This is a genomic window from Pseudomonas sp. (genome assembly GCF_030684895.1).
Classification (GTDB): Bacteria; Pseudomonadota; Gammaproteobacteria; order Pseudomonadales; family Pseudomonadaceae; genus Aquipseudomonas.
Genome location: NZ_JAUXXP010000077.1, coordinates 1 through 43,401, shown reverse-complemented (window position 1 = coordinate 43,401; position 43,401 = coordinate 1). Strand labels below are relative to the sequence as shown.

The window sequence follows — 43,401 nt, the reverse complement described above, 5'->3', positions numbered from 1 at the left end:
GCGCTGGCGCTGATGGGCATCGTCGCCCAGGTTGGCTCGTTCAACATGCGCGACATCGTCGATTACCAGGCGCAGAACCTGTGGTTCATCATTCCGCAGGTCTTCGGTTTCTGTACCTTCTTTATCGCCGGCGTGGCGGTGACACACCGCCACCCCTTCGACCAGCCGGAAGCCGAGCAGGAGCTGGCCGACGGTTACCACATCGAATATGCCGGGATGAAATGGGGCATGTTCTTCGTCGGTGAGTACATCGGCATCATCACCATCTCGGCGCTGCTGGTCACCCTGTTCTTCGGCGGCTGGCACGGGCCGTTTGGCATCCTGCCGCAGATTCCGTTTTTCTGGTTCGCCCTGAAAACCTGCTTCTTCATCATGATCTTCATCCTGCTGCGCGCCTCGATTCCGCGCCCACGGTATGACCAGGTCATGGCCTTCAGCTGGAAGTTCTGCCTGCCGCTGACCCTGATCAACCTGCTGGTGACCGGCGCATTCGTGCTGGCCGCGGCCCAGTAAGGAGAACCACAGAATGTTCAAATACATACGGGATGTGGTGCACGGCACCTACACCCAACTGCGCAGCATGGCCATGGTCTTCAGCCATGGCTTTCGCAAGCGCGACACCCTGCAATACCCGGAAGAAGCGGTGTACCTGCCGCCACGCTATCGCGGGCGCATCGTCCTGACCCGCGACCCCGACGGCGAAGAGCGCTGCGTGGCCTGCAACCTGTGTGCGGTGGCCTGCCCGGTGGGCTGCATCTCGCTGCAGAAGGCGGAAACCCCGGATGGCCGCTGGTACCCGGATTTCTTCCGCATCAACTTCTCGCGCTGCATCTTCTGCGGCCTGTGCGAAGAAGCCTGCCCGACCACGGCGATTCAGCTCACCCCGGATTTTGAAATGGGCGAGTTCAAACGTCAGGATCTGGTGTACGAGAAAGAAGACCTGCTGATCAGTGGCCCGGGTAAAAACCCGGACTACAACTTCTACCGCGTCGCCGGTATGGCCATCGCCGGCAAGCCGAAAGGCGCCGCGCAAAACGAGGCCGAACCCATCAACGTCAAAGGCCTGCTGCCCTAAGGAGCCTGTTTAATGCCTGCTGCGCTTGCTGATACTGCGTTGAAAACAGACTCGGAATGCTCATGTACAAAAGTACACTCCGCTTCCTCGCCTGTTTTCGCCTTGCCTCAGCTGCGCTCGCGACGGCCTAAACAGACTCCTACGGAGATATAGAGGATCTATATGGAATTCGCGTTCTACCTCGCCGCCGGCGTTGCCGTGGCGGCCACATTCAGGGTGATTACCGCGAGCAATCCGGTGCACGCCCTGTTGTATCTGATTCTCTCGCTGCTGGCAGTGGCGATGACCTTCTTCGCCCTCGGCGCGCCGTTTGCTGGCGCCCTGGAAATCATCGTTTACGCCGGTGCGATCATGGTGCTGTTCGTCTTTGTGGTGATGATGCTCAACCTCGGCCCTCCAGCGGTCGAGCAAGAACGTCAGTGGCTGACGCCTGGCATCTGGACTGGTCCGGCAATTCTCTCGGCGCTGTTGCTGGGGCAATTGCTCTATGTGCTGTTTCAGTCGCCCAGTGGTGCGGCCCTCGGTTTGCAAACCATTGATGCCAAGGCCGTCGGTATCGCCCTGTACGGGCCATACCTGCTGGCGGTGGAGCTGGCCTCGATGCTGCTGCTCGCTGCGCTGGTCGCGGCCTATCACCTCGGCCGTCACGATGCCAAGGAGCCCACGGCATGAATGCGATTCCCCTGGAGCATGGCCTGGCGCTGGCCGGCGTGCTGTTCAGCCTCGGCCTGATCGGCCTGATGGTGCGGCGCAATATCCTGTTTGTGCTGATGAGCCTGGAAGTGATGATGAACGCCACCGCCCTGGCCTTTGTGGTGGCGGGCAGCCGTTGGGCCCAGCCTGACGGCCAGGTGATGTTTATTCTGGTGATCACCCTGGCAGCCGCCGAGGCCAGTATTGGCTTGGCGATCCTGTTGCAGCTGTATCGCCGCTTCAACACCCTCGATGTCGACGCTGCCAGCGAGATGCGCGGATGAACCTTCTATTCCTGACCTGTGTATTTCCGCTGCTGGGCTGGTTTTTCCTGGCCTTCTCGCGCGGGCGTTTCTCCGAGAACCTCTCCGCGCTGATCGGCGTCGGCTCGGTGGGCCTATCCGCCTTGACTGCGGCCTGGGTGATCGTGCAGTTCAACCTCAATCCGCCGGAAAATGGCGTGTTTACCCAGGTGCTGTGGCAGTGGATGAACGTGGCCGGTTTTGCGCCGAGCTTCACCCTGTATCTGGACGGCCTGTCGCTGACCATGCTCGGTGTGGTGACTGGCGTGGGCTTCCTGATCCACCTATTCGCCAGCTGGTACATGCGCGGGGAGGAGGGTTATTCGCGCTTCTTTGCCTACACCAACCTGTTTATCTTCAGCATGCTGCTGCTGGTGCTGGGCGATAACCTGCTGATGCTGTACTTCGGCTGGGAGGGCGTGGGCCTTTGCTCGTACCTGCTGATCGGCTTCTACTTCAAGCACACGGCTAACGGCAATGCGGCGCTCAAGGCCTTTATCGTCACCCGCATCGGCGACGTGTTTATGGCCATCGGCCTGTTTATCCTGTTCCTCCATCTGGGCACTCTGAATATTCAGGAGCTGATGCAGCTGGCCCCGCAGAAGTATGTAGAAGGCGATAGCTGGCTGTGGATCGCCACCCTGATGCTGCTCGGCGGCGCAGTGGGTAAATCGGCCCAGCTGCCGCTGCAAACCTGGCTGGCCGATGCGATGGCTGGCCCGACGCCGGTGTCGGCATTGATCCACGCGGCGACCATGGTTACCGCCGGTGTCTACCTGATCGCGCGGACCCACGGCCTGTTCCTACTGACCCCGGAGATTCTCGAACTGGTCGGTATCGTTGGTGGCGTGACCCTGGTGCTGGCCGGCTTTGCCGCGCTGGTGCAGACCGACATCAAGCGCATCCTCGCCTACTCGACCATGAGCCAGATCGGCTATATGTTCCTCGCCCTCGGTGTGGGCGCCTGGGATGCAGCGATCTTCCACTTGATGACCCACGCTTTCTTCAAGGCGCTGCTGTTCCTCGCCTCCGGTGCAGTGATCAACGCCTGCCACCACGAGCAGAACATTTTCAAAATGGGCGGCCTGTGGAAGAAACTGCCGTTGGCCTACATCAGCTTTATCGTCGGCGGCGCGGCCCTGGCGGCATTGCCGTTGATCACGGCGGGCTTCTACTCGAAGGATGAAATCCTCTGGGAAGCCTTTGCCAGTGGCCACCAATGGCTGCTGTATGCCGGCTTGACGGGCGCTTTCCTGACCTCGCTCTACACCTTCCGGTTGATCTTTATCGCCTTCCACGGCGAGCAGAAGACCGAGGCCCATGCCGGCCATGGCGTCGCTCACTGGCTGCCGTTAGTAACGCTGATTGTGCTGTCGACCTTTATCGGCGCGCTGATCAGCCCGCCGCTGGCCGGCGTGTTGCCGCAGAGCGTCGGGCATGCCGGTGGCGAGGCCAAGCACAGCCTGGAAATCGCCTCCGGGGCCATTGCGATCATCGGCATCGTTCTGGCCGCGCTGCTGTTCCTCGGCAAGCGCCGTTTCGCCACAGCAGTGGCGCAGAGCGCGCCAGGGCGCTTCCTGTCTGCCTGGTGGTTCGCGGCCTGGGGCTTCGACTGGCTCTACGACAAGCTGTTTGTCCAGCCGTACCTGTTGCTTTGCCGGTTACTCAGGCATGACCCGATCGACCGCAGCATTGGCCTGATTCCGCGTCTGGCGCGAGGCGGCAACGCCTTGCTGGCCAGCAGCGAGACCGGCCAGGTGCGCTGGTACGCCACATCGATAGCCGGGGGCGCCGTGCTGGTGCTCGCCGTTCTCCTGTTTCTGCATGGGGTCTAGTGATGTTTCGCACACGGCCGCGCCGGAGCCAGTTTTTGCGCGGGGCAAGGCATGAGGAGAGAAGTTTGGTTATTCCAAATGAACGACGAATAACGCAGCAGCGCGCAAAAACTGGCCCGGCCCTTCGGGTTGCGCGGCAAATGACGCCATGCGGCGTTGCGGGACTTGGCAAGGGAACACCATTCCCTGCGTCCCGCGCCTTGCCTGGCGTCATTTGGCGCAGCACCGCGGCTCGCGTCGAAACATCACTAGACCCCAAGGAAAATAGCCCGTCATGATTCTGCCCTGGCTAATCCTGATCCCCTTTATCGGCGGCCTGCTGTGCTGGCAGTGCGAGCGCTTCGGCAACATCCTGCCGCGCTGGATCGCCCTGTTGACCATGGCCCTGCTGTTCGGTCTGGGCCTGTGGCTGTGGGCCACTGGCGACTTCAGCCTGGCGCCTGCCCCTGGTGCTGCGCCGCAGTGGGCGGCCGAGTTCCAAGTGCCATGGATCGAGCGTTTCGGCATCAGCGTGCACCTGGCGCTGGATGGCCTGTCGGTGCTGATGATCAGCCTCACTGGCCTGCTCGGTGTGCTCTCGGTGCTCTGTTCGTGGAACGAGATCCAGAACCGCGTCGGTTTCTTCCACCTCAACCTGATGTGGATTCTTGGCGGCGTGGTCGGCGTGTTCCTCGCCGTCGACCTGTTCCTGTTCTTCTTCTTCTGGGAAATGATGCTGGTGCCGATGTATTTCCTCATCGCGCTCTGGGGCCATAGCGGCAGCGACGGCAAGACCCGCATCACCGCCGCCACCAAGTTCTTTATCTTCACCCAGGCCAGTGGCCTGATCATGCTGCTGGCGATCCTCGGCCTGGTGTTTGTGCACTTCGACCAAACCGGCGTGCTGACCTTCAACTACGCCGATCTGCTCAACACCAAGATGGCGGCCGGCACCGAGTACATCCTGATGCTCGGCTTCTTTATCGCCTTCGCGGTGAAGTTTCCGGTGGTCCCGTTTCACTCCTGGCTGCCGGATGCCCACGCCCAGGCGCCGACAGCAGGCTCGGTGGACCTGGCCGGTATCCTGCTGAAAACTGCTGCCTATGGCTTGATACGTTTTGCTCTGCCGCTGTTCCCCAATGCCTCGGCCGAGTTTGCGCCGATCGCCCAGTGGCTTGGTGTGTTCGCCATCATCTACGGCGCGCTGCTGTCGTTCGCGCAGACCGATATCAAGCGTCTGGTGGCCTATTCCAGCGTGTCGCACATGGGCTTTGTGCTGATCGCCATCTACTCGGCCAGCGAGATCGCCCTGCAGGGCGCGGTGGTGCAGATGCTCGCCCACGGTCTGTCCGCTGCGGCGCTGTTTATCCTCTGCGGTCAGCTGTACGAGCGCCTGCACACCCGCGATATGCGTGAGATGGGCGGCATTTGGGCGCGCATGCCCTGGCTGCCGGCGCTTAGCCTGTTCTTTGCCGCTGCGGCGTTGGGCCTGCCGGGCACCGGTAACTTTGTCGGTGAGTTCCTGATTCTGGTCGGCAGCTTCCAGAGTGCGCCATGGGTCACCGTGGTGGCCGCCACGGGCCTGGTGTTCGGTTCGGTCTACTCGCTGATCATGATTCACCGCGCCTACTTCGGTCCGGCCAAGGCGGACACTGCCTTGCCTGGCCTGCAGCTGCGCGAACTGAGCATGGTACTCGGCCTCGCTGTGCTGCTGATCCTGCTCGGTGTTTACCCGCAGCCGGTGCTCGACACCTCCGCCGCCAGCATGCAAGGCGTGCAGCAGTGGCTGGGTAGTGCTCTCAATCAACCTGTTCCAGCCCGGTAAGTAGCGTATGGAATTCACGACTCAACACTTTATCGCGCTGCTGCCGCTGCTGATCACCAGTGCCACGGTGGTGCTGGTGATGCTGGCCATCGCCTGGAAGCGCAACCACACGCTGACCTTCGGCCTTTCGGTGCTGGGCCTCAACCTGGCGCTGCTGTCACTGCTGCCGGCCCTGGAGGTAACGCCCATCGAGGTCACGCCGCTGCTGCTGGTGGATAAATTCGCCTGTTACTACATGGCTCTGGTGCTGGCGGCGACTCTGGCCTGCGTGACGCTGACCCACGCCTACCTGGGCGGCGAGTCCGGCAAGGGTTACCCGGGCAACCGCGAAGAGCTGTATCTGCTGATGCTGCTGTCCGCCGCCGGTGGTCTGGTACTGGTCAGTGCGCAGCATCTGGCGGGCCTGTTTATCGGCCTGGAACTGCTCTCGGTGCCGACCTACGGCATGATCGCTTACGCCTTCTTCAACAAGCGTTCGCTGGAAGCCGGTATCAAGTACATGGTGCTGTCCGCCGCCGGTTCGGCGTTTTTGCTGTTCGGTATGGCCCTGCTGTATGCCGAGTCAGGCAGCCTGACCTTCGCCGGCATCGGTGCCCAGTTGGCCGCCGATGGCCTGCCGAGCATGCTCGCGCAGTTGGGCGTGGGCATGATGCTGATTGGCCTGTCCTTCAAGCTGTCGCTGGTGCCATTCCATTTGTGGACCCCGGACGTCTACGAAGGCGCGCCGGCTCCGGTGGCGGCTTTCCTCGCCACGGCCAGTAAGGTCGCGGTGTTCGCCGTGCTGCTGCGCCTGTATCAAATCTCGCCGGCTATGGCTGGCGGCTGGCTGAATGACCTGCTGACACTGATTGCCATCGCCTCGATCATCTTCGGCAACCTGCTGGCGCTGCTGCAGAACAACCTCAAGCGTCTGCTCGGTTATTCCTCCATTGCCCACTTCGGCTACCTGCTGGTGGCGCTGATCGCCAGCAAAGGCTTGGCCGTGGAGGCGGTTGGTGTGTACCTGGCCACCTACGTGCTGACCAGCCTGGGTGCATTTGGCGTGATCACCCTGATGTCGACGCCTTACAACGGCCGTGATTGCGACGCGCTGTACGAATACCGTGGGCTGTTCTGGCGCCGCCCGTACCTGACCGCTGTGCTCACGGTGATGATGCTGTCGCTGGCGGGTATTCCGCTGACCGCCGGGTTTATCGGCAAGTTCTACGTGGTTGCCGCCGGCGTGCAATCGCAGCAGTGGTGGCTGCTCGGCGCGCTGGTGATTGGCAGCGCCATCGGCGTGTTCTATTACCTGCGGGTGATGGTCACCCTGTTTATGCTCGAGCCGAATCTGCGCCGCCACGATGCGCCTTTCAACTGGGCGCAACGCGCCGGCGGCATGATGCTGCTGTTCGTCGCCGTGCTGGCGTTCTTCCTCGGCGTATACCCGCAACCGCTGTTGGAGCTGGTGCAACAGGCCAGCTTGGTGGCACTGTTACCCTGATGAGTAACCAGGGAATACGCAACGATGAGTAAGACACTGATGATTGCCGGCTGTGGCGATGTTGGCAGCCGCCTGGGTCAGCAGCTGAATGCTGCGGGCTGGACGGTATACGGCCTGCGCCGCAGCGTAGCGTTGCTGCCCCAGGGCATTCGCCCGGTTGCCGGTGATCTGCATGCCGATGCCTGCCCGGCTACCTGGCCGAGCGAACCACTGGATTACCTGGTGTATTGCGCGGCCGCCACCGAACACGATGAGGCCGGCTACCGCGCCGCCTATGTTGATGGCCTGCGCCATGTGCTCGGCTGGCTGGCGCAACAGGGCCAACGGCCCAAGCGTCTGCTGTTTGTCTCCAGCAGTGGCGTGTATGGTCAACAGCTCGGCGAGTGGGTGGATGAAAACTCGCCTGCAGAGGCTGATAGCTACTCCGGACGGATCATGCGCGAGGCTGAGCAGCTGGCGTTGCATAGCGGCCTGCCCGCCAGCCTGGTGCGCCTTACCGGCATCTACGGTCCAGGCCGCGAATGGTTGCTCAAGCAGGTACGCCAGGGCTATCGGGTGGTCAATGAGCCGCCGCTGTACGGCAATCGCATCCATGTCGATGACGCGGCGGGGCTACTGGCCTATCTGCTGCAGGCCGATGCCCGTGGTGTGGTGCTGGATGACTGCTATATCGGTGTCGACGATCAGCCTGCGCCGCTGCATGAAGTGGTGGCCTGGTTGCGCGAGCAGTTGGAGGTCAGCCATTGGTCCGAGCAATCGACGGTACGCCGCTCCGGCAGCAAACGTTGCAGCAACGCCCGCGCTCGCGCGCTGGGTTGGGTGCCGCAGTACCCGAGCTACCGCGAGGGTTACCGGGCGATTCTGCAGCAGTTGTAGCGTTCGGATCGGCTTAGCGTTTGACCAGCAGCCAGCGCTGCTGGCCTTTGTAGTAGCTGGGCATTTCATCAATCTGTGAGCGGTTGAGCGCTTCAAAGACGCGCAACTGATCGCCGTCACGCTCGAACAGCCAGCTTTGCCCCTGGTCGCCCAGTTGCAGCCAGAGGCTGTCGAACTCACCGCTCATGGCCGCGCAGTCACCTGCCAGACACAACGCATAACGCTCGGCGCCTGGCAGACCCTGCAGGCTGCCATCGGCTTGGAATAGCACCAGGCCGCCTTCGCCCAAGCCTTCCTTGATCAGCCAGGTGCCGCCCAGATAGGCGCTGTACAACGCCTGCTCGAAGCTGCTGCCCGGTGGCGCCAGTAGGCCGGGCGCGGCAGGTGCGCGGACAAAGCGTTGTTCTGGCCAGGTATCGCTCTGCGCCTGGACCAGCTCGCCGTTGCTCAGGCTCAGGCTTTCCTGAAAGTCGCCGTAGAAGTGCACGCGCAGTCGGCCATCAGCCTGGCGTGCGAAGTTGCCTTCGCCCTGCTCGAAACCATTGCTGAAGCTGGCCAACTGGCGTTGGTTGTCGAGCTGCCATTCCAGATTGGGGCCGTAGGCCAGCAGGGCTTCGCGCAGGTTGCCGCCTTCGACGGCTGCTTCAATGGCTGCCTGGTTGATCCAGGTGCCGCTGGGGTCATGCGCAGGGCTGGCGCAACCGCTGAGCAGGATGCCGGTGAGCAGGGCAACAAACAGGCAGCGCATGGGGCTTCCTCACGAGGGAAGGGCGGGGCGGCGGCCCCGCCGAGGGGCTTATTCGAGAACCAGAATAGCGTCCATTTCCACCTGCGAGCCGCGTGGCAGAGCGGCTACGCCGATGGCGGCGCGGGCCGGGTAGGGCTGCTCGAAGTAACGGCCCATGACTTCATTGACCTTGGCGAAGTGCGACAAGTCGGTGAGGAAGATGTTCAGCTTGACGATTTCCTTGAACGAACCGCCCGCAGCTTCGGCCACGGCTTTGAGGTTCTCGAACACCTGCACGGTCTGTGCTTCGAAGCCTTCCACCAGCTCCATGGTTTTCGGGTCCAGCGGGATCTGCCCGGACATGTAAACGGTGTTGCCCGCCTTGATCGCCTGGGAGTAGGTGCCGATTGCGGCCGGGGCCTTGTCGCTGGTGATAACGCTCTTGCTCATGGGAACTCCTGCAAAGCTGATGTGGAAGAACACTGCGGCGCGCGTGGGCGCACTGCCAGTTAGATTGCCTAGGGTGGGTGAAAGCCACAGCGGCTGTCAAAGTACAGCTGGCGATGGATTGCTCTGGTCAGTCTGCGCGCTGGCCGATCAGGCGCGCGCGCGGGTGATGCGAATCACCCCGGTCAAGGCGCGTAGTTTCTTGATCACCCGGGCCAGGTGCACGCGGTCATGCACGCTGACCACCAACTGCACGATGCTGATGCGGCCGTCGCGCTCGTCCATGCTGATCTTCTCGATATTGCCATCGGCGGCATTCACGCTGCCGGCCAGCAGGGCGATCAGGCCGCGCTGGTGCTCAAGCTCGACGCGCAGTTCGACATTGAACTCGCCGGTAACGTCCTTGGCCCATGACAGCTGGATGCATTTTTCCGGGTTGTGACGGATTTCGCCGATGTTCTTGCAGCTGTCCAGGTGCACCACCATGCCTTTGCCGGCGGACAGGTGGCCGACAATCGGGTCGCCCGGAATCGGCGTGCAGCATTTGGCGTAGCTCAGCACCAGGCCCTCGGTGCCGCGAATCGCCAGTGGGCCTTCGCTGCTCGGTAGCGCTTCGTTGCTGTCGCTGAGCAGGCGGCGCGCCACTACATAGGCCATGCGGTTGCCCAGGCCGATGTCTTCCAGCAGGTCTTCGATGACGTCCTGATGGTATTCGGCAAGCACCGCTTGCACCCGCTCAGGCGAGAGCTTGTCGACGCGGCTGTCGAAGCCGGCCAGCACCTTGTTCAGCAGGCGTTCGCCAAGGCTGATGGACTCCGAGCGGCGCTGCAGCTTCAGTGCATGGCGAATATGTGTGCGGGCCTTGCCGGTGACCACGAAGCTCAGCCAGGCCGGGTTTGGTCGTGCACCAGGCGCGGTGACGATTTCCACCGTCGAGCCACTTTCCAGCGCTTGCGACAGCGGCGCCAGGCGGCGGTTGATGCGGCAGGCGATGCAGGTGTTGCCGACGTCGGTGTGCACGGCGTAGGCGAAATCGACCGCCGTGGAGCCTTTTGGCAGCTCCATGATGCGGCCCTTGGGCGTGAATACGTAGACCTCGTCGGGGAACAGGTCGATCTTCACGCTCTCGATAAATTCCAGCGAGTTGCCGGCGCGTTGCTGCATCTCCAGCACGCCTTTGACCCACTGCCGCGCGCGGGCGTGGCTGCCCTTGGGCTGGTCTTCCTCGTTGGATTTGTACAGCCAGTGTGCGGCAATGCCGTTGTTGGCCAGCTCTTCCATCTCGCGGGTACGGATCTGAATCTCGATCGGTACGCCGTGCATGCCGAATAGCGTGGTGTGCAGCGACTGGTAACCGTTGGCCTTGGGGATCGCGATGTAATCCTTGAAGCGCCCGGGCAGGGGCTTGTACAGGTTATGCACGGCGCCGAGCACGCGGTAACAGGTGTCGACCTTGTCGACGACGATGCGGAAGGCGTAGACGTCCATGATTTCGTTGAACGCCCGGCGCTTGCCGCGCATCTTCTGGTAGATGCCGTAGAGGTGCTTCTCGCGGCCCATCACCTCGCCTTCCATGCCTTCACGGGCCAGGCAGTGGGTGATCGACTCCTCGATCTTGTTGACGATTTCCTTGCGGTTGCCCCGAGCACGCTTGACCGCGGTGCGGATGCGCTCGGAGCGCATCGGGTGCATGGCCTTGAAGCCCAGGTCTTCGAACTCGATGCGCATGCTGTGCATGCCCAGACGATTGGCGATCGGTGCGTAGATTTCCAGGGTTTCCTTGGCGATGCGTCGGCGTTTTTCGCCGGACAGCACTTCCAGGGTGCGCATGTTGTGCAGGCGGTCGGCCAGCTTGACCAGAATCACTCGGATATCGCGGGCCATGGCCATGGCCATTTTCTGGAAGTTTTCGGCCTGGGCCTCGGCTTTGGTCTCGAAGTTCATCTGGGTCAGTTTGCTGACCCCATCGACCAGTTCCGCCACGGATTCGCCGAACTGGGCGTCCAGAGCTTCTTTGGCGATACCGGTGTCTTCGATCACGTCATGCAGCATCGCGGCCATCAGGCTCTGATGGTCCATGTGCATGTCTGCCAGGATGCTCGCCACCGCCAGGGGATGGGTGACGTAAGCTTCGCCGCTGCGGCGGCGTTGGCCGTCGTGGGCTTGTTCGGCGTAGAAGTAAGCGCGGCGAACCAGATTGACCTGGTCGCCGTCGAGGTAGGTCGAAAGTCTGTCGGCGAGGGCGTCTATGCTCGGCATGGGCGTTCCCCTTGCCGATTCAGATGACCCTGCGCCTGACGACGTCGACCCGGCATAGGCTTACAGAGGCTCGTTAGCCTCTTCCTCGAATGCAGCAAACAGTGGTTCTTCTTCGGCGATATCGTCTTGCGCGATGACGTCGTAGCTCATCAGGCCAGCAGCGATTTCGCGCAGCGCGACTACGGTTGGCTTGTCATTTTCCCAAGCCAGCTTCGGCTCTTTGCCACCGGTAGCCAGTTGGCGCGAGCGCTTGGTAGCGAGCATGACCAGCTCGAAGCGGTTATCAACGTGATCCAGGCAATCTTCGACGGTAACGCGGGCCATGGTGTTCCTCGTAGCAAATGCGTAATAGAGCTGGGCCCAAATGGGCGAGCGGACTGGATAGTCTAAAAAATCACCAGCATTAAGGGAAGCTTTGATTTGCCGCAGCGCGATAAGTCAGACCAGTAACTCGCTGAGCAGGCCGCTGTGGCGTTGCTGTTGTGGGCCTTGCAGCAGTTGATTGGCGCGGAAAATCGCCTTCAGGTCGCTCAAGGCGTGGGCGAAGTCATCGTTGATCAGCAGGTAGTCATATTCGACGTAGTGGCTCATCTCACTGACGGCTTCACGCATGCGGCGCTCAATGATCTCGCCGCTATCCTGGCCGCGATTGGTCAGGCGGTGGCGCAGCGCTTCCTGGGTCGGCGGCAGAATAAAGATGGATTTGGCTTCCGGCATCAGCCGGCGTACCTGCTGCGCGCCTTGCCAGTCGATCTCGAGAATCAGGTCGAAGCCTTCGCGCAGGGCCTGTTTGACCCATTCCTGCGAGGTGCCGTAGAGATTGCCGAAGACTTCCGCGTGCTCAAGAAACTCGGTCTTGTCGAGCATGGTGTGGAACTGCTCGCGGCTGACGAAGTGGTAGTTCACCCCGTCCACTTCCCCCGGACGCATGGCGCGGGTGGTGTGCGACACGGACACGCGAATCTGCGCCTCGCTGTCGATCAGCGCCTTGACCAGGCTGGTCTTGCCCGCGCCGGATGGGGCGGAAATGATGTAGAGGGTGCCGGTGGTTATGCTCATGGGTCAATCCTGGAACGCGTTGTTCGAAGAGTAGCAGTAGCGGTTTGCCTTACTCGATGTTCTGCACTTGTTCGCGCATCTGCTCGATCAGTACTTTCAGGTTTACCGCAGCCTGGGTGCTGCGGGTGTCGAAGGCCTTGGAGCCGAGGGTGTTGGCTTCGCGGTTGAGTTCCTGCATCAGGAAGTCCAGGCGTCGGCCTGCCTGGCCGCCGGTTTTCAGTACGCGCCGTACTTCGCTGACATGGGTGCTGAGGCGATCCAGCTCTTCGGCAACATCGCTTTTCTGCGCCAGAATCACCAGCTCTTGTTCCAGGCGCTGCGGGTCTAGCTCGGCCTGCATTTCGGCGCAGCGGTCGAGAATTTTCTGCCGTTGTCCGGCGAGCATCTGCGGCACCAGTTCACGCAGGGCGACTACCTGTTCGAGGATGCTGTCCAGGCGTTCATTGAGCAGTTTGGCCAGCTCGCTGCCTTCGCGTTCGCGGCTTTGCTTCAGCTCGTTCAGCGCTTGGATGAACAGCGCCAGGGCGCTTTGATTGAGTGCCTGCGGGTCGGCGGCATCGGCCACCAGAACGCCGGGCCAGCCGAGCACTTCCAGTGGATTGAGCGCGGCGGGCTGCTTGATCAGACCGGCCACGCTTTCGGCGGCGGCGATCAGTTGTGCGGCGCGCTCCAGGTCGACTTGCAGGGCCTTGCCGGCATTGTCGTCGCTAAAACGCAGGGTGCATTCGACTTTGCCGCGTGACAGGCCGTTGCGCAGCGCTTCACGCACCGCGCCTTCGAGGTCGCGGAAGCTTTCCGGCAGGCGCAGGTGAGGTTCCAGATAGCGATGGTTGACCGAGCGCAGCTCCCAGCTCAGGGTGCCGTTGGCACCGGCCTGCTCGGCGCGGGCGAAGGCTGTCATGCTGTGGATCATGGGTGAACCTCGCGAAAAGTCGGAACTAAAGGCGCAGGATTGTAGCGCAGTGCGTCGGCCGCTCCCAATTCGGCACACCCGCTACGGGCTTACGGCCCTATAATGCCGAGCAGATTTTTTATTCAGAGCAGGAATTCCTAGATGAAACGTCCTAGTGGCCGCGCCGCCGATCAGTTGCGCTCGATTCGCATCACCCGCAACTACACCAAGCATGCCGAAGGTTCGGTGCTGGTGGAATTTGGCGATACCAAAGTGATTTGCACGGTCAGTGTCGAGTCGGGCGTACCGCGTTTCCTTAAAGGTCAGGGCCAGGGTTGGTTGACTGCCGAATACGGCATGCTGCCGCGCGCTACGGGCGACCGTAACCAGCGTGAAGCCAGCCGTGGCAAGCAGGGCGGCCGTACCCTGGAAATCCAGCGTCTGATCGGCCGTTCGCTGCGCGCCGCGCTGGATATGTCCAAACTGGGCGAGAACACCCTGTACGTCGATTGCGATGTGATCCAGGCCGACGGCGGTACCCGCACCGCGTCCATCACCGGCGCCATGGTGGCCCTGGTCGATGCGCTGAAAGTGATCAAGAAGCGTGGCGGCCTGAAAGGCGGCGACCCGCTCAAGCAGATGATTGCCGCCGTATCGGTAGGCATGTATCAGGGCGAGCCGGTACTGGATCTGGATTACCTGGAAGATTCCGCTGCCGAAACCGACCTCAACGTGGTGATGACCAGCACAGGCGGCTTTATCGAAGTGCAGGGCACCGCCGAAGGCGCACCGTTCCAGCCGGCTGAGCTGAACGCCATGTTGGCGTTGGCGCAGAAAGGCATGACTGAGCTGTTCGAGCTGCAGCAAGCGGCTCTGGCTGACTGATTGAGCTGTACTACAAGCCCATCACGCAAGGAGAAGCACCATGAGCGACGAGTCCCAAGCGCCACAACCGATTCCTGGTCCTGAAGCCCGTCAGTGGGCCATGTTTTGCCACTTCGCGGCCTTTCTCGGGCTGGTGATTCCTTTTGGCAACCTGCTTGGGCCGTTGATCGTCTGGCAGATCAAGAAGGACCTCGACCCGTTCGTCGATGCCCAGGGCAAGGAAGCGCTGAATTTCCAGATCAGCGTGGCCCTGGCCGCGCTGCTGTGTTTCCTGCTGATGGTGGTGGTGATCGGCTTTCCGCTGCTGGTGCTGGTCAGCATCGCGGCGCTGGTGCTGACGGTTATTGCCGGGATCAAGGCCAATGAAGGCCAGGCTTACCGTTATCCCTTTGCCTGGCGCTTGGTGAAATAGCGTTACGCAGACAACAAAAAATCGCCGGGAGCGATTTTTAACGTCGCATAGCGACGGCCCGTACGGTGGTGGCCAGGGATGGCGCAGCATAAAAAGCCGGCTAAATGCCGGCTTTTTATTGTCTGCTGATCGGGTTAGATGCTGAGCATCCAGTCGTAATCGACGATCAACGGCGCGTGCTGCGAGAAGCGCGGCTGACGCGGCAGGCGCGCGCTGCGGATGCTGCGACGCATACCGGGGGTGAGCAGCTGGTAGTCGAAGCGATAGCCGAGGTTAAGCAATTCAGCCTGTTCGCTGTCCGGCCACCAGCTGAACTGGTCGCCTTCACGGCTGACTTCGCGCAGCGCATCGACATAGCCCATGGTGCCAATCACTTCATCCAACCAGGCACGTTCTGGCGCTAGAAAACCGGGCGATTGCTGGCAGTCGCGCCAGTTCTTCACGTCGAGCTTCTGGTGCGCCACATAGAACGAGCCGCAATAGATGTACTCGCGGCGCTTGCGGCGCTGCTTGTCCAAATAATGGGTGAAGTCGTCCATAAACTTGAATTTCTGATTCAAGCTTTCATCACCCTGCTGCCCCGAAGGCATAAGCATGGTGGCAATACTTACTTTGTCGAAATCGGCCTGCAGGTAGCGCCCATAGCGATCGGCCATTTCAAAGCCGAGGCCGCTGATTACCGCCTTGGGTTGCAACCGCGAATACAGCGCCACGCCACCTTGGCTGGGCACTTCTGCATCGCAGGCATAGAGGAAATAGCCATCCAGTTGGAGGGCTTGGTCGTCCAGTTCAAAGGCGGAGGCGCGGGTGTCCTGCAGGCAGATGACGTCGGCATTCTGTGCTTGCAGCCAACTGAGCAAACCGCGCTCGACTGCCGCATGAATACCATTCACGTTCACACTGATGATCCGCATAAATGGCCCCCAAAATCACGTGCGTGTATGATACCCGAGCTCACCTCTATTAGCTAAATTACCTAGTAAATCCGTGCTGTCCGGGGCTTTTTAATGCAAGCGTATCAACGCGATTTCATCCGTTTTGCCATCGAGCGTGGGGTTCTGCGCTTTGGTCAGTTCACCCTCAAATCCGGACGTATCAGTCCTTATTTCTTCAATGCCGGGCTGTTTGACAGCGGTTTGGCCCTGGCTCAGCTCGGGCGTTTCTATGCTGCGGCCGTGGTGGACAGCGGTATCGACTTCGATGTGTTGTTCGGCCCGGCCTACAAAGGTATTCCGCTGGCGGCGACCACTGCAGTGGCGCTGGCCGAGCATCATCAGCGCGATATGCCCTGGTGCTTCAACCGCAAGGAAGCCAAGGATCACGGCGAAGGCGGCACCCTGGTGGGCGCAGCGCTGGCCGGTCGCGTGCTGATCATCGATGACGTGATCACCGCCGGTACGGCGATTCGCGAAGTGATGCAGATCATCCAGGCGCAGGGCGCACAAGCGGCCGGTGTGCTGATCGCGCTGAACCGCCAGGAGCGCGGTAAGGGCGAGCTGTCGGCGATTCAGGAGGTCGAGCGCGACTACGGCATGCCGGTGGTGAGCATTGTGTCACTCGAACAGGTACTGGAATATCTGGCAGAGGATGCTGAACTCAAGCAGTATCTGCCAGCGGTACAAGCTTACCGCGCCGAATACGGAATCTAACCTGCCGATAAGGTGCTGCATTGATGCATAGATCTGCCATAACCCGCTGTTCGCTGTTGCTCGGCCTACTGCTGCCGGTTGTGGCGGGTGCGGCTGAGCTGTACCGCTACGTCGATGACAAGGGCACCACGGTGCTCAGTCGTCAGGGTGTGCCGCCGGAGCACATCGGCAAGGGTTATGAAGTGCTGAATGACCAGGGGCGAGTAATTCAGGTGATTCCGCCTGCGCCCAGCCCTGAGGAGATGAAGCGCATCCTCGCCGACAAGGCCCGCGCCACCTCTGATGCGCAGTTGTTGCGCCTGTACAGCACGCCGGATGACGTCGAGCGCGCCCGTCAGCGCAAGCTGGCCGAACTGGATGGTTTGATTGGTGTGGCGCGCGGCAACCTGCAGTCGGTGCGTACGCAGCAGGCCAACCTGCAGAGCCAGGCCGCTGACCATGAGCGCGCCGGGCGTGAAGTGCCTGCGCATCTGCTGGCGCAGATCGATAACCAGAAAGCTGAACAGGCGCGCCTCAAGGGCGACATCCTGCGTTATCAGGCTGCACGTAAAGAGGCGGACAGCAGCTTCAATGCTGACCGTGATCGGCTCAAGGAGCTGCTGGGGCGCAACCAGTAGGCTATTGCTGCGGCGCGCAGTCTCGACGCCTAGCAGCGCTCTTCTCCGCCACTTCCGGTAGCCTGCCGCAAGCAGTGCAGCAGGCTATCAGGTCTGAGTCAGTCGAGATCAGTGGCGCTTGCGGTTGCAGATCAGGGTGCCCACACCGCTGTCGGTGAAGATTTCCAGCAGCACGGCATTCGGCACGCGACCGTCGATGATGTGCGCGCTGGTCACGCCGCCTTGCACCGCTTCCAGGGCGCAGCGGATCTTCGGCAGCATGCCGCCGTAGATGGTGCCGTCGGCAATTAGGCTGTCGACCTGTTCGGTGGTCAGGCCGGTGAGCACCTGGCCTTGTTTGTCCATCAGCCCGGCGATATTGGTCAGCAGCATCAGCTTCTCGGCTTTCAGTGCTTCGGCAACCTTGCCAGCCACCAGGTCGGCGTTGATGTTGTACGACTCGCCATCCGGGCCGACGCCAATCGGTGCGATTACCGGAATGAAATCGCCCTTGACCAGCATGTTCAGCAGGTCGATGTTGACCCCGGTGACTTCGCCGACATGGCCGATATCGATGATTTCCGGCTGGGTCATCTCCGGCGTTTGGCGGCTGACCTGGAGCTTCTTGGCGCGGATCAGCTGGGCGTCTTTGCCGGTCAGGCCAATGGCGCTGCCGCCGTGCTGGTTGATCAGGTTGACGATGCTCTTGTTGACCTGGCCGCCGAGAACCATTTCCACCACGTCCATGGTCGCGGTGTCGGTGACGCGCATGCCGTCGACAAAGTGGCTTTCAATGGACAGGCGCTTGAGCAAATCACCGATTTGTGGGCCGCCGCCATGGACGACAACCGGGTTGATGCCGACCGCTTTCATCAGCACGATGTCGCGGGCGAAGCCTTGCTTGAGCTCTTCACTTTCCATGGCGTTACCGCCGTATTTGATTACCAGCGTCTTGCCGACGAAGCGGCGGATATACGGCAGCGCTTCGGACAGTACCTTGGCGACGTTGGTGGCGGCATCACGTTCGAGGGTCATGCAGGGCTCCAGTAGACAATTCGCTAATCAATCAGAACGGCAGGTCGAGGTCGGGTACCGCGCTGTAGAGCTGGGCGCGGAATACTTCCTTGATCCGTTCAAGTTCTTCTTCGGTTTCCGCCTCGAAGCGCAGTACCAGCACCGGCGTGGTGTTGGAGGCGCGCACCAGGCCCCAGCCTCTGGGGTAGTCGACGCGCACGCCATCGAGGTTGGTGATATTGCCTTCACCCCAGACGCCGTCGCGTTGCAGGCGTTCGATGATGCTGAACTTGCTCTGCTCGGTGACCTGGATATTGATTTCCGGGGTGGCGATATCGTTGGGGAACGCGCTGAACACGTGTTCGGCGTCGCGGCGATCCTGGCTGAGGATTTCCAGCAGGCGGGCGGCGGCGTAAATGCCGTCGTCGAAGCCGAACCAGCGCTCCTTGAAGAAGATATGTCCGCTCATTTCGCCGGCCAGCAGCGCGCCGGTTTCCTTCATTTTTTTCTTGATCAGCGAGTGGCCGGTTTTCCACATCACCGGGCGGCCGCCGTAGCCGCTGATTAACGGGGTCAGGCGGCGTGTGCATTTGACATCGAAAATGATGTCGGCGCCGGGGTTACGTGACACCACGTCCTTGGCGAACAGCATCAGCAGGCGATCCGGGAAGACGATGGTGCCGGTATTGGTCACCACGCCGACCCGGTCGCCGTCGCCGTCGAAGGCCAGGCCGATATCGGCTTTCTCGCTTTTCACCTTGGCGATCAGGTCCACCAGATTTTCCGGCTTGCCGGGGTCCGGGTGGTGATTGGGGAAGTTGCCGTCGACTTCGCAGTACAGCGGAATCACCGAACAGCCCAGTGCCTCGATCAGTTGCGGGGCGATCACCCCGGCCACGCCATTGCCGCAATCGACCACCACGCGCATGGGCTTGGCCATGGCGATATCGTCACGGATTTGCTTGAAGTAGCGCTCCAGCACATCAACCTGTTCGACCGTACCGACGCCGCTGGCCAGGTCGTTGTTGTCGATACGTGCTTTTAGGGCCTGAATCTGCTCGTTGGCCAGGGTGTCGCCGGCAATGACGATCTTGAAGCCGTTGTAATCGCGTGGGTTATGGCTGCCAGTGAGCATCACCGCCGACTTACCGGTGAGGATATGCCCGGCGTAATACACCACAGGCGTCGGCACCATGCCGACATCGCTGACGTTACAGCCGCAATCGAGCAAGCCCTGGATCAGCTGTTGCGCCAGCTCCGGGCCGGACAGGCGGCCGTCACGGCCGACGGCGATGTTCGGCTCACCCTGGGCCAGGCTCTGCGAGCCGATGGCACGGCCGATCCAGTAGGCGGTTTCGGCATTCAGGGTGCGGCCGACTACGCCACGAATGTCATAGGCGCGGAAGATGTCGGCCGGCAGCTTGGGCGCTTTCGCCTGCACGGGCGCGGGTGCCGGCTCATCAAGGCCGAGCAGGTCCTGGTCTTCGTCGAGAATATCGATGTCGAGGATATCGGTGTCCTGAAACAGTGGGTCGACCATGCTCGCTGCCTGGGTTTGCATGGCTGTGGCCCGCTCGGGGCTGCCGGCGGGGGCTACAGCGACCTGCTCAGTGGCGCGGCGCGGCATGCGTGCGAGGTTCTGCGCAAGGATATCCAGGGCGGGCAGAGTCAGGCTGAAGGCTTTCACGGCCTTGCCGGCGGACAGTTCCTTGAGCATCTGCCCCAGCTGCAGTACGTCATCACGCAGGTGGCGTTGCAGGCTGCTCTGCAGCAGGTAGAGGCCGATAACCGCGCCAGCCAGGGCCAATAGCCCAGCGATGGCCAGCAGCAGCGGCGAGAATACCGGGTTGGTCAGTGACGGGCCGGGGGTAAAGCTGACCGTCCAGTTGGGGTTGCCGGTGCTGAATGCTTGCGCAGTGCCTTGCGCGTTACCGCGCTGCGCGAGTACCTGGGCTGCGGTGTTGTTGAACTGCTGGATCAGTTGAATCTGGCCGATTTCGGCGGGCATCACCGGCAGGCTGGCGAGCAGGCGCTCAAGGTCCACGGCCAGCAGCAGCGTGCCATGCAGCGGCTCACCTTCGCTCAGGCGCAAGGGCGCTGCGCTGTAGACCAGCCAGCGTTGGCCGACCTTGTAGGCCTCCGGCGCGGGCGTCTGGCCGTTTTCTGCGCGGCGCAGCATGTCCAGTGCGGCGAAGTTCATCGGTGCGCTGCGGCCCATGTCCTGCACGGCCTGGCCACGGGCATTGAGGTGAGCGTCGACCACCCCGCTCCAGTAAGTGAGGTTGCGTTCTGCCGCGCGGATCTGATTGATGTCCTGGCTTTGCAGGGCTTGTAGCAGTTGCGGGTTGCGCGCGGCTGCCTGGGTGTCGGCGCTCAGTTGTTGCAGGGCTTTCTGCAACACGGTTGCCTGACCGCCACCCCAGGCCTGGCTGAGTTGCTGCAGCTGTTGCTGGTAGGCGCTATTGAGCGGACCAAACCAGAGCAGCGCACCAGCCAGAATGATGCCGACTAACGCCGCCAGCACACCCGGTAACAGGGCGTTGGGGCTGTTCTTGGCCGCTTTGGCATCGGCGGGGGCACTGGTCAGTTGGGCGCTGGCGGTTACTCCGTCAGCGTCCTTGGCCGTGCGCTTGAAGAGTTTCATGCAGCGTCTCCTCGGCAATTCATCCTGGAATTAGATTAAGGCAATCAATGGCTACCGGAGTGGCCGAAGCCGCCTGCGCCGCGCTGGCTCTCATCAAACTGTTCAACCAGCTCGAAATGCGCCTGCACCACCGGTACCAGGATCAGTTGGGCGATACGTTCGCCGATGGCGATGGTGAAGGCGCTCTGCCCACGGTTCCAGCAGGACACCATCAATTCGCCCTGGTAGTCCGAGTCGATCAGGCCGACGAGGTTCCCCAGGACGATGCCATGTTTGTGACCCAGGCCCGAGCGCGGCAGGATCATCGCGGCCAGACCTGGGTCGCCAATGTAGATCGACAGGCCGGTGGGAATCAGCACGGTCTGCCCCGGCTCCAGCACCAGTTCCTGCTTGAGCATGGCGCGCAGGTCGAGGCCGGCGGAGCCTGGGGTGGCGTAGTGCGGCAGGGGGAATTCGCTGCCCAGGCGCGGGTCGAGGATCTTGGCTTGTAAGGCGTGCATATCAGGCTCTGTAGTCGGTGAGTGGGGCGTCAGCTGCGGGCTAGGCGGTCGGCAATAAAGCTCACCAGTTGGCGGGCAATCTTGCTTTTGCTGGTCTGGGCGAAGCTGCTCTGCTGAAGCTCACGGTCGATGATGGTGATGGCGTTTTCTTCGCTGTTGAAGCCGATGCTGGGGTTGGCCACGTCATTGGCGACGATCAGGTCGAGGTTCTTGTCGCGTAGTTTGCGCGAGGCGTACTCCAGCAGGTTCTCGGTCTCGGCGGCAAAGCCGACGCTGAACGGCCGGTCGCTGCGCCCCGCCAGGGTGGCGAGAATATCTGGGTTACGCACCATTTGCAGGAGTAGACCGTCACCACTGCTCGGGTCTTTTTTCAATTTGTGCTGGGCAACCACTTCCGGGCGGTAATCGGCCACGGCGGCGGCGGCGATCAGCAGGTCGCAGGGCATTGCGGCTTCACAGGCGGCGAGCATGTCGCGGGCGCTGGTGACGTTGATGCGGGTGACGCGCTCGGGCGTCGGCAGGTGCACCGGCCCGCTGATCAGGGTGACCTTGGCGCCGGCTTCGGCAGCCGCTTCGGCGAGGGCGAAACCCATCTTGCCGGAGCTGTGGTTGGTGATGTAGCGCACCGGGTCGATGTTTTCCTGGGTCGGGCCGGCGGTAATCAGCACATGTTTGCCGGTCAGGGCCTGGTGCTGGAAGCAGTCGGCGGCGCATTGCACCAGTTGTTCGGCTTCGAGCATGCGGCCCAGGCCGACATCGCCGCAGGCCTGGCTGCCGGCAGCGGGGCCAAACAGGTGCAGGCCGCGTTGGGTTAACAGTGCGGCGTTGGCTTGGGTGGCTGGGTCGCGCCACATCGCTTGGTTCATGGCCGGCGCGAGAGCGACAGGGGCATCGGTGGCCAGCACCAAGGTGGTCAGCAGGTCATCGGCAACACCCTGGGCCAGGCGCGCCATCAGGTCGGCGGTGGCCGGCGCAATCAGTACCAGATCGGCCCAGCGCGCCAGCTCGATATGGCCCATGGCGGCTTCGGCCTCGGGGTCGAGCAGGTCGAGGTGCACTGGATGCCCGGACAGGGCTTGCAGGGTCAGCGGGGTGATGAACTCACGGCCGCCTTTGGTCATGACCACGCGCACGTCGGCGTCTTGGTCCTTGAGTCGGCGAATCAGTTCGGCACTTTTATACGCGGCAATACCGCCGCCCACGCCAACAATGATGCGTTTCCGATACAGCCGCTGCATAGGCCTGCCTTTTATAAAGATGGATATACACCGCGACGCTGACACCTCCCCAGGCCAGGCGCCGCGCAAAAGTTGGGCTACGATAGCACAGAGCCTGCAGCGGAGTAGCGCTGCCAAGCGCTTGCCAGGCTTGGCTTTGCGGCACTCGGGCGCGGCGCTTTGCCGCGTCCGGCAACACACAAGGAGGTGTGATGAGTATTCGTGATTGGCCCGCGGCAGAGCGCCCGCGGGAAAAGCTCTTGGCGCAGGGCGCTGGCACCCTGACCGATGCGGAATTACTGGCGATTTTCTTGCGTACAGGCGTGGCCGGGCAGAGTGCGGTGGATCTGGCGCGTCATCTGCTAGGCGACTTCGGTAGTTTGCGGGCCCTGCTGCAGGCTGATTTACCGTCGTTCAGCCAGCGTCTGGGCCTGGGGCCGGCGAAGTTTGCCCAGTTGCAGGCGGTGCTGGAGATGGCGCGCCGGCATCTGGCCGAGCAATTACGCCGCGACTCGGCGCTGGAAAGTCCGCAGGCCGTGCGTGATTACCTGAAAGCGCTGCTACGGCATGAGCCGCATGAGGTGTTTGGCTGTTTGTTTTTGGATGCCAAGCACCGCGTGTTGGCCTTCGAGGCGCTGTTTCATGGCTCCATCGACAGCGCCAGCGTGTATCCCCGGCAGGTGGTCAAGCGAGCGCTTGCACATAACGCGGCGGCGCTGATCCTGACCCATAACCACCCGTCTGGTGTCGCCGAGCCCAGTCAGGCCGATCGGGTGCTGACCCGTCGGCTGAAAGAGGCGCTGGAACTGGTGGATGTGCGCGTACTCGACCACTTTATCGTCGGCGACGGCGAGCCGCTGTCGATGGCCGAGTACGGCTGGCTTTAGGGCTTCAGACGCACCTTGGAGAAGTCCTGGCGACCGAATGGGCTGACCTGATAACCCTCGACCTGCTTGCGCATCAGCGCGTAGGCGGTCGGGTGGGCCAGCGGCAGCCACAGCGCCTGCTGCTGGATGATCGTTTGCGCCTTTTTATACAACTGGCTGCGTTGGGCCTGGTCGCTGGTGCTTTTGCCATCACTGATCAGCTTGTCCAGTTCTGGGTCGCAATAGCGGGCGAAGTTCAGCCCGGACTCAAGCGAGGCGCAGGCAAACTGAGGGGTGAGGAAGTTGTCCGGATCACCGTTGTCGCCGGCCCAGCCCATAAACAGCAGGTCATGCTCGCCGGCTTTGGCGCGGCGAATCAGCTCGCCCCATTCGATCACGCGAATCTCGGCCTTGATGCCGACTTTGGCGAGGTCAGCCTGCAGCAGCTGCGCGCCCAGGCTTGGGTTGGGGTTGAGTACGCTGCCGGTGGGTCGGGTCCAGATGGTGGTGCTGAAACCATTGGCCAGACCCGCGGATTTGAGCAGTTCGCGGGCTTTCTCAGGGTTGTACGGGTAGCCGGGCAGTTCGCTGGCGTAGCTCCAGGTATTGGGCGGATAGGGACCATTGGCGGCTTCGGCGCTGTTCTCGAACACCGCCTTGAGGTAGCTGGCCTTGTCGAAAGCCAGGTTGATCGCCTGGCGCACGGCGGGCTGATCCAGCGGCGGGTGCTGGCTGTTGATGCCGACGAAGGCGGTCATAAAGGCGGCGGTATGCGCGCTCTGCAGATTGCTATCGCCGCTGATGGACTGCACGTCCTGCGGTTTCGGTGACAGGGCGATATGGCACTCGCCCCGGCGCAGCTTCTGTAGGCGCACATTGGCATCTGGGGTAATGGCGAAGGTCAGGTTGTCTACCACAGGCTTGCCGGCGAAGTAGCTCGGGTTGGCGCTGTAACGCACGCTGGCGTCCTTCTGGAAGCGCTTGAAGACAAACGGGCCGGTGCCAATCGGCTGGCTGTTGAGCGTTTCCGGCGTGCCCGCTGCCAGCAATTGCGCGGCGTACTCGGCGGAGTAAATAGAGGCGAAGCCCATGTTTAGGGTGGCGAGAAAGGTCGCATCCGGGCGGGTAAGGGTGAAGCGCAGGCTCTGCTCGCCGGTCTTGTCGATACTCTTGATCAGGCTCGGCAGCTGCATCGATTGCGCATGCGGGTAACCACTGGGGGCGACCTTGTGCCAGGGATGTGCCGGGTCGAGCATGCGCTGAAAGCTGAACAGCACATCATCGGCATTCAGCAGGCGGCTGGGGCTGAAATACTCGGTTTGGTGAAACTGCACGTCCGGACGCAGGGTGAAGCTGTAGCTCAGGCCGTCCAGGCTGACCTCCCAGGCCTGCGCCAGGCTCGGCTGCAGAGTGCCGCTGGTCGCGTCGAATTCCACTAGGCGGTTCATCAGCACGTCGGCCGAGGCGTTGGTGGTGGTCAGCGAGTTGTACTGCACCACGTCGAAGCCGTCTGGGCTGGCTTCTGTGCAGACGCTGAGCGTGCTGGCCTGGGCCAGGGCGGGCGCAAGAAGCGGGGCGAGCAGCAGCGGTAGGGCGGCGAGACGCATGGCAAACTCCTGGGCAGATATGGGCGCGCGGGCGAAGGCCTTACCCTAGGCCATTAACTGGCGGCAGGGCAATCAGTCTTGGCGACGAGCGGTCGATCTGCGCGGGTGCCGTTGCTGGCTGGCCTGGGCGCGGCAATCGCAGGTTGGCGTCTGCCGGGAAAAGTGCGTTTAACCTTGTTGCGCTGGGGGCTTTCTGGTATAAAGCAGCGCTCTTTTGTAGGGGCCCGGTTCTTGCGCTTTCAGGTACGGCCGGTAAGACCCTCGAGATACGCGGCGCTGCGCGCCAAGATTGAATAATTAGCGGCCAACCCATGCCGGGTTGGGCATGTGGTTTTAGAGGGCTGAGGCATGTCGAGAGTCTGTCAAGTTACCGGTAAGGGTCCGGTAACCGGGAATAACATTTCCCACGCAAACAACAAAACCCGTCGTCGTTTCCTGCCGAACCTGCAGCATCACCGCTTCTGGGTCGAGTCTGAGAACCGTTTCGTGCGTCTGCGCGTTTCTGCCAAAGGCATGCGTTGCATCGACAAGCGTGGTATTGACGTCGTTCTGTCCGAGCTGCGCGCTCGCGGCGAAAAGGTTTAAGGAGAAAGTCATGCGTGAATTGATCCGTTTGATCTCGAGTGCCGGTACTGGTCACTTCTACACTACCGACAAAAACAAGCGCACCACTCCGGACAAAATCGAAATTAAAAAATTCGATCCGGTTGTGCGTAAGCACGTGATGTACAAGGAAGGCAAGATCAAGTAATTGATCTGGCTCCTTGCCGAAAAAGCCCGCTTTTATAGCGGGCTTTTTCTTGCCTGCGATTTGGCTTGGTAAACCCTGGGCGATAAAAAATGGCCGGGAGCCATTTTTAACGGTGCGTAGCAACGGCCCGCAGGGTGGCCGCCAGGGATGGCAGGCAATAAAAAGCCCGCGCAAGGCGGGCGAAGGGTGACGCATGAAGAGCTATCAGTTGCTGGCTTGCTCGAAGATCACATAGACCTTGCGGCATGGCTCCAGCACTTCCCAGGTACCGGAGAAGCCGGCTGGGATGACGAAGCGGTCGCCCGCGCGCAGGGTTTTGGCGTTGCCGTCCTGGTCGCGCAGCACCGAGACGCCTTGCAGAATCTCGCAGTACTCGTGTTCGGTGTAATTGATGGTCCAGTGGCCGACGCCGCCTTCCCAGATCCCCGTATTGAATTGACCGCACGGGCTACCGTAGTGGTTGCGCACACTTTGCTCGGGGTCGCCCTTGAGCACTTTCTCTGCAGCCGGACGGTAATGTTCGGGCGTGGTAGTGGCGGTGGCGAAGTCGACGATCTTTTCGATGTTCATAAGCATGTCCGGTAGGGATTGAGCGCCTGTTAAGGCCAGGCTTGTTGTCGGTTGGGTGGCGATTTCGGCAGTCTATGTTTAATAAAGCACACATAACAAGGCGGCTTTGCCAGTTTTTGTAAAAAATATTGGAAGTGTGCAAGCCTCTGGTTTAGTGTTGCCGGCAGGATTGGGTGAGCAGATTCTTGCGGCCCCATGCAGAATAATTGACAGCGCAGCGGCCACCTGCGGCGCTTTACTAGCGATAGAGGATGTAGCAATGACTAGCCTGACTCGTGCCGACTGGGAGCAGCGCGCCAACAACCTGAAGATCGAAGGCCGTGCCTTTGTTCATGGCGAGTACCGCGCCGCTGTCTCCGGTGCCACTTTCGAGTGCATCAGCCCGGTCGACGGTCGCCTGCTTGGCCTGGTGGCCAGCTGTGATCTGGCCGATGCCGAGTTGGCCGTGGCGGATGCCCGTGCCACCTTCGAGTCCGGCGTCTGGTCGCGCATGGCCCCGGCGCAGCGCAAGCGCGTGATGATCCGTTTTGCTGATCTGATGGATCAGCATGCTGAAGAGCTGGCGCTGCTGGAAACCCTCGACATGGGCAAACCAATCAGCGACGCCCTGGGTGTCGATGTACCGGGAGCTTCGCGCGCCATCCGCTGGAGCGGCGAAGCGGTGGACAAGATCTATGACGAAGTAGCCGCCACCCCGCATGACGAACTGGGCCTGGTCACTCGTGAGCCGGTGGGCGTAGTCGCGGCCATCGTGCCGTGGAACTTCCCGATGATCATGACTGCCTGGAAGCTCGGCCCGGCCCTGGCCACCGGCAATTCGGTGATCGTCAAGCCGTCCGAGAAATCCCCGCTGACTGCCCTGCGCATGGCCCAGCTGGCGCTGGATGCTGGCATCCCGGCCGGTGTGCTCAACGTGCTACCGGGTTACGGCCACACCGTCGGCAAGGCCCTGGCCCTGCACATGGCTGTCGACACCCTGGTGTTCACCGGGTCGACCAAGATCGCCAAGCAACTGATGATCTACGCTGGCGAATCGAACATGAAGCGCGTCTGGCTGGAGGCTGGTGGCAAGAGCGCCAACATCGTCTTCGCCGATGCGCCGGACCTCAAAGCGGCGGCCGAAGCGGCTGCGGCGGCGATCTGCTTCAACCAGGGCGAGATGTGCACCGCCGGCTCGCGCTTGCTGGTGGAGCGTTCGATCAAAGACACCTTTATGCCGATGGTCCTCGAAGCCATGCAGGACTGGAAAGCCGGTCACGCCCTGGACCCGGACACCAAGGTCGGCGCCCTGGTCGACGCTGGTCACCTGAATGCGGTGCTCGGTTATATCGACGCCGGCCACAAGGATCAGGCCAAGCTGCTTTGCGGCGGCAAGCGCACCCTGGAAGAGACCGGCGGCCAGTACGTTGAGCCGACCATCTTCGATGACGCGCACAACGCCATGCGCATCGCTCAGGAAGAGATCTTCGGCCCGGTGCTGACGGTCATTCCGTTCGACAGCACCGAAGAGGCGATCAAGATCGCCAACGACAGCATCTACGGCCTGGCGGCGGCCATCTGGACCAGCAACCTGTCCAAGGCGCACCTGGCGGCCAAGGCCCTGCGCGTCGGCAGCATGTGGGTCAACCAGTACGACGGCGGTGACATGACCGCGCCGTTCGGTGGCTTCAAGCAGTCGGGCAACGGCCGTGACAAGTCGCTGCATGCCTTCGACAAGTACACCGAGATCAAGGCGACCTGGATCAAGCTTTAACGATAGCGGGGCGATCTCCTGGTCGTCGGCCATACGGCGTTGCGTCCTCGCTTTTAATGCTCACGTACTGCAGTACGCTGCGCTTAAAAGCTGCGGGGCGCCTTGTCTGGCCTTAGCCCAGAAGATCTTTTCCGGGGCGCAATCCGGTCGAGGCAGGCTGGGTAGTATTGCGATAAAGGTCCGCCCTCTGGGGCCGGCTCGAAAAGGGCCACACCTGCGGCCGGGTTCCTATGGAGCCCGGCCGTTTTGCATCTGCGCTGCGGGTGCCGAGTGAGCCAGGGAATGGAGTGGAAAAATGAACTGGATGACCTATTTCGCCGTCAGCGCGGCGGTGGTGATCGTTGGGCTGGCGCTGGGTGTGACGCTGCCGCTGGTGTCTTTTCGCCTGGAGGCCTGGGGTTATGGCCCCTTTGCCATTGGCGTGATGGCCGGTATGCCGGCGATTGGCGTGCTGGTCGGGGCGCGTCTCACGGGCCACCTGGCCGGCTGGTTCGGCACGCCGCAGACCCTGCGCCTGTGCCTGCTGGCCAGTGCCGCCTCGGTGGCGCTGCTGAGCGTGATGCCGAGTTATCCGTTGTGGCTGTTACTGCGTCTGCTGATTGGCATCTCCTTGACTGTGGTATTTGTGCTCGGCGAAAGCTGGATCAATCAGCTGGTCGAGGACCGTCTGCGCGGCCGTCTGGTGGCGCTGTATGGCACCGGTTTTGCGCTCAGCCAGCTGTGCGGACCGCTGCTGTTGACTCTGCTGGGCACGGAAAGTGACCACGGCTTCTGGTTCTCCGCCGCGCTGCTGGTGGGCGGTAGCCTGCTGCTGTTGGGCCGCGATGGAGCGCCCAAGGTTGATGCGCAGAGTGCATCCGGGCGCGGCATCCTGGCGTTCTGCCGCACTTCGCCGGCAATTGCCTGGGCGGTGGTGCTGTTTGCCGCGTTCGAGGCGATGGTGCTGACCCTGTTGCCGGTGTATCTGGTGCGCGAAGGCTTTGCCCAGCAGATGGCGTTGATCATGGTCAGTGCGGTGGTGGTCGGTGATGCGGCGCTGCAGCTGCCGATTGGCTGGATGGCCGACCGGGTGCCACGGCAGACGCTATTCCGCTGCTGCGGGGTGGTGCTGTTGCTGTCGAGCCTGAGCATTCCGTCATTGCTGCACACGCCGCTGATCTGGGTGGTGCTGGTGCTGTTTGGCGCCAGCGCAGGCGGCCTGTACACCCTGTCGCTGATTCTGGTCGGCCAGCGTTATCGCGACGATGCGCTGGTGCGCGCCAACTCGCATATCGCCCTGCTCTGGGGCGCCGGTTGTCAGCTCGGGCCGCTGTCGACCGGCGCCGCCAGTCAGTGGGTCAGCGGTCATGCGCTGCCGATCCTGATGGCGATTGGCGCCGCAGTGTTTGTTTGGCTGGCGTTTCAGCGGGGGGCATTCAGTGAGGTGGCGACGGTCAAGGCTTGAGCGCGGTTGGGCAGGGCCCGTGGCGCAGCCGGCAATTGCCGGCTAGCGTTGCTGGCAGGAGCGGCCGCCGGTGGCCTGCGCCAAGACTGGAGGCAGGTTATGCGTAGTGTTATCGGTTTGTGCCTGAGCGTGGTCTGGGCCCTGAGTGTGCAGGCCGATGACCTGCCCGGCAGCAGCGATCACCCACTGATTCCGCGCTATGAGGGTGCGGAAATTATCAGCTATGTCACTCAGGCATTTACCGATAAGGCCTTTTTGCGCGCTCCGGCCAAGGTTTATGGCGGCCTGGCGAAAAATGCCGAGGCGACCCTGGTGCTGGAGGGCAAGCTGACCCAATTGACCTACCGTGCGCCGGCAGAACGCACACCGCTGGAGATTCAGCGCAACTACCTGCAAGCCCTGCTGGATGCCGGCTTCGAGCTGCTGTTCAGCTGCGAGCGGGAACAATGCGGCGGGCGAAACTTTAACCATGCGGTGACCACCATTGCACCCTTTCGCGAATACCATCAGCAGCAGCGCTACCTGCTCGCCAAGCTGGCGCGACCGCAAGGCGATGTTTACGCCGCGTTCTATGTGGTGCTGAACCAGGCAGGTGGCGGGCCTAACAAGGGCCGCAGCCTGATCCAGCTTGAGGTGCTCGAGCTACAGGCCATGGAGCAGCGGATGGTGGTGGTCGAGGCGCCGGTCATGCAGGCGGATATCGACGCCAAGGGCAAAGTGGCGTTGTACGGGATCTTCTTCGACTTCGATCAGGCCAGCATGCGCGCCGACTCCGCCGCGCAGCTGGAGGAAATCGCCAAACTGCTCAAGGCCAGCCCGGCGCTCAAGGTGCTGGTGGTCGGTCACAGCGACGCCAAGGGCGCGCTGGACTACAACCGCGAGCTGTCGCAACGACGGGCGCAGTCCATCGTCAAGGCGCTGGCCGAGCAGCACGGTATTCCCGGTGAACGCCTGACGGCCGTGGGCGTGGGCATGGCGGCGCCGTTGGCCAGCAATCGCCGCGAGGAGGGTCGTGCGCTTAATCGTCGGGTCGAGTTGGTTGAGCTGCCTGAGTAGCGTGCTCAGCCTTCCCCGGGTGCGAGCCGTTGCTCGGCCAGCAGTGCGGCCACGCATTCGCCGACCTGGCGAATCGCTTGTTCAAGTTCCGGCGTGGGTTTGCCGGCGTAGTTGATGCGCAGGCAATTACGGTATTTGCCGGCGGCGGAAAAGATGCTGCCGGGGGCAATCTGGATGGCGTGTGGCAGCAGCTCGCGGTTCAGGCGCTGGCTGTCGAAGCCTATCGGCAGTTCAAGCCACAGCATAAAACTGCCCTGCGGCCGACTGACCCGCGTGCCGGCAGGGAAGTAGCGGCTGATCCAGTCGATCATCAAGTCGCGGCCACGCTGATACTGCGCGCGCATGCGCCGCAGATGCGGCTCGTAATGACCAGCTTCCAGGTATTCGGTGATGGCCAGCTGCGGCAGCTGGGCCGTGCTGCCGGTGCCCATGTACTTCATGTGCAGTACGCGGTCCAGGTAGCGTCCCGGGGCAATCCAGCCGATACGCAGGCCGGGCGCTAGGGTCTTGGAGAAGGAGCTGCAGAGCAGCACGCGGCCATCCTCGTCGTAGGATTTGATCGTGCGTGGGCGTGGGTAGCTGTAGGCCAGATCGCCGTAAACGTCATCCTCGATGATCGCCACGTCATAGCGCTGAGCCAGGGCCAGCAGGGCGCGCTTGTTGGCGTCGGGCATGATGTAGCCCTGCGGGTTGTTGCAGGTTGGGGTCAGCTGAATGGCCTTGATTGGCCATTGCTCCAGTGCCAATTCGAGGGCTTCCAGGCTGATGCCGCTGATTGGGTCGGTGGGCAATTCCAAGGCCTTCATGCCAAAACCCTTGAGCGCCTGCATCACGCCGTGAAAGCTCGGCGAATCCACCGCAACGATATCGCCCGGCTCGCACACCGCACGAATCGCCGCCGACAGCGCCTCGTGGCAGCCGGTGGTGACGATGATTTCCTCGGGCGACAGGCTGCAGCCGGAGTCGAGCATCAGCCGCGAGATCTGTTCCCGCATGCCCAGGTGGCCGTAAATGCAGCCGTAGGTCAGGCTGGTTGCGTCCTGGCGGCGGCTCAGGCGCGACAGTGAGCGCAGCAGCGGTTTCAGTGTCGGGCTGTCGATATCCGGTCGGCCGCGACCGAGTTGCAGCAGGCCTTCCTGCCCAGGCGGTCGGCTGATCAGCTCCAGCACCTGATCCCACTGCGAGACATCCACGGGGCGCTGAGCCATGCGACTGACCATGGGCAGCGCCGGCTGGTGGCGGGATTGCGGCACAAAGTAGCCGGACTTGGGCTTGGGCGTGGCCAGGCCCTGATCTTCCAGGTGGCGATAGGCTTGCTGCACCGTGCTCAGGCTGACGCCATGTTCCAGGCTCAGGGCGCGTACGGAGGGCAGGCGATCACCGGGTCGATACAGCCCCTGCTCAATCCGTGCGCCGAGCAATTCGGCCAAATTGACGTAAAGCGTCATAACAGTTGCCTCGCAATTGCTCTGTGTAGTGCGCTAAGCCAATACAGATAGGCGATAAATCCACCATTCAGAGTCTTTTTTCTGAACTCTGTATGGATTTAAAAGTACATTTTTGCATCTGTCATGCTTTTTCCGCGTCCCGCATCATGATCTCCCATCAGGTTTACGGGCAGGAGCAGGCGATGAACGGATTAAGTGATGTCAGGCTGACCATGAAATCAGATGAGCTGCAGCAGGAGGCCGCTGGCGGGCATCTGTATGCTCAAACGGGTGCGATGAAGCCAGCTGTACGCCGCTGGAACGCATTCTGGTTGCGCCTGACCACTCGCCGGGCGCTGCTGAGATTGACCGACGAACAGCTCAAGGATGTTGGCCTTGGCCGCGAGCAGGCCCGGCGCGAGGCGTTTCTGCCGTTCTGGAAGCTGTGAGGTAATTGCGCAGCAGGCCACGGCGGCCTGCTGCGCTGGGTGATCAGACCAGCTCTTTCAGCCGATGCCAGAGCATGCCCAGGGCGAGCAGCGGCGAGCGCAGGTGTTTGCCGCCAGGGAAGGTCATGTGCGGCACCTTGGCGAACAGGTCAAAGCCGCTGCTGGCCTGGCCGGCGATGGCCTCGCCGAGCAGCTTGCCGGCCAGGTGCGTGGCATTCACGCCGTGGCCTGAGTAGGCCTGGGCGTAATACACGTTGGGCTGTTCCTTGAGGCGGCCGATCTGCGGCAGACGGTTGGCGCCGATACCGATCATGCCACCCCACTGGTAGTCGATTTTCACGTCTATCAGGTGCGGGAAGACTTCCAGCATTTTCGGCCGCATATAGCCGGCGATGTCCGCCGGATCGCGACCGGAATAGTGGCAGGCACCGCCGAACAGCAGGCGGCGGTCGGCAGACAGGCGGTAGTAATCCAGCGCCACGCGCTGGTCACACAGCGCCATGTTCTGCGGAATGATCGCCCGTGCTTCGGCCTCGGACAGCGGTTCGGTGGCGATCACATAGCTGCCGGCGGGCAGCACCTTGCCGCCCAGGTTGTTGTTCAGGCCATTCAGGTAAGCGTTGCAGCCAAGCACCAGGGTGGCGGCGCGCACCACGCCCTGAGCGGTGTGCACCTTGACCTCACTGCCGTAATCGATGCGCGTCACCGCCGAGTTCTCGAACAGCTGCACGCCCAGGCTATGGGCCGCAGCGGCTTCGCCAAGGGCCAGGTTGAGCGGGTGCAGGTGGCCGGAACCCATGTCGATCATGCCGCCAACATAGCGGTTGGAGCCGACCACTTCATGCATTTGCTCCGGTTGCAGCAGGCGCATGTCATGGCGATAGCCCAGCTGCTTGAGTTCGGCCATGTCCTCGGCGAAGTCGGCGAGGTGACTGGGCTTGTTGGCCAGGTCGCAGTAGCCCCAGGTCAGGTCGCAGTCGATGTTGAACTGCTCGATGCGCTGGCGGACGATTTCCACCGCTTCCAGGCCCATCAGTTTCAGCTCGCGCACACCTTGCGCGCCAATCACCGATTCAAACTGCTCAACGCCATGGCCGACGCCGCGAATCAGCTGGCCGCCATTGCGCCCGCTGGCGCCCCAGCCAATCTTGTGCGCTTCCAGCAGCACCACCGAGAGGCCTTTCTGCGCCAGTTCAATGGCGGTGTTAAGGCCGGAAAAACCACCGCCGACAATGCACACATCGGCGTGCAACTCACCGCCCAGGGCGGGGTAGTCGAGTTGGCGATTGGCGCTGGCGGCGTAATAGGAGTTGGCGTGCTGGCTGTTGTGAACCGGCTGGTGAACGCGGGCGTTCATGTGTGGAATCCTGATTATTGTGTTTGGAAAATTTTACGAAGGATAAGCGTGGGATTTGCCAAACGCCAAGAGGCAATCGCGAAATAAGCGGATTTTCGTCGGCTGGCACGCGCAGCCAACGCGATCCAGCCCGCTGCGCGGTTACTATGCCGGCCTGTGTTTCAGGATCACGCCCATGAGTTGCACCAGCCGCAAGATCGACCAGCTGCGTTTGCAGATCCCCAGTTTTGCCTGCGTGCCCGGCTGCCACGATTGCTGTGGCCCGGTCACGGCGTCATCCGAGGAGATGTCGCGGCTGCCGGTGAAAAGCGATGCCGAGCATGACGCCGCGTTGGCCGAGTTCAACTGTGTGCACCTCGGTCCGCAAGGGTGCACGGTGTATGACCAGCGCCCGCTGATCTGCCGCTTGTTTGGCACCACGCCCAGCTTGCCGTGTCCGCGTGGCCAGGGGCCGGAGCAGATGATTGAGCCAGCGGTAGAGAAACAGGTGCATCAGTTGATTGCGACTACCCGCCAGGTGCTGGTGTGAGCTACTCGGCAATCGGCAGGCTCAGGCTCTCTTTCACTTCTTCCATGACGATATAGCTCTTCGACTCGCGCACATGCGGCAGCTTGAGCAGGATGTCGCCGAGCAGCTTGCGGTAGCTGGCCATCTCGTTGATCCGCGCCTTTACCAGGTAGTCGAAGTCGCCGGACACCAGGTGGCATTCGAGCACGTGCGGCAGTTTCAGTACGGCGCGGCGGAACTCCTCGAAGGTATCGCCGGACTTGTAGTCCAGGCTGATCTCGACAAACACCAGCAGGCTGGCCTTGAGCTGCTGCGGGTTGAGCCGGGCGTGGTAGCCCATGATGATCCCTTCGCGCTCCAAGCGGCGTACGCGCTCGGTGCAGGGCGTGGTGGAGAGGCCGACCCGTTCGCCCAGCTCGGTAAAGCTGATGCGCCCATCGTCCTGCAGGATGCGCAGGATGTTGCGGTCGATCTTGTCCAGTTCGCGGCGGCTCTGATGTTGGGTGCGCACGGTGGATACCCCTCTGTAGAAGGCGATTTTGCCAAGAATTGTCGCCAAATATAGCTATTTATATAGTGAAAAGCACTGCTGGTCTCTTTCTATACTGCGCTCAATTGTGATCTCAGGAATTATCCGTCGCGCATTGTCGCGGCGAGGAGAGCGGCATGCGGGTTTTAGTTCTCGGTAGCGGTGTGATTGGTACAGCCAGTGCGTATTACCTGGCACGTCAGGGCTTTGAAGTGGTGGTGGTCGACCGGCAGAGCGCCCCGGCCATGGAAACCAGCTTCGCCAACGCTGGCCAGGTGTCCCCTGGCTACGCCTCGCCATGGGCTGCCCCGGGCGTGCCGCTGAAAGCCATCAAGTGGCTGCTGCAAAAACACGCACCGCTGGCGATCAAGGCCACCGCCGATATCGACCAATACCTGTGGATGGCGCAGATGCTGCGCAACTGCACCGCCAGCCGTTACGCGGTGAACAAGGAGCGCATGGTGCGTTTGTCCGAGTACAGCCGTGACTGCCTCGACGAGCTGCGTGCGGAAACCGGCATCGCTTATGAAGGCCGCAGCCTGGGCACCACCCAGCTGTTCCGCACCCAGGCGCAGCTGGACAACGCAGCGAAAGACATCGCCGTGCTGCAGCAATCCGGTGTGCCTTATGAAGTGCTTGATCGCGCTGGCATTGCCCGTGTTGAGCCGGCCTTGGCTGCGGTCACCGACAAGCTGGCGGGCGCGCTGCGTCTGCCCAATGACCAGACCGGCGATTGCCAGCTGTTCACCACCAAGCTGGCCGAGATGGCCAAGGCGCTGGGGGTGGAATTCCGCTTCGGCCAGGACATTCAGCGTATCGACGCCGTAGGCGATCGGGTCAATGGCGTGTGGATCGACGGCAAGCTGGAAACCGCCGACCGCTATGTGCTGGCCCTCGGCAGCTTCAGCCCGCAACTGCTCAAGCCACTGGGCATCAGGACGCCGGTGTACCCGCTCAAGGGTTACTCGCTGACCGTGCCCATCACCAACGTGGCGATGGCGCCGACCTCGACCATCCTCGATGAAACCTACAAGGTGGCGATCACCCGTTTCGACAACCGTATCCGTGTCGGTGGCATGGCGGAAATCGCCGGCTTCGACCTGAGTCTCAACCCGCGTCGCCGCGCCACCCTGGAAATGATTACCGCCGATCTCTACCCGCAAGGCGGCGATCTGAGTCAGGCCGAATTCTGGACCGGCCTGCGCCCGGCCACTCCGGACGGCACGCCGATTGTCGGTGCCACCGGCTTGCGCAATTTGTTCCTCAACACCGGTCACGGCACACTGGGCTGGACCATGGCCTGCGGCTCCGGTCGCCTGCTTGCCGATCTGATGGCGAAAAAGCGCCCACAGATCAGCGCCGAAGGTCTGGATATTTCCCGTTACAGCCGTTCCCAGGAGAGTCATAAGCATGTCAGTACAGCGCCTGCACACTGAAAGTCGTTACAGCGAAATCGTTATCCATAACGCCACGGTCTACCTGGCCGGGCAGCTGGCGGACGACTACAGCGGCGACATCGTGCAGCAAACTCGCGAAACCCTGGCCAACACCGACCGCATGCTGGCCGAGGCCGGCAGCGACAAGTCGAAGATCCTCTCCGTGACCATCTACCTGAAGGACATGGACCGCGATTACGCCGGTCTCAATCAGGTCTGGGATGCCTGGGTCGCACCCGGCGCAGCACCTGCGCGGGCATGCGTCGAGGCGAAGATGTACAAGCCCGAGGTGCTGGTAGAAATGATGATCGTGGCTGCGTTGTAACGCGCCTCGTCCCGTTTGCGATAAGTGTTTGCCCGGCCATCACACCGGGCTTTTTTATAGCCTGCCATCCCTGGCGGCCACCCTTCGGGCCGTTGCTACGCAACGTTAAAAATAGCTCCCGACAATTTTTTATAACCTGAAAACTGCTGATAGCCGAGAACATCATGCGTCCTGCCCGTGCCCTGATCGACCTCAACGCCTTGCGTCACAACTACCAACTGGCCCGTGAAGTCAGCGGCGCGCGCGCCCTGGCGGTGATTAAGGCGGATGCCTACGGCCATGGCGCGGTGCGTTGTGCACAGGCGTTACAGGAACATGCCGATGGTTTTGCCGTGGCCTGTATCGAGGAAGCGCTGCAGTTGCGCGAGGCCGGTATTCGTGGGCCGATCCTGTTGCTGGAAGGTTTTTTCGAGGCCGATGAACTGCCACTGATCGAGCAGCACGAGCTGTGGTGCGTGGTGCATTCGCTGTGGCAGTTGGAGGCGATTGAGCGTAGCGCTGTACGTGGCCCGCTGACGGTCTGGCTGAAGATGGACAGCGGCATGCACCGCGTCGGCCTGCACCCGGCCGACTACCAGGCGGCCTATCAGCGCCTGCTGGCCAGCGGCAAAGTGGCGAAGGTTGTGCTGATGAGCCACTTTGCCCGCGCCGACGAGCTGGACTGCCCGCGCAGCGAGGAGCAGTTGGCGGTATTTCAGCAGGCGCGTCAGGGCATTGTCGCTGAGGTCAGCCTGCGCAATTCGCCAGCCGTGCTCGGTTGGCCAAACGTCCCGAGTGACTGGGTGCGCCCCGGCATCATGCTTTACGGCGCCACCCCCTTCGAGCAGGCGCAGGCCGTGGCGGCGCGGCTGCAGCCGGTGATGACCCTGGAATCGAAGATCATCAGCGTGCGCGAACTGCCGGTCGGCGAGCCGGTGGGCTATGGCGCGCGCTTTGTCAGCGAGCGGCCGACCCGCGTCGGCGTGGTCGCCATGGGCTATGCCGATGGTTACCCGCGTCACGCGCCGAGCGGTACGCCAGTGGCGGTGGATGGTCAGCTGACCCGTTTGATCGGCCGCGTGTCGATGGACATGCTCACCGTCGATTTGACCGATCTGCCGCAAGCGGGCCTGGGTAGCCGGGTCGAACTCTGGGGCAAACAGGTGCTGGCCAGCGATGTGGCCGCCCAGGCTGGCAGCATTCCCTATCAGCTTTTCTGTAACCTGCGCAGGGCGCCGCTGCTCTACCTCGGGCACTAACAGCCACGCTGTAGACGAGTTTGAACGCGAGTGTTGTAAATTCCGAACGCTATGCCATGATACGGCGACTTTTCCGTATCACTCCCAAGGGGGACTCCAGCATTGGACGTCGGTGTACGCCTGCAATCCATTCGCAAACTCAAAGGCCTTTCCCAGCGTGAACTCGCCAAGCGGGCGGGCGTCACCAACAGCACCATTTCGATGATCGAGAAGAACAGCGTAAGCCCTTCGATCAGTTCGTTGAAAAAGGTGTTGGCGGGTATCCCCATGTCGCTGGTGGAGTTCTTCTCCCTGGATGTGGAGCAGGATAGCCAGGCTCAGGTGGTCTATAAGGCCGCAGAACTCACCGACATCTGCAGTGGGGCCATCACCATGAAGCTGGTGGGCAAGGCGCATCCGAGCCGGGCCATCTCCTTCCTTGATGAAACCTACCCGAGCGGCACCGACACCGGCGACGAAATGTACGCCCATGAAGGTGAAGAGGCCGGCATGCTGGTTGAGGGCAAGTTGGAGCTCACCGTCGGTGATGAGGTATTTATCCTCGAGCCGGGCGACAGCTACTACTTTGAGAGCAGCAAACCGCACCGTTTCCGTAATCCGTTCGAGCAGCCCGCACGGCTGATCAGCGCGACTACGCCAGCCAATTTCTAAATAACCCTGCGACAATATGGGTTGTTTCAGCGGCAGCGGCTTGCCGTTATACTGTCGCCCGCTCGCGAAACCGTGGCCGCGAGCGTGACTAGCCACGAAGAGGGTGTACCGTGAACCTGATTAAAAAGCTCCTGGTAGCACCGGCTACCGTATTGGCCCTGTGGGCAGTGACTGCTCAGGCCACGACCGACGATGCCATTGCCGAGCGACTGAAGCCGGTCGGCCAAGTCTGTGTGATGGGTGAAGAATGCAAGGGTGTAGGTGCTGTCGCCGTCAGTGCTGGCGGCGGTGCGCGTACTGCCGATGACATCATCGCCAAGCACTGCGGTGCCTGCCACACCCCTGGCATCCTGGGTGCGCCGAAAATTGGCGACACGGCAGCCTGGAAGGAGCGCGCAGACCACCAGGGCGGCCTTGATGGCATCCTGGCCAAGGCGATTTCCGGTATCAACGCCATGCCGCCGAAAGGCACCTGCGCTGATTGCTCGGATGACGAGTTGCGTGAAGCGATCCAGAAGATGTCCGGCCTGTAATACGCCTGACGCTGCTGTAAAAAAGCCGCCTGTTTAGGCGGCTTTTTTGTGCGCGCGAGAAGCTGCGACGGGCAACTTCTCGCGGTTAACGATGCTTAATCGATAAAGCTGACTTTGCCATCCTTGAGCGAGTCGATGCGCGCCAGCGACTCGACCCGGTAGCCCTGGGCATCCAGTTCGGCGCGGCCGCGCTGGAAGGACTTCTCGATCACCACGCCGATGCCGGCGATGCTCGCACCGGCCTGGCCGATCAGATCGATCAGAGCGCGGGCGGCGTGGCCGTTGGCCAGGAAGTCGTCGATCAGCAGCACGTGATCCTTGGCGTTCAGGTGTTTGGACGATATCGCCAGGGTGCTTTCAGTCTGCTTGGTGAAGGAAAACACCTTGGAGATATACAGGTCGTCCTTGAGCGTCAGCGACTGATACTTGCGCGCGAAAATCACTGGCACGCCCAGCTCCAGTCCAGCCATCACCGCCGGGGCAATGCCCGAAGCTTCGATGGTGACGATCTTGGTGATGTGCTGGCCGGCAAAGCGCTGGGCAAACTCATGGCCGATCTGCTGCATCAGCTTGGGGTCGATCTGGTGATTGAGAAAGGCATCGACCTTGAGCACCTGCTCCGAGAGCACGGTGCCTTCCTCGCGAATCTTCTGTTTTAACGCTTCCACGCGGTTACCCTCGTTGCTCTAGTGTTTTGCCTAGGATGGGTGATAACCCATCGCTGCGGTTGATGGGTTATCACCCATCCTACGGTCTGCGCTGTAGGTTGGGTTGAGACGCGCAGCGGCGAAGCCCAACATTGGCGGCCGCATGGCATGTCACTCGCCTTGTTGGGCTTCGTTCCTCAACCCAACCTACATCGTGATTGATCAATTATCCCTGGAGGCCACACTACGGGCGCGCCGCTACGCGGCTATTTCTTCAGCATGGCGCGCATATTGGCCAGTGCCGAGTTGCCGGTAGCAGCCTTGACCTCGGGCGGTGCGTCGTCCAGACCTTCCCAGACTAGATCCTCGGGCGGCAGTTCATCGAGGAAACGGCTCGGCGAGCAGTCGATGATTTCGCCGTACTGCTTGCGCTTGGCGGCAAAGGTCATGGTCAGGTTGCGCTTGGCGCGGGTGATGCCGACATAGGCCAGACGGCGTTCTTCTTCAACCGTATCGGCCTCGATGCTGGAGCGGTGCGGGAGAATTTCTTCCTCCACGCCGAGGATATACACCGACGGATACTCCAGTCCCTTGGACGCGTGCAGGGTCATCATCTGCACGCCTTCGGCGCCTTCCTCTTCTTCCTGCTGGCGTTCGAGCATGTCGCGCAATACCAGTTTGCCGATGGCGTCCTCGATGGTCATCTCACCGTCTTCGTCGCGCTCCAGGGTGTTCTTCAGTGCCTCGACGAGAAACCAGACGTTGCCCATGCGCGCGTCGGCCACCTTGTCGTTGGAAGCGTTCTGTCGCAGCCAGTTCTCGTAGTCGATGTCCATGACCATGCTGCGGATCGCCGCAATCGGATCGTTCTGCGCACATTCCTGGCGCACCCGGTCCATCCATTTGGTAAAGCGCGCCAGGCGTTCGGTGTAGCGCGCGTCCAGCTGTTCGCCGAGGCCGATTTCGCCGGCGGCGGCGTACATGCTGATCTTGCGTGCGGTGGCGTAGTTGCCGAGCTTTTCCAGAGTGGTCGAGCCGATCTCGCGGCGCGGCACATTGATCACCCGCAGGAAGGCATTGTCGTCGTCCGGGTTGACCAGCAGGCGGAAGTAGCTCATCAAATCCTTCACCTCCTGGCGGGCGAAGAAGCTGGTGCCGCCGCTGAGGCGATAGGGAATCTGATGGTGCTGCAGTTTCAGCTCCATCAGCTTGGCCTGGTAGTTGCCGCGATAGAGGATGGCGTAATCGCTGTAGGGGCGCTGGGTGCGCAGGTGCTCGGTAAGGATTTCCAGGGCCACGCGCTCGCACTCGGCGTCTTCGTTCTTGCAGCGGATCACGCGGATCTCGTCGCCCATGCCCATCTCGCTCCACAGCTGTTTCTCGAAGGCATGCGGGTTGTTGGCGATCAGGATGTTGGCGCATTTCAAGATGCGGCTGGTGGAGCGGTAATTCTGCTCGAGCATCACCACTTTCAACGACGGATAGTCGTCCTTGAGCAGCATCAGGTTTTCCGGGCGTGCGCCGCGCCAGGCGTAGATCGACTGGTCGTCGTCGCCGACCACGGTGAACTGGTTGCGCATGCCTACCAGCAGCTTCACCAGCAAGTACTGGCTGGCGTTGGTGTCCTGGTATTCATCGACCAGCAGGTAGCGGATGCGGTTCTGCCACTTTTCCAGGATGTCGGGATTGTCCTGAAACAGCTTCACCGGCATCAAAATCAGGTCGTCGAAGTCCACCGCGTTATATGCCTTGAGCGTGCGCTGGTAGTGCAGGTAGACGATGGCGGCGGTCTGCTCCTTGGGGTTGCGCGACTCGGCAAGGGCCTGCTCGGGTAGGATCAGATCGTTTTTCCAGCTGCCGATGTAGTTCTTGATCTCGTCGGCGCCGTCATCGCCGGAATATTCCTTCTGCATGATGTCCGACAGCAGCGCCTTGATATCGCCCTCGTCGAAGATCGAAAAGCCCGGTTTGTAGCCCAGCGCCGCGTATTCCTTGCGGATGATGTTCATGCCCAGGTTGTGGAAGGTCGACACTGTCAGGCCGCGGGCTTCGGGGCCCTTGAGCAGGGTGCCGACACGTTCTTTCATCTCGCGCGCGGCCTTGTTGGTAAAGGTCATGGCAACGATATGGCGGGCCTGGATGCCGCAGTTCTGCACCAGGTGGGCGATCTTGCGGGTGATCACGCTGGTCTTGCCGGAACCTGCGCCGGCGAGCACCAAAAGTGGGCCGCCGACATAGTTCACGGCTTCCTGCTGCCGGGGGTTCAGTCGGGACATGGAGTCAATCGTCAGGCGGAATGGGCGCGCATTTTAACAGGCCTGGCGCTTTCTGCCGTGACCATCTGGAAGTGTGTCATGGCGCACATAATGGCAAACCGCCAGGCTTGGTTAATTTTCCTAATCCAGTACTCTGGTGCCACTTTCGGGTCCTTGCCATGCCGCAGGGCGCGCGCCACTGACACAAGGATGTGCGTGATTAGACGTCGATTACGACGCATCCGAGCGGGTTCAATGCTCTTTATTTGTGCAGTGGGGGAAGTTGCTTGTCCGCGTTCGTCGAACCATTACGGTTGCTTTTGCTGGCGGAAACGCCGGGCTGGGCGCAATTGCTGCGCGAGCGCCTGAGTGCGCTCGGCAGTGGTTATGCGCTGATTACCGCACCGTCCTGGGAGGCGGCCAGCGCGCTGTTCGATAAACCCAGCAACGCCCTGCTCCTGACCACCGCCAAATACCTGCCTGCCTCCGGGCGCTGCTCCCTGCCGATTGTCCTGCTGCTGGATGCCGAGCCCGACGCCGAGCCCGAGGGCGTGTGCGACTGGCTGGTGCGCGACCAGCTCAGCGCCGAGGTGCTGCGCCGCTGCCTGCGCTATGCGCGCGAACGCGGCAACCTCAACGACACCTTGCACCGCCTGGCTGAACAGGACGCCCTCACCGGCATCGCCAATCGTCAGGGCTTTCAGACCCTGCTGGCCGCGCGCCTGGCTGAATATGAAGGCCGTGGCCTGACCCTCGGCCACCTCGATCTGGACAACTTCCGTCACGCCAACGATGCCTTGGGCTACCAGGGTGGCGACAGCCTGATTCTGCAGGTGGTGGCACGGATAAAGGCGCAGTTGCAGGCCGGTGACCAAGTGGCCCGCCTGGGCAGCGATGAGTTTGCCTTGCTGCTCGACAGCCGCCGCGACCCGCAACGCGCTGAGCGCCTGGCCGCACAGATTACCGAAGCGCTCGGCGAGCCCTACTGGATTGACGGTGAAAGCCTGCTGATCGGTTGCAGCCTGGGCCTGGCCCATTCCCGCGCCGAGGGCAGCGCCGACCCGCTGATGTGGCATGCGCATATCGCCATGCAACAGGCCAAGAGCCAGCAGGGCTGCACCTTTCATATCTATGACGAGCGGATCAACCGCAGCGCGCGCAACCAGGCCGACCTGGAAAGCGAATTACGCCGCGCCCTGCGCCGCGACGAGCTGGAACTGCACTACCAGCCGCGCCTGTGCCTGCAGACCGGGCGCATCGTCGGCCTGGAAGCACTGGTGCGCTGGCGCCACAGCGTGCATGGCCTGCTGGCGCCGAATGAATTTGTACCGCTGGCAGAGGAAAGCGGGCTGATCGTGCCGCTCGGCTACTGGGTGATCAGCCGCGCGTTGCGTGATATGCAGTGGTTGCGCGGGCGCGGCCTGCCGGCGCTGCATATGGCGGTCAACCTGTCGTTCCGCCAGTTCCAGGACAGCCAGCTGCTGCCAACCCTCAGCCGCCTGATCGAGGAGCGCGGGGTGGATGCGCAATGGCTGGAGTTCGAGCTGACCGAAACCGCCGTGATGCGCCGCAGTGATCAGGTGCAGCAGACCATGCTGGCCCTCGGTCGCCTCGGTGTGCGCTTCTCGCT

At 61.9% G+C, this 43,401-nt stretch carries 44 protein-coding genes; 26 read left to right on the top strand and 18 right to left on the bottom strand.

All coding sequences use genetic code 11. The features are described 5' to 3' along the window. The 8 genes from Q8M42_RS17260 to Q8M42_RS17225 all read left to right on the top strand — a co-directional run. On the top strand, positions 1-513 hold a 513-nt coding region (locus tag Q8M42_RS17260), incomplete at its 5' end, for an NADH-quinone oxidoreductase subunit H (RefSeq protein ID WP_305284994.1). Between the two features lie 13 nt (positions 514-526). Continuing rightward, positions 527-1,075 carry an NADH-quinone oxidoreductase subunit NuoI gene (gene nuoI, locus Q8M42_RS17255; RefSeq protein ID WP_090250592.1) on the top strand — a complete coding sequence of 183 codons (549 nt, stop codon included), beginning with the start codon at positions 527-529 and terminating at the stop codon, positions 1,073-1,075. Between the two features lie 162 nt (positions 1,076-1,237). Next, positions 1,238-1,747, top strand: a complete 510-nt coding sequence (gene nuoJ / locus Q8M42_RS17250) for an NADH-quinone oxidoreductase subunit J (protein WP_274087017.1) — start codon at positions 1,238-1,240, stop codon at positions 1,745-1,747. Beyond that, positions 1,744-2,052: an NADH-quinone oxidoreductase subunit NuoK gene (nuoK, locus tag Q8M42_RS17245; protein WP_090250586.1), complete on the top strand. Its 309-nt coding sequence runs from the start codon at positions 1,744-1,746 to the stop codon at positions 2,050-2,052. Before nuoJ ends, nuoK begins: the two co-directional genes overlap by 4 nt. Continuing rightward, positions 2,049-3,905: an NADH-quinone oxidoreductase subunit L gene (nuoL, locus tag Q8M42_RS17240; RefSeq protein ID WP_304870753.1), complete on the top strand. Its 1,857-nt coding sequence runs from the start codon at positions 2,049-2,051 to the stop codon at positions 3,903-3,905. Before nuoK ends, nuoL begins: the two co-directional genes overlap by 4 nt. 274 nt (positions 3,906-4,179) lie before the next feature. After that, positions 4,180-5,709 carry an NADH-quinone oxidoreductase subunit M gene (gene nuoM / locus Q8M42_RS17235; protein ID WP_304870751.1) on the top strand — a complete coding sequence of 510 codons (1,530 nt, stop codon included), beginning with the start codon at positions 4,180-4,182 and terminating at the stop codon, positions 5,707-5,709. A 7-nt stretch (positions 5,710-5,716) separates the two neighbouring features. After that, positions 5,717-7,192: an NADH-quinone oxidoreductase subunit NuoN gene (gene nuoN / locus Q8M42_RS17230; RefSeq protein WP_304870749.1), complete on the top strand. Its 1,476-nt coding sequence runs from the start codon at positions 5,717-5,719 to the stop codon at positions 7,190-7,192. 24 nt (positions 7,193-7,216) lie between these two features. Beyond that, positions 7,217-8,068, top strand: coding sequence for an SDR family oxidoreductase (locus tag Q8M42_RS17225; protein ID WP_304870747.1), 852 nt, complete (start codon positions 7,217-7,219; stop codon positions 8,066-8,068). Positions 8,069-8,081: 13 nt separating this feature from the next. Here the strand turns inward: Q8M42_RS17225 and Q8M42_RS17220 are convergent, their stop codons facing one another. The 6 genes from Q8M42_RS17220 to Q8M42_RS17195 all read right to left on the bottom strand — a co-directional run bounded on the left by Q8M42_RS17220 (position 8,082) and on the right by Q8M42_RS17195 (position 13,473). Further along, positions 8,082-8,816 (bottom strand): hypothetical protein, encoded by a 735-nt coding sequence (locus Q8M42_RS17220; RefSeq protein ID WP_304870745.1) that lies wholly within the window; start codon positions 8,814-8,816, stop codon positions 8,082-8,084. 48 nt (positions 8,817-8,864) lie between these two features. Continuing rightward, a complete protein-coding gene (locus Q8M42_RS17215) occupies positions 8,865-9,245 on the bottom strand; it encodes a RidA family protein (protein ID WP_304870742.1) in 381 nt (126 codons plus the stop codon). A gap of 147 nt (positions 9,246-9,392) precedes the next feature. Then, entirely contained in the window at positions 9,393-11,501 is a 2,109-nt protein-coding gene (gene spoT / locus Q8M42_RS17210) for a bifunctional GTP diphosphokinase/guanosine-3',5'-bis pyrophosphate 3'-pyrophosphohydrolase (RefSeq protein ID WP_304870740.1), read from the bottom strand. Positions 11,502-11,561: 60 nt separating this feature from the next. Next, on the bottom strand, positions 11,562-11,825 hold the full coding sequence (gene rpoZ, locus Q8M42_RS17205) for a DNA-directed RNA polymerase subunit omega (RefSeq protein WP_304870739.1): 264 nt from the start codon (positions 11,823-11,825) through the stop codon (positions 11,562-11,564). Positions 11,826-11,939: 114 nt separating this feature from the next. Then, a complete protein-coding gene (gmk, locus tag Q8M42_RS17200; protein WP_304870736.1) occupies positions 11,940-12,560 on the bottom strand; it encodes a guanylate kinase in 621 nt (206 codons plus the stop codon). A gap of 49 nt (positions 12,561-12,609) precedes the next feature. Beyond that, positions 12,610-13,473, bottom strand: coding sequence for a YicC/YloC family endoribonuclease (locus tag Q8M42_RS17195; RefSeq protein ID WP_304870735.1), 864 nt, complete (start codon positions 13,471-13,473; stop codon positions 12,610-12,612). A gap of 141 nt (positions 13,474-13,614) precedes the next feature. Here Q8M42_RS17195 and rph point away from each other — a divergent pair, with 141 nt between their 5' ends. Beyond that, the gene (rph, locus tag Q8M42_RS17190) at positions 13,615-14,337 is read left to right on the top strand and encodes a ribonuclease PH (RefSeq protein ID WP_275960216.1); all 723 of its coding nucleotides are present in this window, start codon (positions 13,615-13,617) and stop codon (positions 14,335-14,337) included. A 40-nt stretch (positions 14,338-14,377) separates the two neighbouring features. Further along, positions 14,378-14,749, top strand: coding sequence for a DUF4870 domain-containing protein (locus Q8M42_RS17185; RefSeq protein WP_304870732.1), 372 nt, complete (start codon positions 14,378-14,380; stop codon positions 14,747-14,749). Positions 14,750-14,883: 134 nt separating this feature from the next. Here the strand turns inward: Q8M42_RS17185 and Q8M42_RS17180 are convergent, their stop codons facing one another. Continuing rightward, positions 14,884-15,663 (bottom strand): exodeoxyribonuclease III, encoded by a 780-nt coding sequence (locus tag Q8M42_RS17180; RefSeq protein ID WP_275960218.1) that lies wholly within the window; start codon positions 15,661-15,663, stop codon positions 14,884-14,886. Positions 15,664-15,756: 93 nt separating this feature from the next. Between Q8M42_RS17180 and pyrE the strand changes: the two genes are divergently transcribed. Next, positions 15,757-16,398, top strand: a complete 642-nt coding sequence (gene pyrE / locus Q8M42_RS17175; RefSeq protein WP_305284982.1) for an orotate phosphoribosyltransferase — start codon at positions 15,757-15,759, stop codon at positions 16,396-16,398. 23 nt (positions 16,399-16,421) lie between these two features. After that, positions 16,422-17,015 (top strand): DUF4124 domain-containing protein, encoded by a 594-nt coding sequence (locus tag Q8M42_RS17170; protein WP_304865926.1) that lies wholly within the window; start codon positions 16,422-16,424, stop codon positions 17,013-17,015. A 108-nt stretch (positions 17,016-17,123) separates the two neighbouring features. Here the strand turns inward: Q8M42_RS17170 and argB are convergent, their stop codons facing one another. The 4 genes from argB to coaBC are packed head-to-tail and all read right to left on the bottom strand — an operon-like array spanning position 17,124 to position 22,390. Then, on the bottom strand, positions 17,124-18,029 hold the full coding sequence (gene argB, locus Q8M42_RS17165) for an acetylglutamate kinase (protein ID WP_304865924.1): 906 nt from the start codon (positions 18,027-18,029) through the stop codon (positions 17,124-17,126). Positions 18,030-18,060: 31 nt separating this feature from the next. Then, positions 18,061-20,652 (bottom strand): phosphomannomutase/phosphoglucomutase, encoded by a 2,592-nt coding sequence (locus tag Q8M42_RS21035; protein ID WP_370692706.1) that lies wholly within the window; start codon positions 20,650-20,652, stop codon positions 18,061-18,063. A gap of 44 nt (positions 20,653-20,696) precedes the next feature. After that, the gene (gene dut / locus Q8M42_RS17155; RefSeq protein ID WP_304865921.1) at positions 20,697-21,152 is read right to left on the bottom strand and encodes a dUTP diphosphatase; all 456 of its coding nucleotides are present in this window, start codon (positions 21,150-21,152) and stop codon (positions 20,697-20,699) included. A gap of 29 nt (positions 21,153-21,181) precedes the next feature. Then, the gene (gene coaBC / locus Q8M42_RS17150; protein ID WP_304865918.1) at positions 21,182-22,390 is read right to left on the bottom strand and encodes a bifunctional phosphopantothenoylcysteine decarboxylase/phosphopantothenate--cysteine ligase CoaBC; all 1,209 of its coding nucleotides are present in this window, start codon (positions 22,388-22,390) and stop codon (positions 21,182-21,184) included. A 191-nt stretch (positions 22,391-22,581) separates the two neighbouring features. On the opposite strand from coaBC, the gene radC reads away from it, so the two are divergent. Beyond that, entirely contained in the window at positions 22,582-23,256 is a 675-nt protein-coding gene (gene radC / locus Q8M42_RS17145) for a DNA repair protein RadC (RefSeq protein ID WP_274087036.1), read from the top strand. On the opposite strand, the gene Q8M42_RS17140 is transcribed toward radC, so the two are convergent. Further along, complete coding sequence (locus Q8M42_RS17140; RefSeq protein ID WP_304865912.1) at positions 23,253-24,842, bottom strand: ABC transporter substrate-binding protein; 1,590 nt, start codon at positions 24,840-24,842, stop codon at positions 23,253-23,255. The two genes, radC and Q8M42_RS17140, sit on opposite strands and share 4 nt — an antisense overlap. 348 nt (positions 24,843-25,190) lie before the next feature. Between Q8M42_RS17140 and rpmB the strand changes: the two genes are divergently transcribed. Further along, entirely contained in the window at positions 25,191-25,427 is a 237-nt protein-coding gene (gene rpmB / locus Q8M42_RS17135) for a 50S ribosomal protein L28 (protein ID WP_090240685.1), read from the top strand. 10 nt (positions 25,428-25,437) lie between these two features. Beyond that, on the top strand, positions 25,438-25,593 hold the full coding sequence (rpmG, locus tag Q8M42_RS17130) for a 50S ribosomal protein L33 (RefSeq protein ID WP_022960960.1): 156 nt from the start codon (positions 25,438-25,440) through the stop codon (positions 25,591-25,593). Positions 25,594-25,797: 204 nt separating this feature from the next. On the opposite strand, the gene Q8M42_RS17125 is transcribed toward rpmG, so the two are convergent. Beyond that, entirely contained in the window at positions 25,798-26,163 is a 366-nt protein-coding gene (locus Q8M42_RS17125; protein WP_275960226.1) for a cupin domain-containing protein, read from the bottom strand. Positions 26,164-26,422: 259 nt separating this feature from the next. Here Q8M42_RS17125 and Q8M42_RS17120 point away from each other — a divergent pair, with 259 nt between their 5' ends. The 3 genes from Q8M42_RS17120 to Q8M42_RS17110 all read left to right on the top strand — a co-directional run bounded on the left by Q8M42_RS17120 (position 26,423) and on the right by Q8M42_RS17110 (position 30,416). Then, on the top strand, positions 26,423-27,916 hold the full coding sequence (locus Q8M42_RS17120; protein ID WP_304869360.1) for an aldehyde dehydrogenase: 1,494 nt from the start codon (positions 26,423-26,425) through the stop codon (positions 27,914-27,916). Positions 27,917-28,211: 295 nt separating this feature from the next. Then, on the top strand, positions 28,212-29,360 hold the full coding sequence (locus Q8M42_RS17115; RefSeq protein ID WP_304869362.1) for an MFS transporter: 1,149 nt from the start codon (positions 28,212-28,214) through the stop codon (positions 29,358-29,360). Positions 29,361-29,459: 99 nt separating this feature from the next. Then, entirely contained in the window at positions 29,460-30,416 is a 957-nt protein-coding gene (locus Q8M42_RS17110) for an OmpA family protein (RefSeq protein ID WP_304869364.1), read from the top strand. 5 nt (positions 30,417-30,421) lie between these two features. Here the strand turns inward: Q8M42_RS17110 and Q8M42_RS17105 are convergent, their stop codons facing one another. Beyond that, a complete protein-coding gene (locus Q8M42_RS17105; RefSeq protein ID WP_304869366.1) occupies positions 30,422-31,864 on the bottom strand; it encodes a PLP-dependent aminotransferase family protein in 1,443 nt (480 codons plus the stop codon). Positions 31,865-32,046: 182 nt separating this feature from the next. Here Q8M42_RS17105 and Q8M42_RS17100 point away from each other — a divergent pair, with 182 nt between their 5' ends. Continuing rightward, positions 32,047-32,292, top strand: a complete 246-nt coding sequence (locus Q8M42_RS17100; protein WP_304869395.1) for a DUF1127 domain-containing protein — start codon at positions 32,047-32,049, stop codon at positions 32,290-32,292. Positions 32,293-32,335: 43 nt separating this feature from the next. Here Q8M42_RS17100 and Q8M42_RS17095 read toward each other — a convergent pair whose 3' ends face one another. Further along, the gene (locus tag Q8M42_RS17095) at positions 32,336-33,649 is read right to left on the bottom strand and encodes an FAD-binding oxidoreductase (protein ID WP_304869368.1); all 1,314 of its coding nucleotides are present in this window, start codon (positions 33,647-33,649) and stop codon (positions 32,336-32,338) included. Between the two features lie 175 nt (positions 33,650-33,824). On the opposite strand from Q8M42_RS17095, the gene Q8M42_RS17090 reads away from it, so the two are divergent. Continuing rightward, entirely contained in the window at positions 33,825-34,178 is a 354-nt protein-coding gene (locus tag Q8M42_RS17090) for a YkgJ family cysteine cluster protein (protein ID WP_304869370.1), read from the top strand. Position 34,179: 1 nt separating this feature from the next. Here the strand turns inward: Q8M42_RS17090 and Q8M42_RS17085 are convergent, their stop codons facing one another. Next, positions 34,180-34,668: an Lrp/AsnC ligand binding domain-containing protein gene (locus Q8M42_RS17085; protein ID WP_136663590.1), complete on the bottom strand. Its 489-nt coding sequence runs from the start codon at positions 34,666-34,668 to the stop codon at positions 34,180-34,182. 155 nt (positions 34,669-34,823) lie between these two features. Here Q8M42_RS17085 and dadA point away from each other — a divergent pair, with 155 nt between their 5' ends. From dadA to Q8M42_RS17060, 5 genes are all read left to right on the top strand, one after another. Continuing rightward, positions 34,824-36,122 (top strand): D-amino acid dehydrogenase, encoded by a 1,299-nt coding sequence (gene dadA, locus Q8M42_RS17080; protein WP_304869373.1) that lies wholly within the window; start codon positions 34,824-34,826, stop codon positions 36,120-36,122. After that, the gene (locus tag Q8M42_RS17075; RefSeq protein ID WP_304869375.1) at positions 36,097-36,447 is read left to right on the top strand and encodes a RidA family protein; all 351 of its coding nucleotides are present in this window, start codon (positions 36,097-36,099) and stop codon (positions 36,445-36,447) included. The genes dadA and Q8M42_RS17075 overlap by 26 nt, the downstream gene beginning before the upstream one ends. 164 nt (positions 36,448-36,611) lie before the next feature. Then, complete coding sequence (gene alr / locus Q8M42_RS17070; protein WP_304869377.1) at positions 36,612-37,685, top strand: alanine racemase; 1,074 nt, start codon at positions 36,612-36,614, stop codon at positions 37,683-37,685. 102 nt (positions 37,686-37,787) lie between these two features. Continuing rightward, positions 37,788-38,336, top strand: coding sequence for a cupin domain-containing protein (locus Q8M42_RS17065; RefSeq protein WP_304869379.1), 549 nt, complete (start codon positions 37,788-37,790; stop codon positions 38,334-38,336). A 110-nt stretch (positions 38,337-38,446) separates the two neighbouring features. After that, positions 38,447-38,869, top strand: coding sequence for a cytochrome c5 family protein (locus Q8M42_RS17060; RefSeq protein WP_304869381.1), 423 nt, complete (start codon positions 38,447-38,449; stop codon positions 38,867-38,869). Between the two features lie 95 nt (positions 38,870-38,964). On the opposite strand, the gene Q8M42_RS17055 is transcribed toward Q8M42_RS17060, so the two are convergent. Next, positions 38,965-39,537, bottom strand: coding sequence for a xanthine phosphoribosyltransferase (locus tag Q8M42_RS17055; protein WP_304869382.1), 573 nt, complete (start codon positions 39,535-39,537; stop codon positions 38,965-38,967). 245 nt (positions 39,538-39,782) lie between these two features. After that, positions 39,783-41,792 carry a DNA helicase Rep gene (gene rep, locus Q8M42_RS17050; protein ID WP_304869384.1) on the bottom strand — a complete coding sequence of 670 codons (2,010 nt, stop codon included), beginning with the start codon at positions 41,790-41,792 and terminating at the stop codon, positions 39,783-39,785. A gap of 266 nt (positions 41,793-42,058) precedes the next feature. Here rep and Q8M42_RS17045 point away from each other — a divergent pair. Next, a partial coding sequence (locus tag Q8M42_RS17045; protein WP_305284951.1) for a bifunctional diguanylate cyclase/phosphodiesterase occupies positions 42,059-43,401 on the top strand: 1,343 nt, incomplete at its 3' end.

Coding starts and splice junctions, on each gene's coding strand:
- nuoI (WP_090250592.1), top strand. CDS start 527: ATGTTCAAATACATACGGGATGTGGTGCACGGCACCTACACCCAACTG.
- nuoJ (WP_274087017.1), top strand. CDS start 1,238: ATGGAATTCGCGTTCTACCTCGCCGCCGGCGTTGCCGTGGCGGCCACA.
- nuoK (WP_090250586.1), top strand. CDS start 1,744: ATGAATGCGATTCCCCTGGAGCATGGCCTGGCGCTGGCCGGCGTGCTG.
- nuoL (WP_304870753.1), top strand. CDS start 2,049: ATGAACCTTCTATTCCTGACCTGTGTATTTCCGCTGCTGGGCTGGTTT.
- nuoM (WP_304870751.1), top strand. CDS start 4,180: ATGATTCTGCCCTGGCTAATCCTGATCCCCTTTATCGGCGGCCTGCTG.
- nuoN (WP_304870749.1), top strand. CDS start 5,717: ATGGAATTCACGACTCAACACTTTATCGCGCTGCTGCCGCTGCTGATC.
- Q8M42_RS17225 (WP_304870747.1), top strand. CDS start 7,217: ATGAGTAAGACACTGATGATTGCCGGCTGTGGCGATGTTGGCAGCCGC.
- Q8M42_RS17220 (WP_304870745.1), bottom strand. CDS start 8,816: ATGCGCTGCCTGTTTGTTGCCCTGCTCACCGGCATCCTGCTCAGCGGT.
- Q8M42_RS17215 (WP_304870742.1), bottom strand. CDS start 9,245: ATGAGCAAGAGCGTTATCACCAGCGACAAGGCCCCGGCCGCAATCGGC.
- spoT (WP_304870740.1), bottom strand. CDS start 11,501: ATGCCGAGCATAGACGCCCTCGCCGACAGACTTTCGACCTACCTCGAC.
- rpoZ (WP_304870739.1), bottom strand. CDS start 11,825: ATGGCCCGCGTTACCGTCGAAGATTGCCTGGATCACGTTGATAACCGC.
- gmk (WP_304870736.1), bottom strand. CDS start 12,560: ATGAGCATAACCACCGGCACCCTCTACATCATTTCCGCCCCATCCGGC.
- Q8M42_RS17195 (WP_304870735.1), bottom strand. CDS start 13,473: ATGATCCACAGCATGACAGCCTTCGCCCGCGCCGAGCAGGCCGGTGCC.
- rph (WP_275960216.1), top strand. CDS start 13,615: ATGAAACGTCCTAGTGGCCGCGCCGCCGATCAGTTGCGCTCGATTCGC.
- Q8M42_RS17185 (WP_304870732.1), top strand. CDS start 14,378: ATGAGCGACGAGTCCCAAGCGCCACAACCGATTCCTGGTCCTGAAGCC.
- Q8M42_RS17180 (WP_275960218.1), bottom strand. CDS start 15,663: ATGCGGATCATCAGTGTGAACGTGAATGGTATTCATGCGGCAGTCGAG.
- pyrE (WP_305284982.1), top strand. CDS start 15,757: ATGCAAGCGTATCAACGCGATTTCATCCGTTTTGCCATCGAGCGTGGG.
- Q8M42_RS17170 (WP_304865926.1), top strand. CDS start 16,422: ATGCATAGATCTGCCATAACCCGCTGTTCGCTGTTGCTCGGCCTACTG.
- argB (WP_304865924.1), bottom strand. CDS start 18,029: ATGACCCTCGAACGTGATGCCGCCACCAACGTCGCCAAGGTACTGTCC.
- Q8M42_RS21035 (WP_370692706.1), bottom strand. CDS start 20,652: ATGAAACTCTTCAAGCGCACGGCCAAGGACGCTGACGGAGTAACCGCC.
- dut (WP_304865921.1), bottom strand. CDS start 21,152: ATGCACGCCTTACAAGCCAAGATCCTCGACCCGCGCCTGGGCAGCGAA.
- coaBC (WP_304865918.1), bottom strand. CDS start 22,390: ATGCAGCGGCTGTATCGGAAACGCATCATTGTTGGCGTGGGCGGCGGT.
- radC (WP_274087036.1), top strand. CDS start 22,582: ATGAGTATTCGTGATTGGCCCGCGGCAGAGCGCCCGCGGGAAAAGCTC.
- Q8M42_RS17140 (WP_304865912.1), bottom strand. CDS start 24,842: ATGCGTCTCGCCGCCCTACCGCTGCTGCTCGCCCCGCTTCTTGCGCCC.
- rpmB (WP_090240685.1), top strand. CDS start 25,191: ATGTCGAGAGTCTGTCAAGTTACCGGTAAGGGTCCGGTAACCGGGAAT.
- rpmG (WP_022960960.1), top strand. CDS start 25,438: ATGCGTGAATTGATCCGTTTGATCTCGAGTGCCGGTACTGGTCACTTC.
- Q8M42_RS17125 (WP_275960226.1), bottom strand. CDS start 26,163: ATGAACATCGAAAAGATCGTCGACTTCGCCACCGCCACTACCACGCCC.
- Q8M42_RS17120 (WP_304869360.1), top strand. CDS start 26,423: ATGACTAGCCTGACTCGTGCCGACTGGGAGCAGCGCGCCAACAACCTG.
- Q8M42_RS17115 (WP_304869362.1), top strand. CDS start 28,212: ATGAACTGGATGACCTATTTCGCCGTCAGCGCGGCGGTGGTGATCGTT.
- Q8M42_RS17110 (WP_304869364.1), top strand. CDS start 29,460: ATGCGTAGTGTTATCGGTTTGTGCCTGAGCGTGGTCTGGGCCCTGAGT.
- Q8M42_RS17105 (WP_304869366.1), bottom strand. CDS start 31,864: ATGACGCTTTACGTCAATTTGGCCGAATTGCTCGGCGCACGGATTGAG.
- Q8M42_RS17100 (WP_304869395.1), top strand. CDS start 32,047: ATGAACGGATTAAGTGATGTCAGGCTGACCATGAAATCAGATGAGCTG.
- Q8M42_RS17095 (WP_304869368.1), bottom strand. CDS start 33,649: ATGAACGCCCGCGTTCACCAGCCGGTTCACAACAGCCAGCACGCCAAC.
- Q8M42_RS17090 (WP_304869370.1), top strand. CDS start 33,825: ATGAGTTGCACCAGCCGCAAGATCGACCAGCTGCGTTTGCAGATCCCC.
- dadA (WP_304869373.1), top strand. CDS start 34,824: ATGCGGGTTTTAGTTCTCGGTAGCGGTGTGATTGGTACAGCCAGTGCG.
- Q8M42_RS17075 (WP_304869375.1), top strand. CDS start 36,097: ATGTCAGTACAGCGCCTGCACACTGAAAGTCGTTACAGCGAAATCGTT.
- alr (WP_304869377.1), top strand. CDS start 36,612: ATGCGTCCTGCCCGTGCCCTGATCGACCTCAACGCCTTGCGTCACAAC.
- rep (WP_304869384.1), bottom strand. CDS start 41,792: ATGTCCCGACTGAACCCCCGGCAGCAGGAAGCCGTGAACTATGTCGGC.